Source organism: Kitasatospora sp. NPDC058243, from assembly GCF_042882025.1.
Lineage (GTDB): Bacteria > Actinomycetota > Actinomycetes > Streptomycetales > Streptomycetaceae > Kitasatospora.
The window spans coordinates 1-56,008 of the sequence record NZ_JBHVWW010000025.1 but is presented as its reverse complement, the minus strand read 5'-3'; the positions used below and the strand labels follow the sequence as shown (position 1 = coordinate 56,008).

50 protein-coding genes and 1 pseudogene (1 of these 51 cut by a window edge) are annotated in these 56,008 nt (G+C 72.0%); 27 read left to right on the top strand and 24 right to left on the bottom strand.

The genetic code is table 11. The features are described from left to right. Positions 1-249, top strand: the final stretch of a protein-coding gene (locus tag ACFVX9_RS18500) for a MerR family transcriptional regulator (protein ID WP_063346998.1). 519 nt of this gene lie to the left of the window's left edge; 249 of the gene's 768 nt are visible here — the last part of the coding sequence; the start codon falls outside the window, past its left edge; the stop codon is at positions 247-249. 88 nt (positions 250-337) lie between these two features. On the opposite strand, the gene ACFVX9_RS18495 is transcribed toward ACFVX9_RS18500, so the two are convergent. Both ACFVX9_RS18495 and ACFVX9_RS18490 read right to left on the bottom strand, forming a co-directional pair. After that, positions 338-2,803, bottom strand: a complete 2,466-nt coding sequence (locus ACFVX9_RS18495) for an FtsX-like permease family protein (RefSeq protein WP_387982520.1) — start codon at positions 2,801-2,803, stop codon at positions 338-340. Between the two features lie 100 nt (positions 2,804-2,903). Next, a complete protein-coding gene (locus tag ACFVX9_RS18490) occupies positions 2,904-3,617 on the bottom strand; it encodes an ABC transporter ATP-binding protein (RefSeq protein ID WP_244293320.1) in 714 nt (237 codons plus the stop codon). 233 nt (positions 3,618-3,850) lie between these two features. Between ACFVX9_RS18490 and ACFVX9_RS18485 the strand changes: the two genes are divergently transcribed. The 4 genes from ACFVX9_RS18485 to ACFVX9_RS18470 all read left to right on the top strand — a co-directional run bounded on the left by ACFVX9_RS18485 (position 3,851) and on the right by ACFVX9_RS18470 (position 8,317). Beyond that, entirely contained in the window at positions 3,851-5,302 is a 1,452-nt protein-coding gene (locus tag ACFVX9_RS18485) for a sensor domain-containing protein (RefSeq protein ID WP_387982518.1), read from the top strand. Beyond that, positions 5,254-5,901, top strand: a complete 648-nt coding sequence (locus ACFVX9_RS18480) for a response regulator transcription factor (protein ID WP_063347002.1) — start codon at positions 5,254-5,256, stop codon at positions 5,899-5,901. Before ACFVX9_RS18485 ends, ACFVX9_RS18480 begins: the two co-directional genes overlap by 49 nt. Before the next feature lie 345 nt (positions 5,902-6,246). Next, a complete protein-coding gene (locus ACFVX9_RS18475; protein WP_380485151.1) occupies positions 6,247-7,278 on the top strand; it encodes an isopenicillin N synthase family dioxygenase in 1,032 nt (343 codons plus the stop codon). Positions 7,279-7,561: 283 nt separating this feature from the next. Further along, on the top strand, positions 7,562-8,317 hold the full coding sequence (locus ACFVX9_RS18470) for a MerR family transcriptional regulator (protein WP_063347004.1): 756 nt from the start codon (positions 7,562-7,564) through the stop codon (positions 8,315-8,317). Positions 8,318-8,458: 141 nt separating this feature from the next. Here ACFVX9_RS18470 and ACFVX9_RS18465 read toward each other — a convergent pair whose 3' ends face one another. Genes ACFVX9_RS18465 through ACFVX9_RS18450 form a run of 4 tightly spaced genes read right to left on the bottom strand, consistent with a single transcriptional unit; the run spans position 8,459 to position 14,292 of the window. Further along, a complete protein-coding gene (locus ACFVX9_RS18465) occupies positions 8,459-10,681 on the bottom strand; it encodes a 3-hydroxyacyl-CoA dehydrogenase NAD-binding domain-containing protein (protein ID WP_387982516.1) in 2,223 nt (740 codons plus the stop codon). Between the two features lie 38 nt (positions 10,682-10,719). Next, on the bottom strand, positions 10,720-11,934 hold the full coding sequence (locus tag ACFVX9_RS18460) for an acetyl-CoA C-acetyltransferase (protein ID WP_380560617.1): 1,215 nt from the start codon (positions 11,932-11,934) through the stop codon (positions 10,720-10,722). 40 nt (positions 11,935-11,974) lie between these two features. Next, positions 11,975-13,117 carry an acyl-CoA dehydrogenase family protein gene (locus ACFVX9_RS18455; RefSeq protein ID WP_380485157.1) on the bottom strand — a complete coding sequence of 381 codons (1,143 nt, stop codon included), beginning with the start codon at positions 13,115-13,117 and terminating at the stop codon, positions 11,975-11,977. Between the two features lie 2 nt (positions 13,118-13,119). After that, positions 13,120-14,292 carry a CaiB/BaiF CoA transferase family protein gene (locus tag ACFVX9_RS18450; protein WP_387982514.1) on the bottom strand — a complete coding sequence of 391 codons (1,173 nt, stop codon included), beginning with the start codon at positions 14,290-14,292 and terminating at the stop codon, positions 13,120-13,122. A 288-nt stretch (positions 14,293-14,580) separates the two neighbouring features. Between ACFVX9_RS18450 and ACFVX9_RS18445 the strand changes: the two genes are divergently transcribed. Together ACFVX9_RS18445 and ACFVX9_RS18440 are read left to right on the top strand one after the other, a co-directional pair. After that, complete coding sequence (locus tag ACFVX9_RS18445; protein WP_063347007.1) at positions 14,581-15,126, top strand: GNAT family N-acetyltransferase; 546 nt, start codon at positions 14,581-14,583, stop codon at positions 15,124-15,126. A 133-nt stretch (positions 15,127-15,259) separates the two neighbouring features. Further along, a complete protein-coding gene (locus ACFVX9_RS18440; protein WP_387982512.1) occupies positions 15,260-15,907 on the top strand; it encodes a Pr6Pr family membrane protein in 648 nt (215 codons plus the stop codon). A 116-nt stretch (positions 15,908-16,023) separates the two neighbouring features. Here the strand turns inward: ACFVX9_RS18440 and ACFVX9_RS18435 are convergent, their stop codons facing one another. Beyond that, a complete protein-coding gene (locus ACFVX9_RS18435; RefSeq protein WP_363371486.1) occupies positions 16,024-16,395 on the bottom strand; it encodes a toxin Doc in 372 nt (123 codons plus the stop codon). 25 nt (positions 16,396-16,420) lie between these two features. Beyond that, positions 16,421-16,633, bottom strand: coding sequence for a hypothetical protein (locus ACFVX9_RS18430; RefSeq protein ID WP_063351004.1), 213 nt, complete (start codon positions 16,631-16,633; stop codon positions 16,421-16,423). A gap of 334 nt (positions 16,634-16,967) precedes the next feature. On the opposite strand from ACFVX9_RS18430, the gene ACFVX9_RS18425 reads away from it, so the two are divergent. Continuing rightward, complete coding sequence (locus tag ACFVX9_RS18425; RefSeq protein WP_387982511.1) at positions 16,968-18,386, top strand: S41 family peptidase; 1,419 nt, start codon at positions 16,968-16,970, stop codon at positions 18,384-18,386. A gap of 38 nt (positions 18,387-18,424) precedes the next feature. Here ACFVX9_RS18425 and ACFVX9_RS18420 read toward each other — a convergent pair whose 3' ends face one another. Continuing rightward, positions 18,425-20,032, bottom strand: a complete 1,608-nt coding sequence (locus ACFVX9_RS18420; RefSeq protein WP_387982510.1) for an ABC-F family ATP-binding cassette domain-containing protein — start codon at positions 20,030-20,032, stop codon at positions 18,425-18,427. A gap of 529 nt (positions 20,033-20,561) precedes the next feature. On the opposite strand from ACFVX9_RS18420, the gene ACFVX9_RS18415 reads away from it, so the two are divergent. From ACFVX9_RS18415 to ACFVX9_RS18400, 4 genes are all read left to right on the top strand, one after another. Continuing rightward, on the top strand, positions 20,562-21,794 hold the full coding sequence (locus ACFVX9_RS18415; protein WP_380374747.1) for a trypsin-like serine peptidase: 1,233 nt from the start codon (positions 20,562-20,564) through the stop codon (positions 21,792-21,794). Positions 21,795-21,987: 193 nt separating this feature from the next. Beyond that, positions 21,988-23,625: an ABC-F family ATP-binding cassette domain-containing protein gene (locus ACFVX9_RS18410; protein WP_387982508.1), complete on the top strand. Its 1,638-nt coding sequence runs from the start codon at positions 21,988-21,990 to the stop codon at positions 23,623-23,625. Positions 23,626-23,759: 134 nt separating this feature from the next. Beyond that, entirely contained in the window at positions 23,760-24,434 is a 675-nt protein-coding gene (locus tag ACFVX9_RS18405) for a nitroreductase family protein (RefSeq protein ID WP_380346220.1), read from the top strand. Positions 24,435-24,573: 139 nt separating this feature from the next. Beyond that, complete coding sequence (locus ACFVX9_RS18400) at positions 24,574-25,194, top strand: GNAT family N-acetyltransferase (RefSeq protein ID WP_363371191.1); 621 nt, start codon at positions 24,574-24,576, stop codon at positions 25,192-25,194. A gap of 108 nt (positions 25,195-25,302) precedes the next feature. Here ACFVX9_RS18400 and ACFVX9_RS18395 read toward each other — a convergent pair whose 3' ends face one another. Beyond that, positions 25,303-26,256 (bottom strand): aldo/keto reductase, encoded by a 954-nt coding sequence (locus ACFVX9_RS18395; RefSeq protein WP_387982506.1) that lies wholly within the window; start codon positions 26,254-26,256, stop codon positions 25,303-25,305. 519 nt (positions 26,257-26,775) lie between these two features. On the opposite strand from ACFVX9_RS18395, the gene ACFVX9_RS18390 reads away from it, so the two are divergent. From ACFVX9_RS18390 to ACFVX9_RS18380, 3 genes are all read left to right on the top strand, one after another. Continuing rightward, the gene (locus ACFVX9_RS18390) at positions 26,776-27,372 is read left to right on the top strand and encodes a choice-of-anchor C family protein (RefSeq protein ID WP_380374740.1); all 597 of its coding nucleotides are present in this window, start codon (positions 26,776-26,778) and stop codon (positions 27,370-27,372) included. 152 nt (positions 27,373-27,524) lie between these two features. Further along, positions 27,525-28,562, top strand: a complete 1,038-nt coding sequence (locus ACFVX9_RS18385; RefSeq protein ID WP_387982504.1) for a hypothetical protein — start codon at positions 27,525-27,527, stop codon at positions 28,560-28,562. 423 nt (positions 28,563-28,985) lie between these two features. Next, on the top strand, positions 28,986-30,515 hold the full coding sequence (locus tag ACFVX9_RS18380) for a carbohydrate binding domain-containing protein (protein WP_387982502.1): 1,530 nt from the start codon (positions 28,986-28,988) through the stop codon (positions 30,513-30,515). A 107-nt stretch (positions 30,516-30,622) separates the two neighbouring features. On the opposite strand, the gene ACFVX9_RS18375 is transcribed toward ACFVX9_RS18380, so the two are convergent. Both ACFVX9_RS18375 and ACFVX9_RS18370 read right to left on the bottom strand, forming a co-directional pair. Then, the gene (locus ACFVX9_RS18375) at positions 30,623-31,114 is read right to left on the bottom strand and encodes a hypothetical protein (RefSeq protein WP_387982501.1); all 492 of its coding nucleotides are present in this window, start codon (positions 31,112-31,114) and stop codon (positions 30,623-30,625) included. 116 nt (positions 31,115-31,230) lie between these two features. Continuing rightward, positions 31,231-31,974 (bottom strand): SDR family oxidoreductase, encoded by a 744-nt coding sequence (locus ACFVX9_RS18370; RefSeq protein ID WP_387982500.1) that lies wholly within the window; start codon positions 31,972-31,974, stop codon positions 31,231-31,233. A 98-nt stretch (positions 31,975-32,072) separates the two neighbouring features. Between ACFVX9_RS18370 and ACFVX9_RS18365 the strand changes: the two genes are divergently transcribed. Together ACFVX9_RS18365 and ACFVX9_RS18360 are read left to right on the top strand one after the other, a co-directional pair. Next, positions 32,073-32,654 (top strand): TetR/AcrR family transcriptional regulator, encoded by a 582-nt coding sequence (locus ACFVX9_RS18365; protein WP_063347018.1) that lies wholly within the window; start codon positions 32,073-32,075, stop codon positions 32,652-32,654. 290 nt (positions 32,655-32,944) lie between these two features. Continuing rightward, positions 32,945-33,319, top strand: coding sequence for a hypothetical protein (locus ACFVX9_RS18360; RefSeq protein WP_380381027.1), 375 nt, complete (start codon positions 32,945-32,947; stop codon positions 33,317-33,319). A gap of 93 nt (positions 33,320-33,412) precedes the next feature. On the opposite strand, the gene ACFVX9_RS18355 is transcribed toward ACFVX9_RS18360, so the two are convergent. Further along, positions 33,413-34,006 (bottom strand): TetR/AcrR family transcriptional regulator, encoded by a 594-nt coding sequence (locus ACFVX9_RS18355; protein WP_387982498.1) that lies wholly within the window; start codon positions 34,004-34,006, stop codon positions 33,413-33,415. Positions 34,007-34,170: 164 nt separating this feature from the next. Here ACFVX9_RS18355 and ACFVX9_RS18350 point away from each other — a divergent pair, with 164 nt between their 5' ends. Then, a complete protein-coding gene (locus ACFVX9_RS18350) occupies positions 34,171-35,190 on the top strand; it encodes a hypothetical protein (RefSeq protein WP_387982496.1) in 1,020 nt (339 codons plus the stop codon). Positions 35,191-35,790: 600 nt separating this feature from the next. On the opposite strand, the gene ACFVX9_RS18345 is transcribed toward ACFVX9_RS18350, so the two are convergent. Beyond that, positions 35,791-36,285, bottom strand: a complete 495-nt coding sequence (locus ACFVX9_RS18345; protein ID WP_387982494.1) for a DUF4240 domain-containing protein — start codon at positions 36,283-36,285, stop codon at positions 35,791-35,793. Positions 36,286-36,377: 92 nt separating this feature from the next. After that, positions 36,378-36,503: pseudogene (locus tag ACFVX9_RS18340) on the bottom strand (flavin reductase family protein); the annotation flags it as partial. Positions 36,504-37,026: 523 nt separating this feature from the next. Between ACFVX9_RS18340 and ACFVX9_RS18335 the strand changes: the two are divergent. After that, entirely contained in the window at positions 37,027-39,780 is a 2,754-nt protein-coding gene (locus ACFVX9_RS18335; protein WP_387982493.1) for a CARDB domain-containing protein, read from the top strand. 134 nt (positions 39,781-39,914) lie between these two features. Here ACFVX9_RS18335 and ACFVX9_RS18330 read toward each other — a convergent pair whose 3' ends face one another. Next, positions 39,915-40,469, bottom strand: coding sequence for a TetR/AcrR family transcriptional regulator (locus tag ACFVX9_RS18330; protein ID WP_380375668.1), 555 nt, complete (start codon positions 40,467-40,469; stop codon positions 39,915-39,917). A 138-nt stretch (positions 40,470-40,607) separates the two neighbouring features. On the opposite strand from ACFVX9_RS18330, the gene ACFVX9_RS18325 reads away from it, so the two are divergent. Further along, a complete protein-coding gene (locus ACFVX9_RS18325) occupies positions 40,608-41,411 on the top strand; it encodes an alpha/beta hydrolase (RefSeq protein ID WP_387982491.1) in 804 nt (267 codons plus the stop codon). A gap of 81 nt (positions 41,412-41,492) precedes the next feature. On the opposite strand, the gene ACFVX9_RS18320 is transcribed toward ACFVX9_RS18325, so the two are convergent. The 4 genes from ACFVX9_RS18320 to ACFVX9_RS18305 all read right to left on the bottom strand — a co-directional run bounded on the left by ACFVX9_RS18320 (position 41,493) and on the right by ACFVX9_RS18305 (position 45,426). Continuing rightward, positions 41,493-43,034, bottom strand: coding sequence for a hypothetical protein (locus ACFVX9_RS18320; RefSeq protein WP_387982490.1), 1,542 nt, complete (start codon positions 43,032-43,034; stop codon positions 41,493-41,495). Positions 43,035-43,050: 16 nt separating this feature from the next. Then, positions 43,051-43,680: a hypothetical protein gene (locus tag ACFVX9_RS18315; RefSeq protein ID WP_387982488.1), complete on the bottom strand. Its 630-nt coding sequence runs from the start codon at positions 43,678-43,680 to the stop codon at positions 43,051-43,053. A 355-nt stretch (positions 43,681-44,035) separates the two neighbouring features. Beyond that, the gene (locus tag ACFVX9_RS18310) at positions 44,036-45,097 is read right to left on the bottom strand and encodes a hypothetical protein (protein ID WP_387982486.1); all 1,062 of its coding nucleotides are present in this window, start codon (positions 45,095-45,097) and stop codon (positions 44,036-44,038) included. Then, positions 45,094-45,426 (bottom strand): PadR family transcriptional regulator, encoded by a 333-nt coding sequence (locus ACFVX9_RS18305; protein WP_244293322.1) that lies wholly within the window; start codon positions 45,424-45,426, stop codon positions 45,094-45,096. Before ACFVX9_RS18305 ends, ACFVX9_RS18310 begins: the two co-directional genes overlap by 4 nt. Positions 45,427-45,595: 169 nt before the next feature. Between ACFVX9_RS18305 and ACFVX9_RS18300 the strand changes: the two genes are divergently transcribed. Continuing rightward, positions 45,596-45,883, top strand: a complete 288-nt coding sequence (locus tag ACFVX9_RS18300; RefSeq protein WP_380345094.1) for a hypothetical protein — start codon at positions 45,596-45,598, stop codon at positions 45,881-45,883. Between the two features lie 199 nt (positions 45,884-46,082). On the opposite strand, the gene ACFVX9_RS18295 is transcribed toward ACFVX9_RS18300, so the two are convergent. Continuing rightward, positions 46,083-46,544, bottom strand: coding sequence for an ATP-binding protein (locus tag ACFVX9_RS18295; protein ID WP_380375681.1), 462 nt, complete (start codon positions 46,542-46,544; stop codon positions 46,083-46,085). Between the two features lie 130 nt (positions 46,545-46,674). Between ACFVX9_RS18295 and ACFVX9_RS18290 the strand changes: the two genes are divergently transcribed. The 3 genes from ACFVX9_RS18290 to ACFVX9_RS18280 are packed head-to-tail and all read left to right on the top strand — an operon-like array spanning position 46,675 to position 48,029. Continuing rightward, positions 46,675-47,547 (top strand): Scr1 family TA system antitoxin-like transcriptional regulator, encoded by an 873-nt coding sequence (locus tag ACFVX9_RS18290; RefSeq protein ID WP_380375682.1) that lies wholly within the window; start codon positions 46,675-46,677, stop codon positions 47,545-47,547. Between the two features lie 2 nt (positions 47,548-47,549). After that, a complete protein-coding gene (locus ACFVX9_RS18285) occupies positions 47,550-47,735 on the top strand; it encodes a DUF397 domain-containing protein (protein ID WP_387982565.1) in 186 nt (61 codons plus the stop codon). Positions 47,736-47,795: 60 nt separating this feature from the next. Next, a complete protein-coding gene (locus tag ACFVX9_RS18280; protein ID WP_363371157.1) occupies positions 47,796-48,029 on the top strand; it encodes a DUF397 domain-containing protein in 234 nt (77 codons plus the stop codon). Between the two features lie 36 nt (positions 48,030-48,065). On the opposite strand, the gene ACFVX9_RS18275 is transcribed toward ACFVX9_RS18280, so the two are convergent. Next, positions 48,066-49,754, bottom strand: coding sequence for a HEAT repeat domain-containing protein (locus ACFVX9_RS18275; RefSeq protein ID WP_387982484.1), 1,689 nt, complete (start codon positions 49,752-49,754; stop codon positions 48,066-48,068). A 246-nt stretch (positions 49,755-50,000) separates the two neighbouring features. After that, complete coding sequence (locus tag ACFVX9_RS18270) at positions 50,001-51,188, bottom strand: alpha/beta hydrolase family protein (RefSeq protein WP_387982483.1); 1,188 nt, start codon at positions 51,186-51,188, stop codon at positions 50,001-50,003. 116 nt (positions 51,189-51,304) lie between these two features. On the opposite strand from ACFVX9_RS18270, the gene ACFVX9_RS18265 reads away from it, so the two are divergent. Both ACFVX9_RS18265 and ACFVX9_RS18260 read left to right on the top strand, forming a co-directional pair. Continuing rightward, the gene (locus ACFVX9_RS18265; RefSeq protein ID WP_387982481.1) at positions 51,305-52,114 is read left to right on the top strand and encodes a class I SAM-dependent methyltransferase; all 810 of its coding nucleotides are present in this window, start codon (positions 51,305-51,307) and stop codon (positions 52,112-52,114) included. A 259-nt stretch (positions 52,115-52,373) separates the two neighbouring features. Beyond that, positions 52,374-53,612 (top strand): IS701 family transposase, encoded by a 1,239-nt coding sequence (locus ACFVX9_RS18260; RefSeq protein ID WP_387982479.1) that lies wholly within the window; start codon positions 52,374-52,376, stop codon positions 53,610-53,612. Positions 53,613-53,880: 268 nt separating this feature from the next. On the opposite strand, the gene ACFVX9_RS18255 is transcribed toward ACFVX9_RS18260, so the two are convergent. Continuing rightward, positions 53,881-54,714: a helix-turn-helix transcriptional regulator gene (locus ACFVX9_RS18255; RefSeq protein ID WP_387982478.1), complete on the bottom strand. Its 834-nt coding sequence runs from the start codon at positions 54,712-54,714 to the stop codon at positions 53,881-53,883. 117 nt (positions 54,715-54,831) lie between these two features. On the opposite strand from ACFVX9_RS18255, the gene ACFVX9_RS18250 reads away from it, so the two are divergent. Then, on the top strand, positions 54,832-55,896 hold the full coding sequence (locus tag ACFVX9_RS18250; RefSeq protein WP_063347037.1) for an aldo/keto reductase: 1,065 nt from the start codon (positions 54,832-54,834) through the stop codon (positions 55,894-55,896). Positions 55,897-56,008: the final 112 nt, after the last annotated feature.

Below are 56,008 nucleotides of genomic sequence, written 5' to 3'. Positions count from 1 at the left end.
ATGATCCGCCTGGCGGAACTGCTGGCGGCTGGCCACCCGGCGGACGCCGAGCCCGTGCAGAGCCACATCGACGCCGAGTACCTGGCGCTCACCGCCCTCCGGACGGTCTCCGTCGAGGAGTTCCGCGCGATCGCGCGCTCCTGCACGGAGAACGCCCAGTGGAGCGCCGCGTACGAGGCCATCACCCCGGGCCTGGCCGCGTACCAGCGGGCCGCCATGGAGGCGTACGCGGAGGCGCGGCTGGCCTGAGCCACCGGCGGGGCGGGGCGGCAGGGCCCGGCCTCTCTGCCGCCCCAGTCGGGGTGGCAGGGAGGGCCCGCCCCGCCTCGCCCCGCCGTCACTCGGTGCGCAGCGCCGCGACCGTCCGGGTGCGGGCGGTCCAGGCGGCGGGGAGGAGGGCGCCGAGCAGCGCCAGCACCAGGCCGCCGAGTATCAGCGGCCCCACCACCGAGGGGTGGAACACGGTGAGGTCCGCCTCCGGCACCCCGACCCCGGCGGCGCGGGCCATCGCCGGCATCACCTGGTGGTGCAGCAGGATCCCGATCGGGACCCCGATCAGCCCGGCCACCAGCCCGCTGCCGCAGACCGAGGTGAGCACCATGCCGACCGTCTGCCGGGGCGACATCCCCAGCGCCTTGAGCACCCCGAGGTCGTGCACCCGCTCCCGGGTGTCCAGCAGCACCGTGTTGAGCACGCCCAGGCCGGCCACCACGGCCAGCAGCAGGGTGAGCGTCCCGGCGAGGGTGTTCATGGCCAGCATCACGATGCTGATCTGCTGCCGACCCGCTTCGGCGCTCAGGCCCAGCGGCCGGACGGCGTCGTCGAGCCCGTCCGCGTACGCCTGCGCGTCCGTGCCCGGGGTGAGGTCGATCTGGAAGGCGACCGTGTCGGCCTGGACGGCGGTGCCGAGCGGGGCCAGCGCGGCCCGGTCGACGAACATCTGGTCGTTGGTGGTCAGGACCTCGCCGCTGATCCGCACCGGGGTGCTGCGCCCGTGGTCGGTGAGGGTGACGGTGTCGCCGACGCGCACCTGGTTGGCGCGCAGGAAGGCGGTGGCGACGACCACCTCGCCGGGGCCCTGGAACCATCGGCCGGAGATCAGCTGGTAGCCGCCCCAGGAGGCGTCCCCGGTGAAGGCGATCACCGCGGTGCGCCCGGTGTTCCCGGCCACGGCGACCGGTGTCGGAGCGGTGCTGTACCAGGCCCGGGTACCGGGGCGGTCGGCGATCGCCCCGGCCGCGGCGGCCTCGTCCACGTGGTCGGGGGCCTTCGTCGAGCTCTCGATCGGGGTCTGGACCACGACCTTGCCGGAGCGCCCGGCCTGGAGGCCGTCCTGGAAGGAGCCGAGCGAGAGCGTCAGGCCGACGCACAGGGTGACTCCGACCGTGCCGAGCACCACCGCGGCGGCCGTGGTCGCCGAGCGGCCCGGCCGGGTGAGCGGGGTCGCCAGCCCGAGGCTCAGGGCGCGCGGCACCGGTAGGCGGCCGATGAACTGCCGGACCCTGGCGACCGGACCCGACGCCCCGGCCGGACTCGACGCCCCGGCCGGGCCCGACGTGTCGACCCGACCAGACGCACTCGCCTGGCCGGAAGCCCCCGCCCGGCCCGGGCCGCCGCGGGAGGCTGCCCGCCGGGCGCCCGGCGCCGTCCGGCCGACCGCGAGCGCCTCCACCGTGCGCAGCCGGCCGGCCCGCAGCGCAGGCACCAGGGCGGTGCCCGCCACGGCTGCCAGGGCCACCGCCGAAACGGCGACGTCCACCCAGAGCGGGATGCCGAGCAGGCCGCCGCGCAGGGCCTTGTGCGCCACCCCGAGGACGGGTACGGACAGCAGGTTCCCGCCGAGCACGCCGAGCGCCGTGCCGACCCCGGCCGGGATCAGTGCCTGGCCGACGTAGGCGCGCGCCACCTGGGACGGGGTGAAGCCGAGCGATTTGAGGATGCCGATCCGCCGGGTGGCGGCGCTGACGGCGCCGCTGACCACGACGCCGATGATCAGCACCGACATGGCCAGGCCGAGTACCCCGAAGGCCGTCACGAACGGGACGAAGGTGGCGGCCGTCCGGTTGGCCTCCGTCTGGGCCGGCCGGTACGAGGTGGCCCTGGCGAGGGCGCCGCCCGGCACCGCGGCGGCGAGCGCCGCACGGTCGGTCTCCACCTCGGCGTCGGTGTCGGCGTGGGCGAAGCGGTAGAGGTACTGGGCGGCGGGCGCCGTACCGGGCGCGGTGAGCCCGGCGACCTGTTCGGGGGCGATCCAGCCGTCCGCGCTCCAGGAGGGGGAGGCGGCCAGGCCGACGACCTTGAGGACCGGGTGCCCTGGGAGGTCGGGGAACTGCATGCTGTCGCCGACGCCCAGCGGCGAGTGGCCGTCCAGGAACACCACCTCGCCGGGGCCGGCGAGCCAGCGGCCCATGGTGATCCGCAGGCCGTCCAGCGGGCCGTCCTTCGCCCGGCCGACCAGCGTCACCGGCGGGAGCAGGCTGCCGGCCGGCGGGATCCGGAGCTCGTCGCCGGCGCGTGGCTGGACGGTGAGCGCCGGGTAGGGGCCGGCCGAGGCCGTCACGCCGGGGGCGTGCGCGGTCGCGGCGAGTTGGGCGGGGCTCGCCCTGGCCGGGTCGTACAGCACGTTGAGGTGCGCGCCGCGCTGGTCGGCGAAGGTGCGCTGGTACGGGCCCTGGGAGGCGGCCAGCAGGCCCGTGGCGAGGATGCACGCCGTCACGGCCGCCATCGTGGTGAGCACCATGACCAGGGTCTGCACCCGCTTGCGGCCGACCCCGGCGCGAACCACCTTGCCCAGTACGCTCATGCGCCCGCCTCCCTTCGCCCGGCGGGGGCGTTCGCCCGCACGCGTCCTCCCGTGATCCGCTCTCCCCCGGCCTCCGGCCGGGGGCACCCCCACCACCCGCTCATCGCACACCGCCGGGGGCCGGCACGGCCGCGGTGTCCCGGACCAGCCGGCCGTCGAGCAGCTCGATGGTCCGGTCGGCGCAGGCCTCGGCGAGCGCGGTGTCGTGGGTGACCAGCAGGATCGTCTGGCCCTCCGCGTTGAGCCCCCGGAGCAGGTCGCGGACGTCGGCGGCCGAGGCGGTGTCCAGCGCCCCGGTCGGCTCGTCGGCGAGCAGCAGCGGCGGACGGTTCATCAAGGCCCGTGCCACCGCGACGCGTTGGCGCTCGCCGCCGGAGAGCCGACCGGGGAAGGCCTTGGCGTGCCGGGCGACCCCGAGCCGCTCCAGCAGCTCGCCGGCCCGGGCCCGGGCCTGCTCCCGCCGCATCCCGGCGAGCTGGGCCGGGAGCAGCACGTTGTCCTCGACGTTCAGGTCGTCCAGCAGGTTGAAGAACTGGAACACCATGCCGATCCGCTTCCGCCGGTACTCGGCCAGGGCGGCCTCGCCGAGCTCGTGGACGGCCACGCCGTCCACCTCGACGGTGCCCTCGCTCGGGCGGTCGAGGCCGGCGACCAGGTTCAGCAGGGTGGACTTGCCGCTGCCCGAGCGGCCGAGCACGGCCAGCGCCTCGCCGGCCCGGACCTCCAGGTCGAGCCCGGCCAGCGCGGGGTGGGCGGCGTCGGATCGGTCGTACGTCTTGCTGACGCCGCGGATCCGGATGATCGGCGCGTTCACGGGCCCTCCACGATTCGAGGTCCGGCACCGGAAGTCCGGTCCGGCTGACGGGACATGACGCTACGAATTCGGGGCGGGGCACGGACAGCCGTCTGGACGGCCTCTCGGGGGTGTATCCAGGTACACCCCGGATTGGGGGCGCAGACCTAGAGCGCTGCACGTCACGGCGCGGCAGACTGACGCCGGATGATCAACCGGGGCCGCGGGGCCACCGACCGGAGGGGAGGCGCGGGATGAGGACGAGCGCAGTGTCCAGGGCCGTCGCGCAGCTGGAGGGTGCCGTCGTGGCCGGCGTGCGGGCGCTCTACATGGTCACGTTGGCCGTCACGGGGCTGATGGCGCTGCTGGCCGGGCCGGTCCTGCTGGCCGCCGCCCTGCTCGGCCCCGACGACGCCGAGCCGTTCGCCCACGGTCCGGGCGGGCCGCTGATCCTGCTGGTGCCACTGACGCCGGTCGCCCTCTGGGCGCTCTGCTGGGCCACCGGGGGCGGCGGCCGGGCGGCCGGGGCCGTCCTGTTCGCGCCGGGCGCGCTCGCGCTGATGGCCACCGACCTCTACGGCGGCGCCCCGCCCGGCGGTCGGTCCGGATCGCTCTGCCTGGGGCCGGCGATGCTGGTGCTCGGCCTGCTCGGCACGCGCTGGATCGCGACGGAGAACCGGCGGATCGTCGGCCGGTGGAGCGGCCGGCCGATCCCGGTGCCGTACCACCGCGTCGACGCCGGGCCGTGGCAGCGGCTGCGCGCCGGCGGCTGGTTGGCCGATCCGGCGACCTGGCGGGACCTCCTCTGGGTGCTCGTCTCCGGCTGCGTCATCCCGATCACCGCCGTGATCGTCGTGCTGACCCCGATCGCCCTCCAGGTGCTCGGCCGGAACGGGCCGTTCCTCCCGCTGGGGCCCGTCTACATGATGGGGCTCTACATCTCCCCGCTGGCCGCCCTGTGGGCCGCGCCGCCGATCCTGCGGGTGCATGAGCGGGCAGCCCGAGCCCTGCTCGGCCCGTCCCGGCGGAGCGAACTCGCCCGCCAGGTCAGTCATCTGGCCCGAACCAGGGCGGACACCATCGACGCCGGGGCGGCCGAGCTGCGCCGGATCGAGCGGGACCTGCACGACGGGGCGCAGGCCCGGCTGGTCGCCCTGGGCATGCTGCTGACCGTGGCCGAGCAGGTGAAGGACGACCCGAAGGCCCTGCAACCCCTGCTGGTCGAGGCCCGGATGTCCTCGGTCAAGGCCCTGAGCGAGCTGCGCGACCTGGTCCGGGGCATCCATCCGCCGGTGCTCGCCGACCGCGGCCTGGCCGACGCGGTCGAGGCGACCGCGCTGGACCTCCCGCTGCCGGTCACCTTCACCGGCGGGCTGCCCGGCCGGGCGCCCGCCCCGGTGGAGTCCGCCGTCTACTTCGCGGTGAGCGAGCTGCTGGCCAACGTGGTGAAACACGCCGGCGCCTCGCACGTGTGGATCGAGATAGGGCACAGTGACGGGCTGCTGCGGATATCGGTCACCGATGACGGGCGCGGTGGCGCCAACCCGTCCCGGGGGACCGGCCTCAGCGGAACCGAACGCCGACTGGCCGCCTTCGACGGGGTGCTCGCGATCAGCAGCCCCTCCGGTGGCCCGACCATTGTGAACCTGGAGATCCCGTGCGCGTTGTCATCGCCGAAGACCTCTTCCTCCTCCGGGACGGCCTGACCCGGCTGCTGGAGGCCAGCGGCATGGAGGTCACCGCGGCGGTCGAGACCGGCGACGAACTGCTCGCCGCGGTGGCCGCCGACCGGCCGGACATCGCCGTGGTCGACGTCCGACTGCCGCCCGGCTTCACCGACGAGGGGCTGCGGGCGGCGCTGGCCGCCCGCCAGGCCCACCCGGGGCTGCCCGTCCTGGTGCTGTCGCAGTTCGTGGAGCAGTTGTACGCGCGCGAGCTGCTGGCCGGCAGCACCGGCGGGATCGGCTACCTGCTGAAGGACCGGGTGCTGGACGGCGCCCAGTTCATCGACGCGGTGCAGCGGGTCTCCCGGGGCGGCACCGTGATGGACCCGGAGGTGATCAGCCGGCTGCTCACCCACAACTCCTCGGCCGGCCCGGTCTCCACCCTCTCCCCGCGCGAGCGGCAGGTGCTGGCGCTGATGGCCGAGGGGCGCTCCAACGCGGCGATCGCCCAGCAGTTGGTGATCACCGAGCGGGCCGTCGCCAAGCACACCGCGTCGATCTTCGTCCGACTCGACCTCCAGCCCTCCGACGACGACAACCGCCGCGTCCTGGCCGTGCTGGCCTACCTCAACAACGGCTGAGAGGGGCGACATACAAAGGCTTTCCACCCTATCCACCCCTTGAAGGGCCACCGCCAAGTGAGAGACCGCCCTCCGCTGCAGGGGGCTCGCCCGCTCCGGTCAAGGTCATCTACGCTGGTGACGTGCTCATCCTTGTTCGCCGTCGCCACGTGGACCTGCTCCGCGTGACAAGCATGTCCTGTCGACGCTCCAGCTGAACCTCGCGCCACCCACCCTCAAGGGCAGCCTCCACCCGGCCGCCTCCACCTCCCGGCTCCCGGAGCACCCGCCGCACCAGGCGGCCACTCTGGCCATCCCCCGGTCGATCACCGGGACAGGCCGGGACGAGACCAGCGGATGTCACACATGTCGCAGCAGTACACCCCCATATCCGACTCCCTCCCGGTGATCAACCTCTCGCTCGCCGACGGCGGCCCGGACGACCGCCGCCGACTGCACGACGAACTCCGTGCCGCAGCCACCGACGTCGGGTTCTTCCAGCTCGTCGGCCACGGCATCACCCCGGAGGAGACGGCCGCGCTCACCGACGCGATGCGCGCCTTCTTCGACCTCCCCGAGGCCGACCGGCTCGCCGTGAGCAACCTCAACTCCCCCCACTACCGCGGCTACACCCGCACCGGCGACGAGCGCACCGGCGGCAGCCAGGACTGGCGCGACCAGCTGGACATCGGCGCCGAGCTGCCCCCGCACGTGCCCGGCACCGGCGAGCCCCCGTACTGGTGGCTGGAGGGCCCCAACCAGTGGCCCGCGGCGCTCCCCGAGCTGCGCACCGCCGCGCTCGGCTGGATCGACCACCTCAGCGACACCGCCCGCCGGCTGCTGCACGAGCTCCTCACCGCGATCGGCGCCCGCCCCGACTTCTACGACGAGGCCTTCGCCGGCCACCCCCACCTGCGGCTCAAGCTGGTCCGCTACCCCGGCACCGCTCCGGACGGCGCCGGCCAGGGCGTCGGCGCCCACAAGGACTACGGCTTCATCACGCTGCTGCTCCAGGACACCGTCGGCGGCCTCCAGGTCGAGCGCCCGGACGGCACCTTCCTGGAGGTCCCGCCGATGCCGGGCGCCTTCGTCGTCAACCTCGGCGAACTGCTGGAGGTGGCCACCGACGGCTACCTCAAGGCCACCAACCACCGCGTGGTCAGCCCGGTCGGCGCCCGCGAGCGCTTCTCCGTCCCGTTCTTCTACAACCCCCGCCTCGACGCCCACATCGAGCCGCTGGACTTCCCGCTCGCCCGGCACGCCCCCGGCGCCACCGAGGACCCGGACAACCCGCTGTTCGCCGAGTTCGGCCTCAACGAGTGGAAGGGCTACACCCGGGCCCACCCCGAGGTCACCCGCCGCCACCACGCCGACCTGGCCGACGCCGCCTCCCGGTAGCCCCACACCCCGGAGGCCGAGACCAGTCGCGCCGCAGCACAGAAGCAGCACCGGCCAGAGCCGGCCCCGGCCAGAAACAGCGCGGGCCAGAACAGGCTCCGGCCAGAGGCACCAGCACCCCGAGTCCGCCCCCGCCGCTCCCCAGCGGCGGGGGCGGACTCACGTGTGCGGCGGGCCACCGTCGCCGGTGGAGCAGCCGGTGGAGCAGCCGGTGGACCAGGGGGACGGGCACTGTCACACTGCTGCTGTCACAGTGGAAGTGTGCCAGTGCAGGAGGCGGCAGATGGGGGAGCTCGGGGCCGTGGGAGACGGGGGCGGGGTGCGGCTGACGGTCGACGAACTGGCGGCGCGGGCCGGGGTGACGGTCCGGACGGTGCGGTTCTACGGAACGAAGGGCCTGCTGCCACCACCGGAGTTGGGGCCGCGCCGGGTCGGGCTGTACGGGGCGGCGCACCTGGACCGGCTGGAGCTGATCGAGGAGTTGCAGCGCCAGGGGCTGACATTGGCCGCGATCGAGCGGTACCTGGCCCGGCTGCCGGAGGACAGCACGCCGCTGGACCTGGCGATCCACCGGGCGCTGGTGGCGTCCTGGACACCCGAGGCGGCGGAGGAACTGGGCCGGGCGCAGTTGGAGCGGCGGGCCGGGCGGGGGCTGTCGGAGGAACAGGTGGAACGCCTGGTCGCGATGGGGGCGTTGGAGCGGACGGCCGATCCGGAGCTGTTCCGGGTGGATCCGGGCCTGCTGCCGCTGGGGGTGCGGATCCTGGACGTGCCGATCCCGTTGGAGACGCTGCTGGCCGCGCGGGCGGTGGTGCTGGAGCACAGCCGGGCGACGGCCCGGGAGTTGCAGCGGCTGTTCCGGGAGACGGTGTGGCGGCCCTACCGGGAGAGCGAGCCGGCGCCGGACGAGCTGGCCCTGATGAGGGCGCTGACGGACCACATCCAGCCGATGGTGGCGCAGGCACTGGTCACGGCGTTCCAGCGCTCGCTGCGGGAGGAACTCGGCGAGGAACTGCGGGAGGACTCGGCGGGGAGCTGAACGGGGAGCTCGGCGGGGAACTCAGCAGGGAGCTGAGCAAGGAACTCGGCGAGGACCTGGGCGGGGACCTGGGCAGGGAATCGCAGGAGGAGCCGGGTGGGGCCGTCCGGCACCCGGCCCCCACCCGCTCAGGACTGACGGTCAGTCGGTGAAGGTGCGCCCCTCCGCCGCGATCCGCTCCAGCAGCGCCGGCGGCGCGAACCGTTCGCCGTAGGCGGCGGCGAGTTCGCGGGCCCGGGCCGCGAAGCCGGCCGGGCCGCCCTCGTACCCGTTGATGTACTGGAACACGCCGCCCGTCCAGGCCGGGAAGCCGATGCCGAGGATGGAGCCCACGTTGGCGTCGGCGACCGAGGTCAGCACGCCCTCCTCCAGGCAGCGCACCGAGTCCAGCGCCTCGCTGAACAGCATCCGCTCCTTGAGGTCCTCGAAGGGGAGGCCCTCGGAGGGGAGGTCCGCGGAGGGGAGGTCCGCGGAGGGGAGGTCCGCGGCCGGCTCGCCGAAGTGCTCGCGCAGCCCCGGCCAGAGCCGCCCGCGCTTGCCGTCCTCGCCGTACTCGTAGAAGCCGGCGCCGCCGCTGCGCCCGGGACGGCCGAACTCGTCGACCATCCGGTCGACCACCGCGTCGGCCGGGTGGGGCGTCCAGCTGCCGCCGGCGGCCTCGACCGCGCGCCGGTACTCGTCGCGGATCTTGCGCGGCAGGGTGAGGGTGAGCTCGTCCATCAGCGAGAGCACCTTGGCGGGGTAGCCGGCCTGGGCGGCGGCCTGCTCGATGCTGGCCGGGGGGACGCCCTCGCCGACCATGGCGACGCCCTCGTTGAGGAACTGGCCGATGACCCGCGAGGTGAAGAAGCCGCGCGAGTCGTTGACCACGATCGGGGTCCGGTCGATCTGCCGGACCAGGTCGAAGGCGCGGGCGAGGGCCTCGTCGCCGGTCTGCGGGCCGCGGATGATCTCGACCAGGCGCATCTTGTCGACCGGGGAGAAGAAGTGCAGTCCGATGAAGTCCGCGGTGCGCTCGACGCCTTCGGCGAGCAGCCCGATCGGCAGGGTGGAGGTGTTGGAGCAGAGCAGCGCGTCGGGGGCGAGGACGCCCTCGACCTCCTGGAACACCTTGTGCTTGAGCTCGGTGTTCTCGAAGACGGCCTCGATCACCGCGTCGCAGCCGGCCAGGTCCGCGGCCTCGGCGGTGGGGGTGATCCGGGCGAGCAGCGCGTCCCGCTTGGCCTCGGTGGAGCGGCCGCGGGCGATCGCCTTGTCCAGCAGCCCGGCGGAGTAGGCCTTGCCGCGTTCGGCGGCGGCCATGCTCACGTCCTTGAGCACGACCTCGATGCCGGCCTTGGCGCAGGTGTAGGCGATGCCCGCGCCCATCATCCCGGCGCCGAGCACGGCGACCTTGCGGACGAGTCGCTTCTCGACGCCCTGGGGGCGGCCGGCGCCGGAGTTGACCGCCTGGAGGTCGAAGAACAGCGCCTGGATCATGTTCTTGCTGGTCTGTCCGCAGGCGAGCTCGGTGAAGTAGCGGGCCTCGATCGCCATCGCGGTGTCGATGTCGACCTGGGCGCTCTCCACGGCGGCGGCCAGGATGTTGCGCGGGGCCGGGTAGGGCGCGCCGTTCAGCTGCTTGCGCAGGTTGGCCGGGAAGGCGGGCAGGTTGGCGGCGAACGCCGGGGTCGCGGGGGTGCCACCGGGGATCTTGTGGCCCTTGACGTCCCAGGGCTGGACGGCGGTCGGGTTGGCCTCGATCCAGGCCCGCGCCCGGGCGGTCAACTCCTCCGGGGTGGCGACGAGTTCGTGGACGAGTCCGTGTTCCAGGGCCTGCGCCGGGCGGTACTGGCGGCCCTCCAGGAGGAACTTCAGCAGGGCGTCGGTGATGCCGAACAGCCGTACGGTGCGGACCACTCCGCCGCCGCCCGGCAGCAGGCCGAGGGTGACCTCGGGCAGGCCGAGCCGGCTGGCGGGGTTGTCCAGGGCGATCCGGTGGTGGCAGGCGAGGGCGATCTCCAGGCCGCCGCCGAGCGCGCTGCCGTTGACGGCGGCGACGACCGGATTGCCGAGGGTCTCCAGCCTGCGCAGCGCGCGCTTGATCCGCTGGGACTTCTCGAAGACGGCGGCGGCGTCCTCGGGGCGGGCGGCGGAGAGCAGCCGGAGGTCTCCCCCGGCGAAGAAGGTCTTCTTCCCGGAGGTGACGATCACGCCGCGCAGCCCGTCGGCGGCGGCGAGGCCGGCCAGCCGGTCGACGACGGCGTCGAGGTCGGCGGTGAAGGCCTCGTTCATGGTGTTGACGGACTGGGTCGGGTCGTCGAGGACGAGGGTGACCACGCCGTCCTGGTCCTGCTCCCAGCGGATGGTGGTGGTGTCGCTCATGAGTTCAGGGTCTCCGAGGGGATCCGAGGGACAGTGGGTCAGATGCGCTCGACGATGGTGGCGACGCCCATGCCGCCGCCCACGCACAGGGTGATCAGGCCGTAGCGCAGGTCGCGCCGCTCCAACTCGTCGATCACGGTGCCGAGCAGCATCGCGCCGGTGGCGCCGAGCGGGTGGCCGAGGGCGATCGCGCCGCCGTTGACGTTGACCTGCTCGGGCCGGAAGCCCAGTTCGCGGATGAAGCGCAGGGCGACCGCCGCGAAGGCCTCGTTGATCTCGACCAGGTCGATGTCGGCGGCGTTGAGCCCGGCCTTGGCGAGCGCCTTGCGGGTGGCCGGGGCGGGGCCGGTGAGCATGATGGTGGGCTCGGAGCCGGAGACGGCGGCGGAGACGATCCGGGCGCGAGGGCGCAGCCCGTACCGCTCGCCGATCTCCCGGCTCCCGATGGCGACGAGCGCGGCGCCGTCGACGATGCCGGAGGAGTTGCCGGCGTGGTGGACGTGGTCGATCTCCTCGACCCAGTGGTACTTCTGCAGGGCGACGGCGTCGAAGCCGCCGGCCTCGCCGATGCCGGCGAAGGAGGGCTTGAGGCCGGCCAGGGTCTCGACGGTGGTGCCGGGGCGGATGAACTCGTCGCGCTCCAGCACGACCAGGCCGTTGCGGTCGCGGACCGGGACCACCGAGCGGTCGAACAGGCCGTCCGCCTGCGCCTTGGCGGCGCGGGCCTGGGATTCGGCGGCGAAGGCGTCCACGTCGGTGCGGGAGAAGCCCTCGATGGTGGCGATCAGGTCGGCACCGATGCCCTGCGGGACGAAGTTGGTCTCGTACGCGGTCATCGGGTCCGCGAACCAGGCGCCGCCGTCGGAGGCCATCTTGACCCGGGACATCGACTCGACGCCGCCGGCCAGGATGAGGTCTTCCCAGCCCGAACGGACCTTGGCGGCGGCCAGGTTGACGGCCTCCAGCCCGGAGGCGCAGAAGCGGTTCTCCTGGACGCCGGCCACCGTGTCGGGCAGGCCGGCCGCGATGGCCGCGATCCGGGCGATGTCGGAGCCCTGGTCGCCGACCGGGCTGACCACGCCGAGCACGATGTCGTCGATCGCCGCCGGGTCCAACTCGGGGTGCCGGTTGCGCAGTTCGTGGATCAGGCCGACGACGAGGTCGATCGGCTTGGTGCCGTGCAGCGAGCCGGTGGCCTTGCCCCGGCCGCGCGGGGTGCGGATCGCGTCGTAGACGTACGCTTCGGTGGTCACGGTCAAACGCCTTTCGGGGCAGGGGGGTTCGCGGGAGGCCTCAGCCGAGGACGGACCGGCCGACGATCTCCTTCATGATCTCGGTGGTGCCGCCGTAGATGGTCTGGATCCGGCCGTCGGTGAACGCCCGGGCGACCGGGAACTCGCTCATGTACCCGTAGCCGCCGTGCAGTTGGAGGCAGCGGTCGGCGGTGCGCTTCTGCAGTTCGGTGGCCCACCACTTGGCCATCGAGGCGTCCGCCGGGGTGAGCGCGTAGCGGTTGTGCTCGGTGATGCAGCGGTCGACGAAGGCCCGGGTGACGGCGCACTCGGTGGCGAGTTCGGCGATCTCGAAGCGCACGTGCTGGAGCTTGGCCAGCGGGCGGCCGAAGGCCTCGCGCTGCTTGACGTAGTCGGTGGTGATCTCGACCAGGTACTCGGCGCCGGCGATCGCCGCGGCCGCGATGGTCAGCCGCTCCTGGGCGAGGTTCTGCATCAGGTGGACGAAGCCGCCATTGAGCTCGCCGAGCAGGTTCGCCTTCGGCACCCGGACGTCCTCGAAGAACAACTCGGCGGTGTCCTGGGCCTTCTGGCCGATCTTGTCCAGGTTGCGGCCGCGCTCGAAACCGGGCGCGCCGCGCTCGACCACCAGCAGGCTCAGCCCGTGCGCGCCGCCCTCGGGGGTGGTGCGGGCGACCACGACCACCAGGTCGGCGAGGATGCCGTTGGAGATGAAGGTCTTGGCGCCGTTGAGCAGGTAGTGGTCGCCCCGGTCGACGGCCTGGGTGCGGATGCCCTGGAGGTCGGAGCCGGTGCCGGGCTCGGTCATCGCGATCGCGGTGATCAGCTCGCCGCTGCAGAAGCCGGGCAGCCAGCGGCGCTTCTGCTCCTCGGTGGCGAGCGAGGTGAGGTAGGGGCCGATGATGTCGTTGTGCAGGCCGATCGCCAGCCCGGAGGCGCCGGCCCGGGCGAACTCCTCGGCCAGCACGGCGGCGTAGCGGAAGTCCGGGGCGCCCCCGCCGCCGTACTCCTCGGGGACGGCCATCCCGAGCAGGCCCTGGCGGCCGGCCGCCAGCCAGGCGGAGCGGTCGACGATGCCGGCCTTCTCCCAGCGGTCGTAGTGCGGCAGCACCTCCTTGGCGAGGAAGGCCCGCACGGCGGCCCGGAAGTCCTCGTGCTGCTCGGTGAAGATCTCGCGCTGCAACGCTACGCTCCTTGTCCTGCATCGGAGTTGAGGGACGGGACGGCCCAGTCGCGGGCCACCTCGACGGTGTCCGCACCCGGCCGGGCCGGCGGGCGGCGCAGCGCGCCGGGGGTGGCGGAGAAGCGCGGGGCGGGGGCGGGCTGGGTGACGCCGCCCGCCTCGACGTAGGTGCCGCGCGCCAACAGGTGCTCATCTCGGGCCGCCTGACGCATCGTCAGCACGGGCTCCACGCAGGCGTCGGAGCCGGCGAAGACGGCCTCCCACTCGGCCCTGGTCCGGGTGGCGAAGCGGTCGGCGATCAGGGCCCGCAGTTCGGGCCAGCGGGCCAGGTCGTACTGCCCGGGCGCCTGCGGGCCGAGTTCCAGCAGCCGGGCGAACTCGGCGTAGAACTGCGGCTCCAGCGCCCCCACGGCCAGGTGTCCGCCGTCGGCCGCCCGGTAGACCGCGTAGAACGGCGCGCCGCCGTCCAGCAGGTTGGCGCCCCGGCGGTCCTGCCAGTGGCCGGCCGCGAGCAGCCCCCACAGCATGCTGGACAGGTGCGCCGCGCCGTCCACGATCGCGGCGTCGACGACCTGGCCGGCGCCGGTGCTCCTGGCGTGGTGCAGCCCGGCGAGCAGGCCGACGACCAGGTAGAGCGAGCCGCCCGCGTAGTCGCCCAGCAGGTTGGCCGGGATGCCGGGCGCCTCCTCGGGCCCGCCCGGCCCCGCGACCAGGCCGAGCACCCCGGCCACCGCCGCGTACCCGAGGTCGTGCCCGGCACTGGCGGCGCGCGGCCCCTGCTGCCCCCACCCGGTCATCCGCCCGTACACCAGCGCCGGGTTGCGGGCCAGGCAGTCCTGCGGCCCGACCCCGAGCCGCTCCGCGACCCCGGGCCGGTAGCCCTCGATCAGCAGGTCCGCCCGCTCGACCAGGTCCAGCACCAGGCCGGGCCCCGCCGGGGACTTGAGGTCGACCAGCACCGACCGCTTGTTCCGGTTGGTCACGTCGTACGCCGGATCGATGCCCAGCGGCGACGGATCCGGCCGGTCCACCCGCACCACGTCGGCGCCCAGGTCGGCCAGCAGCATCGCCGCGAACGGCCCCGGCCCGATCCCCGCGAGCTCGACCACCCGCACCCCCGCCAACGGGCCGGGGCCGGTGGCTGTGGCGCCCGGCGGACTGCTCGTGTCACGCACTGGCTGCAGAACCCTTCTGGGTTTGACAGTAAAGCTGTAACACCCGCGATGATAGAGAAGCGACCCGCCGGTAACAAGACCTCCTCCCCCACCATGAAGACCGCCGCCGAGGACTTCGCCGCCGCCTGCCGCCCGCGCGACTGCGCCGGTTCCTCACCGCCGGGGGCAAGGCGATCGAGCGTGAGCCGATCCCGTAGCCGGGGCGGGTGGGCGGAAATGGTCGGGCGACTGTCGGGGTAATGGCCTATGGTGCGGTAGACCTATTACGAACGACACGGGGGAAGCGCCATGACCACCACCGGACACGCCACCGGACACGCCACCCGCACGATCGTCACCGCCTCCGAGCGGCTGGTGCTCGGACGGCCCCAGGAGGGGGACGTGGAGGCGGTGTTCGCAATCCACGGGGATCCGGAGACCAACCGGTACAACCCCAACGGGCCCCACCGCGACCGGGCGGCGAGCCGGGAGATGCTGGACGGCTTCGTCGCCGACTGGGCGCGGGACGGGGTGGGGTACTGCACCGTGTCCACCCGGGAGGAGCCGGAGGCGGTCATCGGGTTCTCCGGGCTCTACCTGCACACGCTGGACGGCGAGCGGGTGTTCAACCTCTACTACCGCTTCCGGCCGTCCGCCTGGGGCCTGGGCTACGCCGCCGAGGCGGCCCGGGCGGCGATGGCGGAGGCGCTGCCGCGCTTCCCCGGCGTGCCGGTGGTCGCCCTGATCCACCCGGACAACGTGCCGTCCCGCCGGCTCGCCGAGCGGCTCGGGCTGCTCCCGGACCCGGACGGCCGCACCGACGACGAGGACCGGCTGATCCACCGGATGGCCTGAGCCGGGGGCCGACCTGGCCACCGCCGCGAGCAGGACCGTTTCTTCCGTCCCGCTGCTACCTGCGAGTAGAGTGCGGCGTTCCCCCTTAGCCGTCCGATACCTCCCGTATCGCCTGAAACGAACTGGTGGCCGCATGACAGTCCGGACCCGCCCCGCGCTGTGGTGGCGCATGGGCATCGTGCTCTCGGCGGGCCTCGGCCTGACCCTCGGAACCGCGCCGCTGGTGTTCTTCACCGTGCAGAGCAACGTCATCGTGCTCGGCTACTTCATCGGCGCCGTGTACTGGATGCTCAAGCGCGACACCGTGGACGCGCCCGCACCCCGGCTGCGCGGCGCCGCCACCCTGTACATCCTGATCACCGGTCTGGTCTCGCACGTCCTGCTCCAGCACGGCGCCAACCCGCTGCCCGGGCTGGTCAGCGGGCCGGACAAGCTCGCGCACTGGTCGTCGTTCTTCCTGCACTACGTGACGCCGGTGATGGTGATCGCCGACTGGCTGGTGCTGAAGCCGCGCAACGCGGCGGCCTGGAAGGACATCCCGCTCTGGCTGGCCTTCCCGCTCGGCTACGCGGCGATCGTGCTCTCCCGGAACGCGCTGTTCGACGACTACCCGACGCCCTACCCCTACTTCTTCTTCGACCCCACCACCAAGGGCTACGGCTACGTCTGGGGCCAGATAGCCCTGCTGACGGTCGAGTTCGTGGTGCTGGCCGCCGCCGTGGTCGGGCTGGACCGGCTGGGAACGCTGGTCGCGGGCAAGCTGAGGTCCGCCAAGTCCTGAATGCCCGGGCACGGATGACGGCCTCCCCGGGGGCGCCTCTTCCCCAGGGCGCCCTTTCACAGAGGCGCTTTCCGGGGACGCCCTTTCCCGGGTGACCGTCCGCGCGGCGGCCGGCCTCAGATCCGCCAGGAGCGGATCCGGTCGGCCGCCGCGAACACGTCCGCCCCGCCCGCCGCGATGTCGCGGGCCAGCTCGACCAGCGCCCCGTACGGCGGGTCGACGCCCTCCTTGGCCGCGTGCATGTACGCGGCCGTCGTCATGCAGGCGTACAGGTTGTTGCGCACCGGCAAGGGGCGCAGCAGCACGATGGTGTGCATCAGGGTGGCCGCGCACCAGGCGGCGTCGGCGTCGTGGCCGAGTTGCGCGGTGTTCACCCGGTGCCGGGCGACGGCGGCCTGGAGCGCGGAGTAGTCCCGCACGCTGAGGTCCTCCGGCGAGGCCAGTTCCTGCACGTCGAGCAGCCAGCGCAGGTCGACGTGGAACAGCATCATCCCCGCACCCCCGCCGCGCCGTTCACGCCGCCGGCGCGTCCTCCGGGAACGCGGCGTCGAACTCCGCCCGGTGCGACTTCCAGAACGCCACCGCGTGGTCCACGAACACCCGCCGCTGCTGCTCCCGCACGCTCAGGTCGTGGATGTACGCCTTGATGCTCTTGCCGTCCGCGGCGGCGGCCTCGCGGATCGCGGCGAGCTCGTGCTCCGTGTACTCGATGTTGAGCGCAGGCATGGCGCCGATGGTACTGGAGCGCACCGGAGTTGGGACCACCAACGGAGGATTTTCACCCGCCGTCAAAAGGGTTTGCTGTCGATACCCCCGCGGAGTGGTTTCGGCGCAGCCGCGGGTAGCCCCCAAGTCGGGCGGGGGTCGGGCGCGCGGGATGACGCCGGGGCGGTGGGGCCGCCGTAGCGTCGGGGGCAAGGCGGCGGAGCGGTTCCGCGGGGGAGGCCGGGCGGTTCGGCGGAGGCCGGAGATGACGCGCAGGACAGTGGGCAGGACCGCAGTGGGCAGGGCCGCGGCGAGCAGGACTGCGGCGAGCGGGGCGGCAGTGGGCAGAGCGGCAGTGGGCAGGACGGTGGCGGCCACGGCGGTGGCGCTCGCGACGACGGTCGCGGTGGCGGCGCCGGGGGTGGCCGCGACGCAGGCCGACGGCCAGGACAGGCGGGGCAGGTCCCTCCAGGGGGTCTGGCAGATGGACGGGTACGGCCTGGTGGCCGTGGTCTCCGGGAGCAGCCTGGTCACCTACGACGTGACGACGCACAGCTGCATGCCGGGGTGGGTCACCGGGACGCAGGACGGCGCCCCCGGCCGGGACGGCACCGTCCGGTACGTCCTGGGCGACAACGCCCTCACCCTCACCCCGCAGCCGGGCGGGCGCCGGGCGATCGACGCCGAGGAGGGCGGGACGGGCACCAAGGCGCTGCGCCGCCTGGACGCGCTGCCGGCGCTGTGCACCCGGCCCGCCCCCAACGACCCGCTCGCGGTCTTCGACCGGTTCTGGGAGACCTTCGAGGAGAACTACCCCTTCTTCGCCGCCAAGGGGATCGACTGGCACGCGGCCCGCGACGAGCAGCGCGCGAAGATCACTCCGGCGACCACCACCGACCAGCTCCAGCAGATCTTCATCGACCTGCTGACCCCGCTCAAGGACGCGCACACCGGTCTGGCCCGGGTGACCGGCACCGGCCCGACCGGCGTCTACTCCGGCCGGCGCGACGGCTCGTTGAAGTCGACGCCCGCCCTGCGGGACGCGGCCCGCAAGGCCGTCGACGCACAACTGATCGGCCCTGAACAGGAGTTCGCCGTCAACGAGCAGGGGGTGAGCCGGCTGGGCGTGGGCCGGCTCCCGGACGGCGTCGGCTACCTGCGGGTGAGCGGCTTCGACGGCTACGCGACCGGCGGGTTCGCCGCCCAGGCCAAGGAGCTCGACCGGGCGCTGGACGCCCTGCTCGCCGACCCCGACCGACTCAACGGCCTGGTGATCGACGTCCGGCTGAACGGCGGCGGCTCGGACGCGCTCGGGCAGCAGATCGCCGCCCGGCTCACCGACCGCCCGTACGTCGCCTACCGCAAGGTGGCCCGCGACGACCCGGCCGACCCCACGAAGTTCACCCGGCCGCAGCCGGTCGTGGTGCGGCCCGCGCACACCGAGCACTTCACCGGCCCCGTCGCCCTGCTCACCTCCTCGCTGTCGATCAGCGCCGCCGAGACCTTCACCCAGACCCTGATGGGCCGCTCCCCGCACGTCGTCCGGATCGGCGAGAACACCCAGGGCGTCTTCTCCGACGTGCTGATCAAGACCCTCTCGCCGGACTTCATGGTGGTGCTGCCGAACGAGAAGTACCTCACGCCCGACGGCAGCACCTTCGACGGCCCCGGCATCCCGCCGGACATCCGCACGCCGGTGTTCACCGATGACGAGCCGGCCGGGCTCAAGGACTCCGCCCTGAGCACGGCCCGCCGCGTCCTCGGCGAGCAGTAGCGGCCGCATCGCGGGCGAGGCCGCCCGCGCCGTACCGGCTACATCGGATCCACCCCCCGCAGTTCGCCGTCCAGCTCCAGCCACCGGGTGAGGCCCAGACCGCGCAGGAACGGCACGTCGTGGCTGGCCACGATCAGTGCGCCCTGGTAGGCGGCGAGCGCCTGGGTGAGCCGGCGGACGCTGGCGAGGTCCAGATTGTTGGTCGGCTCGTCGAGCAGCAGCAGCTGCGGCGGCGGGTCGGCCAGCAGCAGCGCGGCCAGGGTGGCCCGGAACCGCTCGCCGCCGGAGAGGGTCGCGGCGGTCTGGTCGGCCCGGCCGCCGCGGAACAGGAAGCGGGCCAGCCGGGCACGGATCGCGTTGTCCCCGGCGGCGGGGGCGAACAGCTTGACGTTCTCCGCCACGGTCAGCTTGTCGTCCAGCAGGTCGAGCCGCTGCGGCAGGTGGCGCAACGGCACCGGGGTGCTGACCTCGCCCTCCAGCGGGGCGAGTTCGCCCGCGATGGTGCGCAGCAGGGTGGTCTTGCCGGAGCCGTTGCGGCCGACCAGGGCGATCCGCTCGGGGCCGCGCAGGTCGAGGTCGGCGGTGGTGCCGTAGGGCAGCCGGACCTTCTGCAGGGTGAGCACGGTGCGCCCGACCGGGACGGCCGTACGCGGCAGGTCGATCCGGATCTCGGCGTCGTCGCGCACCGCCTCCTCGGCGGCGGTGAGCCGCTGCCGGGCCTCCTCCAGCCGCTCGGTGTGCATGCCCTGGAGCCGCCCGGCCGTCTCCTGGCCCTGGCGTTTGAGCTTGCCCGCGAAGATGTGCGGGTCGTTGCGGGTGACCGAGCGCTTCTTGCCGTAGCTGGCGCTGCGGTCCAGCCGGGTGCGGGCCTCGGTCAAGTCCCGTTTCTGGCGCTCGACGTCGGCCTCGGCGTTGCGCAGCAGCCGCTCGGCGGTCTCCTGCTGGGCGGCGAGGGTGCGCTCGTACTCGGCGAAGTTGCCGCCGTACCAGGTGACCGCGCCGTCCCGCAGGTCGGCGATCTGGTCGACGTGCTGGAGCAGTTCGCGGTCGTGGCTGACGATCAGCATGACGCCGTGCCAGCCGGCGACCGTCTCGTAGAGCCGCTCCCGGGCCGTCCGGTCCAGGTTGTTGGTGGGCTCGTCGAGCAGCAGGACGTCGGGGCGGCGCAGCAGCAGGGCGGCGAGGCGCAGCAGGACGGCCTCGCCGCCGGAGAGCTCCCCGGTGGTGCGGTCGAGGCCGAGGCGGTGCAGGCCGAGCCGGTCGAGGGTGGCGCGGGCGCGCTCCTCGACGTCCCAGTCGTCGCCGACGGCGTCGAAGTGGCGCTGGTCGGAGTCCCCGGACTCGATGGCGTGCAGGGCCTCGCGGGTGGCCCGGATGCCGAGCGCCTCGTCCACCCGCACGGTGGTGTCCAGCGTCAACCCCTGGGGCAGGTAGCCGAGTTCGCCGTCGACCCGGACGGTGCCGCCGGTCGGGGTCAGCTCGCCGGCGATCAGCCGCAGCAGGGTGGACTTGCCGGCGCCGTTGAGCCCGATCAGGCCGGTGCGGCCGGGGCCGACGGCGAGGTGGAAGCCGTCCAGGACGGGCTTGCCGTCGGGCCACTCGAAGGTGAGATCGGTGCAGAGGACGGCGGTGGTGGGTTGTGCCATGGAGGGCCTCCCGGGTGGTTGCCGAAGGGAACGATGAGCAACACGGGGAGACACCGCGGGTGCGGGCCGGTACGGCCGGGGGGAGGGCGGGGCGGATCCGGATCAGCCGGATCGGGCTCGCCACGGGGCCGTGACTGAGGTCGCACACTCGCACACCGCGCGGCGAAGGGCCTGCGCGGCGGGGGCGGTGTCTCGGGACCTCAGTAGAGCAACGGCCTTCTCCTTGTCTGGCTGGTGACTCCGTCCACGCTACGCACGACGCCGGACGCGGGCAACCGAATTTCGGCACACCGGGAAGCACCCCTGGACACGCACCGGGAAGCGGCCGCCCGACCGGATTCCGGGCGCCCGGAGGAGGGCGGGTGCCGGTCCGGTGCCGATCCGGTGACGGCCCCGCCCCAGTCCGGGGGTGTGCGCAAGGAGGCCTTTATCCGCATGGCAGACTCCTCCCCTGCCATGCCTGCGGCTCCCCGGAGCCGTACCCGAGGAAGGGGTCGCATGGCGGTTATTCACAGGGGGATTTGAACTCATGTCACCGATGTACCGGCCGAACCGTGCCGTCCTGGGCGCCTCCGTCGCCGCGCTGACCGTGCTGGCCGCGACCGCGTGCGGCCCGGACAACAGCGACCCGGTCGTGGCCCGGACCACGGCTCCGACGGTCGCGGCCGGCGCCACCGGCAAGCCGGGCGCAGCACCGATCAAGCTGCCGACCGCCGAAGAGCTGAAGACCTGGAAGTTCGAGGACTGGGACAAGTGGGCCCAGCAGAACGTGATCACTCCGGCGGTCAAGGGCTACTGGACCCTGCAGCGGATCCTGAACGCCAAGCCCAAGCCGATGCCGCAGCCGCAGCCCGACCCGACGCAGCCGCCGGCCCAGCCGACCGGCGCGGCCCCGGCCCAGCCGACCTCGAAGCCGGCCACCCCGGCCCCGGCGCAGCCCACCACCGCCCAGCCCCCGAGCACCGGCGACGCGCTGCCCACCGTCATCGAGGCCAAGCCGACCCAGCACCCGTTCGCGAAGAACCTGCACGTCAACGGCAAGCTCTTCTTCAAGGACGGGAACGAGGACTACGTGTGCTCCGGCACCGTCGTCTCCGACCCGGCCAACCCCGGCAAGAGCAACCTGGTCTGGACCGCCAGCCACTGCCTGAACGGCGGCAAGGGCGGCCAGTACTACACCAACATCTCCTTCGCCCCGGCCTACAACAGCAACGGCCTGCTGAGCGGCGGCAAGCAGGCCAACGAGACCGACGCCGAGCCGTACGGCGAGTGGGGCGCGACCGCCGGCATGGTCTCGCCGCAGTGGTCGGCCGAGGCCGACCCGGAGCACGGCGGCCCGTGGAGCCAGTACGACTTCGGGATCATCAAGGTCGCCAACCCGAGCGGCAACGGCAAGTCGCTGGAGGAGACCGTCGGCGGCTCCGTGCCGATCTGGTTCAACGCCCCGCGTGAGCAGTTCAACAGCGTCAGCGCCTACGGCTACCCGGCCGGCAAGCCGTTCGACGGCGTCGAGCTGGACCACTGCGACAGCGGGAAGCCGGTGAAGAAGACCGGCGACCCGAGCCGCCCGGCGATGCTGATGATCGGCTGCAACATGACCGGCGGCAGCAGCGGCGGCGGCTGGGTCGCGACCAAGGACGGCAAGCCGGCCCTGGTCAGCGACACCTCGATCGGCAACGGCGCCAGCACCTGGGAGGCCGGCCCGTACCTGGACGACGTGGCGGCCCGGATGTTCGACTACTTCTCGAAGAAGTCGAAGTGACCACCGAGGCCCCGGGGCACCACTGAGGCCCGGAGCCCCACTGAGGCCCGGAGCACCGCCGAGGCCCGGGTGACCTCCCGGGTCCGGTAGGTCCTGACCGGCCCGCGTGGCCGGTCCCCGGGGCCGCGGCAGCCGCGCCGCGGCTCCGGGCTTTTCCGCCACCCGGCCCGCTCCTCCTACAATCGGGCTCATCATGAGCGCCACACTCGTAGTCAAGGACCTCGCCGCCGGTCACGGCGAACGCACCCTCTTCTCCGGCCTGGACCTGGTCGTCGCCCCCGGTGACGTGATCGGCCTGGTCGGCGTGAACGGCGCCGGCAAGTCGACGCTGCTGCGGCTGCTGGCCGGGCTGGACACCCCCGAGGGCGGTTCGCTGCGGCTCAGCCCGGCGACCGCCAACATCGGCCACCTGCCACAGGAGCCGGAGCGGCGCGAAGGCGAGTCGGTGCGCGACTTCCTGGCCCGCCGCACCGGCGTGGCGGCCGCGCAGACCGCGCTGGACGAGGCCACCGAGGGCCTGGTCGAGGGCCGCCCGGGCGCCGACGACGCGTACGCGGCGAGCCTGGACCGCTGGCTGGAGCTGGGCGGCGCCGACCTGGAGGAGCGCGCCGAGGAGGTCGCCGACTCGCTCGGTCTGAAGGTCTCGCTCGACCTGCCGATGACGGCGCTGTCCGGCGGCCAGGCCGCCCGGGCCGGCCTCGCCTCGCTGCTGCTCTCCCGCTACGACGTCTTCCTGCTCGACGAGCCCACCAACGACCTCGACCTCGACGGCCTGGAGCGGCTGGAGGCCTTCGTCAAGGGCCTGCGCGCGGGCACCGTGCTGATCAGCCACGACCGCGAGTTCCTGGCCCGCACCGTCACCAAGGTGCTGGAGCTGGACCTGCACCAGCAGCAGGTCAACCTGTACGGCGGCGGCTACGAGGCGTACCTGGAGGAGCGCGCGGTGGCCCGCCGACACGCCCGCGAGGAGTACGACGAGTACGCCGACACCAAGTCCGGGCTGGAGGCCCGGGCCCGGATGCAGCGCGGCTGGATGGAGCACGGCGTGCGCAACGCCCGCCGCAAGTCCTCCGACAACGACAAGATCGGAAAGGCGCAGCGCGCCGAGTCCACCGAGAAGCAGGCCTCCAAGGCGCGGCAGACCCAGCGGATGATCGAGCGGCTGGACGTGGTCGAGGAGCCGCGCAAGGAGTGGGAGCTGCGGATGGAGATCGCCACCGCGCCGCGCTCCGGCTCGGTGGTCGCCACCCTGCGCGCGGCCGTCGCCCGCCGCGGCGACTTCTCCTTCGGCCCGGTGGACCTCCAGATCGACTGGGCGGACCGGGTCGCCATCACCGGCGCCAACGGCGCGGGCAAGTCGACGCTGCTGGCCGCCCTGCTCGGCCGGCTCGAACTCGACGGCGGCAGCGCCTCGTTGGGCTCCGGCGTGGTGGTCGGCGAGGTGGACCAGGCGCGCGGGCTGTTCCTCGGCGGCGAGCCGCTGGCGGACGCCTTCGCCGCCGCCGTCCCGGAGTTCACGCCGGAGGAGGTGCGCACCCTGCTGGCCAAGTTCGGCCTCAAGGCGGTGCACGTGAAGCGCCCGGCCGGCACCCTCTCCCCCGGCGAGCGCACCCGGGCCGCGCTGGCGCTGCTCCAGGCGCGCGGGGTCAACCTGCTGGTGCTGGACGAGCCCACCAACCACCTGGACCTGCCGGCGATCGAGCAGCTGGAGGCGGCGCTCGGCTCGTACACCGGGACCCTGCTGCTGGTCACCCACGACCGGCGGATGCTGGACACCGTCACGGTGAACCGGCGGATCGAGGTCCGGGACGGGCGGGTGCACGAGCTGTAGTCCCGTCCGGCAGGGCGGCCCTGCCGGGCGGCCCTGCCGGATGGACCCGCCGGGCGGCCCTGCCGGATGGACCTGATCTGCGGATTGGTCTCGACCTCTTCCCAGCGCGGCCGTCATGTGCTGTGCTGTCGGCCATGGTTGACAGTGCAGTGGCAGGGACGCCCTACCCGACCGTCCCCCTCACCCCGATGACGGTGCCGGCCCACGAGGCCGAGGCCCGCAGCAGGTCCTTCCACGACGTGATGGCGCAGCGCCGGACCGTCCGCGACTACGCGACCCGCCCGATCCCGGACGGGGTCGTCGAGTGGGCGATCCGGACCGCCAACACCGCGCCCAGCGGCGCGCACGTCCAACCCTGGCGGTTCGTGGTGATCACCGACCCGGAGCGCAAGCGGCGGCTGCGCGAGGCCGCCGAGGCCGAGGAGCGCGAGTTCTACGCGCACCGGGCGTCGGAGGAGTGGCTGGCCGCGCTGGCGCCGATCGGCACCGACTGGCGCAAGCCGTTCCTGGAGGACGCGCCGGCGGTGATCGTGGTGTTCGAGGTGCACAAGGGGCCCGATTCGCCGCGCCCTTACTACACCAAGGAGTCGGTGGGGATCGCGGTCGGACTGCTGCTGGCCTCGCTGCACCAGGCCGGGCTGGCGACGCTGACCCACACGCCGAGCCCGATGAAGTTCCTCAACGAGGTCTGCGAGCGCCCGTTGGAGGAGCGCGCCGCGTACGTCATCCCGGTCGGCTACCCGGCCGAGGGGGCGCGGGTGCCGGATCTGCGGCGCAAGGAGCTGGACGAGGTGCTGATCAGGCTCTGACCGCCGGGCGTGTGCGCGCGCCGGTGCGCCGGGGTGCGGCCGGGCGCGCCGGGGTGTGGCGGGGACTGGTGAGAGGCCTGGTGGGAGGCCGTCCGGAATTCATTGGTGACAGGTCCCGGCCAAGGACATAATCGCGGTCATGAGCCACCCGCAGTCACGGTCCTGCAAGTACCCGCCCGCCCCGCTCCACGTGCCCGGCCCCACCGCCGTCACCACCGGGCGGCCGCCCGAGGAACTGCGGCTGCCCGGCGGGATCTCGCTGCTGCGCCGCCGCAGCACGCACGCGGTGGCGCTCAACAAGGCCGTCCGCGCCAACCTGGACCACCTGCGGCCCTGGATGGAGTGGGCAGCCGAGCCCCCCACCCGGGCGCAGACCGCCGAGCTGGCCCGGGCCGGCTCCCTCGCATGGGAGGCCGGCACCGACTTCATGTACCTGGTCGGCCTGGACGCCGAACCCGGCGGCGTGGTCGGCGCCCTCGGCCTGCACGGCCGGATCGGCCCCGGCGCGCTGGAGATCGGCTACTGGGTCGCCGCCCGGCACGCCGGCCGCGGCATCGCCACCACCACGGCCGGGGCGCTGACCGAGGCCGCCCTGGCGCTGCCCGGCATCGCGCGGGTGGAGATCCACTGCGACGAGGCGAACGGCGCCAGCGCGGCTGTCCCGCGCAAGCTCGGCTACCGGCTCGACCGGGTCGCCGAGGCCGCCGTCCGGGCTCCCGCCGAGACCGGGCGGCAGCTGATCTGGGTCCGGGAGGCCTGACGGCGCTCCGAGGCGGGGCCGGCGACCCGGGCCGGCGACCTGGGCAGCCCGCGCCGTTCAGTACCGCTCGCCGTTCAGCACCGCTGGCCGTTCGGCACCGCTCGCCGTTCAGTACCGCTCGCCCGTCGGCGTCGGCAGCGCATCCAGGTCGGCCAGATCGGCCGCCGAGAGCACGACCTCGGCCGCGCCCGCGTTGTCCACCAGGTAGCGCGGCGTCTTGGTGCCCGGGATCGGGAAGACGTGCCGGCCCTGCGCCAGCACCCAGGCCAGCGCGACCTGCGCGGGCGTCGCGCCGATCCGCTCGGCGACCTCCTTGACCCTGCCGACCAGTGCCAGGTTCGCCTTCAGCGCGTCCTGCTGGAAGCGCGGCAGCCGGCGGCGGAAGTCGTCGGCGGGCAGCTCGTCGAAGGAGGCGATGCTGCCGGTCAGGAAGCCCCGGCCGAGCGGCGAGAACGGCAGGAAGGCGATGCCCTGCTCCTCGGTGTACGGCAGCACCTCGGCCAGCACGTCCCGGGTCCAGAGCGAGAGCTCGGACTGCACGGACGCCACCGGGTGCACCGACTGGGCCCGCTTGATCTCCTCGACGGTCACCTCGGAGAGCCCGATCCGGCGGGCCTTGCCGGCCGCGACGGTCTCGGCGAGGGCGCCCCAGGTCTCCTCGATCGGGACGGCCGGGTCGACCCGGTGCAGCTGGTAGAGGTCGACGTGGTCGGTGCCGAGGCGGCGCAGGCTGTCGTCGATCGAGCGGCGCACGTGCTCGGAGCTGCCGTCGCGGGCCGACTGGCCGGACCCGCCCGGGACGATGCCGACCTTGGTGGCGAGGAAGGCGCGCTCCCGGTACGGGCCGGCCAGCGCGGCGCCGACCACCTCCTCGTTGGTGTAGGGGCCGTACATGTCGGCGGTGTCGATCAGGGTGACGCCGAGGTCCAGCGCCTGCCGGATCACCCGGACGGAGTTCTCGTCGTCCCGGTTCTGCACGTCGTAGGCCCAGGTCATCCCCATGCAGCCGAGGCCGATGACGCCGGTCTCCGGTCCGTTGGTACCGAACGTGGCGTTGCGCATGACGGTGCTCCGATCGTGGTGGTGTGATTGCCCGCTCGCGGGGTGCTGCGGTGGATCAACGCGTCCAGCTTTCACCTTGGAGTGCACTCAAGGTCAAGCCCGTCCGGACGCGCTTGGGATCCGCTTCGGATCCGCTTCTGATCCACCTCCGATCCGCCTCCGATCCGCCGACCGCCAGAGGGGTCGTTGATCGTATGAGCGGCCCTCGGCTCACCCGGAGGTGGGATGCGCCCGAGGCGCAGGTGGAGCGCGTACGTCGGACTTCACCACCGTGCGCGCGGGCACGACCGTCTGAACCGTGCGTCCGCACCACGGCCCGCCGCCGGGCGGGCGCAGGCCGGCCGCCCGGCCGGCACCGGGTGATCACCCGTCAAACCGGCGTGTGGGAGCCCGTCGGCGGGACCTCCGCACCACCGGGCGCCATCCGTCCGGTCTTGGCAGGGCTCACGGCGACGGCGGACCCTCTGGGCACAGCCGATCATCGGCTCGTCCAGTCGGTATTCCGTTGGGGAGGAACCCATGACGTTCTCGCGCACCCGCCTCGCCGCCGTCGCCGTGATCGTGGCCGCCGCCACCGCCGTGACCGTCCCGGCGCAGGCCGCCGGCGGCCACCGCGCCCTCAGCCGCTTCGACGACGGAAGCTTCGAGTCGCCCAAGGCCCCGGCGAACAGCTTCGCCGAGTTCAACGCCGGACAGACCATCGGCCCGTGGACGGTCACCAGCGGCAGCGTCGACCTGATCGGCGCCGGGTTCTGGCAGGCCGCCGAGGGCGACCAGTCGGTGGACCTCAACGGCGCCACCACCGGCGCCGTCGCCCAGACCTTCGCCACCGTCCCGGGCACCACCTACTCCGTGACGTACGCGCTGGCCGGCAACACGTCGGCCGCACCGGCCGTGAAGACCGGCCGGGTGCTCGTCGACGGCCAGGACTTCCAGGACTTCTCCTTCGACATCACCGGCAAGACGCCGACCAACATGGGTTACGTGGGACGCCAGTTCAGCTTCGTCGCGCGGAACGCCTCCACCACGCTGACCTTCGCCAGCACCAACGCGGGCGCGGCAGGCCCGGTCGTGGACGACGTCCAGGTCAAGGAGTGCAAGCCGTGTTGCGGGTGATCCACTGAAGCGCCCGCCCGCCGGTCCGGGACCAGCGGGCGGGCCTCCCCCTCCTTGCCGACCGTTGTTTCCCCCTCGCTTAAAGTGCTTCACCCCGCACGGCGAGCCCTGACAGGGTCAGTTACCGGAAGGTGCACTCCCTGTGAGGAAGGGTGGATCCCTTGTTCAACCGATTGAACCGATTGAACCGATTCAACCGACGAAAAGCATCCGCGCTCGCCGTGGCGACGCTCACGGCGGCACTCGGTCTGGTGCCGGTCGGCACCGCCCAGGCGGCGGCCTGTCAATGGCAGAAGACGGCGTGGGAGCTGCCGCCCACCACGACGGCCGGCGCGGTGTCCTCCAGCGACGGCGGCCGGTACGGAGTCGGCCTCACCGGAACGCGGTCCACCAGCTGGCCCTACGACTTCACGGACGGGCGCGGGACGCTGTGGGACAACGGGAAGGTCGTGCTGCGGCTCCCTGCGGGCAATCCCAACCTGTCCGGCATCAACGCGGCCGGCCTGATCGTCGGCGGCGACCTCGTCAACAACAAGTTCAGGGCCGTGACGGTGAGCCACACCGGGACGACGACTGTGCTGCCGTTCAATCCGAACTGGAACAGCTCGTCCGCCAGTGTGGTCAACAACGCCGGTGACATCGCCGGGATGGCCAAAGTCGGAACGAATTTCATCCTGGTGGTGTGGCCGGCGAACGCGCCGGGAACGTACCGCGAACTGCCCATCCCGGCAAGCAGCTTCCTCTTCCTCAACGGCATCGACGAGCAAGGCAGGGTCGTCGGGTCCACCGACGCGTTCGGCTTCGTCTCGGACATCAACGGCCAGTGGCACGCGCTCGCCGCACAGGGCTCCAACGCCAAGGGAACTCCTGCGGCGATCCGGGACGGGCGCATCGTCGGCGGCACGCAGAACGACACGAGCTACGCCGAAGCCGAATGGGACGCCCAGGGTTCGCTGATCCGGACCATCGGTACGGGCGCCATCTCGGCAAGTGCCATCGGCGGCAACGGAGTCGTGGGCGGGACGACGTTCGTCGGGTCGATTCGACGGCCTGTCCTGTGGCGTGACGGCGTGGTGGCGGACTCGCTGTCCGCGGTCTCGGACTCGTTCACGATCAGGGCGATCAGCACCGACGAGAAGACCCTCATCGGGAACGAGAACTCCCGACCCGCGAACTACACCTGCTCCTGACGGCTGCTTCTGACGCCTGTTTCTGACGGCTGTTTCTGACCCCTGCTTCTGACGCCCTGAGGGCCGGCAGCCTCCTCCCCGGAGGGGCTGCCGGTCCGGTCTTCGCCGCCGTCACTTTCGCAGCCGCCGCCTGCCGGGAGCCGAAAATCCTCCTGCCAGGGTGCCGAAGGTCGACAGGGGTGCCACCCGAAGGTGCGAAGCGGTGTTCCGAGAACGGTGTTCCAGAGCCTTAAACCGTTCCTAAAACCTTCCCACAGCGGGCTTCCGATGCCCCGGAAGTGCTTGACGTGCACAGCTGGTCTAGTCCAGTTTGATGCTCAGCACCGCGCTCCTCCCCCGCACCGGACCAGCCCCCATGCTGCCGCCCGCCCCGCGTTTCCCCCTTCGCGGCGCGGGCGGCCCCACGTCCCGAGAGGCACCCCCATGCCCAGCGCGCCCCAGCCCGCCCCCACGCACCGCCGCCCCGCCGGTCGCACCAAGCTGCTGAGCCTCGCCGCCGCCACCGCGCTCGCCGCCGGCGGCCTCGCCACGCTCGCCGGGAACGCCGGCGCCGCCGACGGCAACCTGCTCGCCAACCCCGGTCTGGAGAGCGGCGCTCTCAGCCCCTGGAGCTGTTCCGGCGGGACCGGCAGCGTCGTCAACTCCGGTGCGCACAGCGGAAGCTACGCACTGAAGGGGGCGGTCGGTGCGAGCGACACCGCACAGTGCGGCCAGACCGTCACCGTCCAGCCCAACACCACGTACAACCTCAGCGCCTGGGTGCAGGGCCAGTACGTCTACCTGGGCGCCACCGGCAGCGGCGTCACCGACCCGGCCACCTGGACGCCGGGCGGCGCCAACTGGCAGCAGCTGTCCACCAGTTTCACCACTGGTCCGGCCACCACCAGCGTCACCGTCTACCTGCACGGCTGGTACGGGCAGGGCGCCTACCTCGCCGACGACATCACGCTCACCGGCCCCGGCGGCGGCAACCCCACCACCCCGCCGCCCACTTCGGGCACCCCGACCGGCACCCCGACCGGCGGCCCCACCGGCACGCCCACCGGCGGCCCGAGCACCCCGCCGCCGAACGTCGCCGTCCCCGTCGCGCCCTACATCGACATGGGCGCCTGGCCCACCCCGTCCATGCCCGACATGGCCAAGTCCGGCAACCTCAAGGCCTACACCATGGGCTTCGTGACCGGCGTCGGCTGCAAGGCCAGCTGGTTCAACGCCTACGACCCGCGCACCGGCTGGGCCAAGGACCAGATCGACGCGCTGCGCGCGGCCGGCGGCGACGTCAAGCTCTCCTTCGGCGGCGCCAGCGGCACCGAACTCGCCGCCGCCTGCACCACCGTGGACTCGCTGTTCGCCGAGTACGACGCCGTCGTCAACGCCTACAACCTGCGCTACGTCGACTTCGACATCGAGGGCGCGGCCATCGCCGACACCGCCTCCAACGACCGCCGCTCCGCCGCGCTCGCCAAGCTCCAGCAGGCCCACCCCGGCCTCAAGGTCTCCTTCACCCTGCCCGTCCTGCCCGAGGGCCTGACCTCCGAAGGCGTCGCCATCGTCAAGTCCGCCCGCGACGCCGGGGTCGCCGTCGACCTGGTGAACATCATGGCGATGGACTACTACCGGACCGGCACCGACTACGGCAACGCCGCCGTGCAGGCCGCCCAGGCCCTGTTCGGCCAGCTCAAGGCGCTCTACCCGGCGAAGACCGACGCCCAGCTGTGGGCCATGGTCGGCGTCACCCCGATGATCGGCGAGAACGACGACCACCAGATCTACAACCAGGCCGCCGCCCAGCAGTTGGTGACCTTCGCCCGGCAGAACCACCTCGGTCTGCTGGCCTTCTGGGACGCCACCCGCGACGCCAACGCCTGCACCGGCGGCTCGCTCTCCAAGTGCACCAACATCGCGCAGCAGCCGTACGAGTTCGCGAAGATCTTCGCCCAGTACGCGGGCTGACCGCGCCACACGGGCCGACCCCCGCCTCGGCGGGCGGGGGTCGGCCCGGCGGTCGGGGGTGTTCCTCAAGGACCGCCAGGAGGCGAAGTGGTGACGGCGGCCGCGGCTCAGGTGTCGTAGCAGCCGTCCCACGGGGCGTGGAAGCCGAGGCCGTCGGGGTAGAGCTCGGCCCAGACCCCGTCCTCGCCGTCCTCCTCGTCCTCTTCCTCGTCCTCCTCGTCCGTCTCGATGACCAGCCCGAACAGCGACCCCTCGACCCGGACGGCGAACGGCGCGATGGCGATGTCCCCGTACGCGCGGCCGGGGAGGGCGTCGAGCCAGTCGGCGAGGAGTGTGCGGGCGGCCTCGACGGCCGCCTTCTCGCTGTCCGCCGTCGTGCCGGTCGAGCGGATGCGCGAGTCGAGGTGCCGGCCGGCGTCGTCGAAGCGGTGGAGCACCGCGAACCAGCGCTTCTGCGCCTGCCAGTTCTCGACGTCGGCCCCGACCTCCGGGAAGGCCGCCGTGACGGAGGCGAGGAACTGGCCGCCCTCGCACCGGCCGATGGTGCGGGTGCGGTAGTCGGGCTCGTACCGGATGGGGATCAGGTCGGGAACGCTCATGGCCGAACCGTACGGCTGAGCTGTGACAACGCCCGGCCCGGAGACGGCTCCGGGCCGGGCGCGACTGCGGGCCGGATACGGCTGCGGGCCACGGGCCCGGTCGGCCGACGGTTCGTTCAGCGCCCGGTGGGCAGGTTGGCCCCGCCCGTGCAGTCGAACACCACGCCCGTCACGAAGGTGTTGGCGGCCAGCAGGTGGATCGCCTGCGCGACGTCCTCGGCCCGGCCGACGCGGCCGACCGGGGTGGTGGCGGCGAGGCCGTCGAACAGCGCCGTCCGCTGCTCGGCCGGGACGCGGTCCCACCACGGGGTGTCGATGACGCCGGGCGAGACGGCGTTGATCCGCAGCGGGGCGAGTTCGACGGCCAGCGGCGGGACCATCGCCTCCAGCGCGCCGTTGATGGCGGCGAGTCCGGCGGTGCCGGGGATCGCGGCGCGGGCGGAGGCGGCGGTGATCAGCGTGACGGATCCGTCCGACCGCAGGTGCGGCAGCGCCGCCTGGAGGACGCGGACCTGCGGCCAGAACTTGGCGTCGAACCCGGTGGCGAGCTCGGCCAGGTCGAGCTGGGCGAACAGGCCGCTGCCGGCCGCGCCGCTGACCGCGACGACCAGGTGGTCGACGGTGCCGGACTGCGCGAAGAAGGCCGCGACGGCCTCGGGGTCGGCCGCGTCCAGTTGGTGGCCGACGGTCTTGCCGCCGATCCGGGCGACGGCGGCGTCCAGCCGGTCCCGGCCGCGGCCGGTGATCACGACCTCGGCGCCGTCCGCGGCGAAGGCGGTGGCCGCGGCCTCGCCGATGCCCGAGCTGCCGCCCATCACGACGACGCGCTGTCCGGTGAAGAGGTTTGACGTGGTGCTCATGGTGGCGTGTCCTTCATCTTGTCGAGACCTCTAGTTCCGTCAATAATGTTATCGAGACTGCTAGTCTTGTCAAGCGGGGGACGAGGAAAGGGAACACGATGACCGAAGCCCGCCCGCACACCGGACGCCGCCGCAACGAAGCCGCCCACCAGGCGATCCTCGACGCGGCCCTGCACCTGCTCGCCGAGTCCGACGGCACCCCCGTCACCATCGACGCCATCGCCCGCACCGCCGGCGTCGGCAAGCAGACCGTCTACCGCTGGTGGCCCTCCAAGGGCGCCGTCCTGCTCGACGCCCTCACCGACCGCGCCGACCAGGACGCCCCCGGCCCCGACACCGGCACCCTGCGCACCGACCTCCGCGCCTTCATCGCCACCACCTTCGACGGCTCCCAGCGCGACACCACCGCCCCCGCCCTGCGCACCCTCGTCCGCGAAGCCGCCCGCGACCCCCACCTCGCCGACCTCATGCAGACCTTCACCGCCACCCGCCGCACCGCCCTGCGCGACCTCCTCGCCCGCGGCCGCGAACGCGGCGAACTCGCCGACGACACCGACCTCGACCTGATCGTCGACCAGGTCTACGGCGTCTTCTGGTACCGCTTCCTCCTCGGCCACGCCCCCCTCGACGCCACCGTCGCCGACCGGCTCACCAACTCCCTGGTCGCCGGGAACGGTTAGGACCCGTCCGGCGGATCCTGCCCGGCGCCCACGCCGGTTGATCATCCGATCCGCCTTCGGTACCGTCCCGTGGGGCCCTCCCTGCGGGACGGCACCCGTCCGGGGAGGGGAGATTCATGCAAGGGCTAGACGCAGCAAGGCCGTTCACATCCCGGCCGGCGCGACGCGCGGCCGCACTGGCTGCGGCCGCGACCGCCGCCGTCGCCCTGGTGGCCGGCTGCGCGGCCGGGGACCCGGATCCGGACCCGAGGGCATACCCGGGCAGCCCGAAGGGGCAGACCCTCGAAAAGGTGACGAAGGCGTTCGGGCTGGACCTGCCCGCGTGCGACCTTCAGGACGTCGGGTTCCACGGATCCGCGAAGTACCCCGGAGAGGCCCTGAACCTGAGCTTCCGGGCCCCGAAGGACTGCGTGGACCGCTTCCTCGCCGACCACTCGGTGGACCTGGCCCGCCCCGTCCACTGGAGCCCCGGACAGGGGGCCGGGACGGGCTTCGACTCCGACACCGAGACCCGGACCTTCGGCTGGTCCTTCGACAAGAACGTGACCTACGACCTCTTCGTCGACTTCACGACCTCCACCGGAAGCCGCTTCAGCGCGCTGGCCGACCCCGGACAGACCGAGCGGACGGTGTACCTGGAGGCGCGCCACCTCGGCGGTTCCTGACCCCGGAGGCCCGCGCCGCCCTCAGCCCGACCTCAGCCCGACCTCAGCCCGTCCGCCGAGCCCCGCCGGGCGCCACTCCGGGGCCGTGCCCGTTCAGACGTCCGCCGGCCCGCGGCGTCGGATCAGCGGCAGGTAGACCTCGTCCACGATCTCGACCAGGGCGTCGTCGGGCGCGGTCGGCACGCCCCGCACCACGAACTCGTTGCGCAGCAGCACCACCGCCACCGTGGCCACCCTGGGGTGGAGCGCCCCTGGGGCCGCTTCACCACGGGCGACCGCGCGCCCCAGGATGGTGAGCCAGGGTGCGGCCGCGGCCTCGCCGGACTGGTCCTGGAGCTGCGCCAGGAACTCCGCCGCGCCACCGGCGGCGGCCAGGAGTTCGCGCAGGATCGCGCCGAGCGGGGAGCTCCAGTGCCGGTTCGCCTGGCGGAGCAACTCCAGGGCGTCCCCGCGTAGTTCACCGGTGTCGGGGGGCACGGCGGCGGTGGCCAGCTGCTTGTAGGCGGCGATACCGAGGGCCAGGCGGTTGGGCCAGCGGCGGTAGAGGGCGTTCTTGTTGGTGCCGGCGCGGGCGGCCACCTTGTCCATGGTCAGCCCGGCGAATCCGGACTCGGTGAGCTCCGCCACCGCCGCCTGGAGGATCGCCTCCTCCAGCGCCGCCCCGCGCCGCCGTGTCTGCCCGGCCATGGCCCTCGTCCCGTCCGATCCCGTCGCCGGTACCGCCGTCGATACCCCCGTCGATACCGCTCCCTACCCTCCCATCCTTCTTGTCTTCTCCGACCCGCGCCAACTAGGGTACTGGCCGTACCGTATTTGCCGCTCCCCGCCCACCCCCAGGAAGGCAGGACATCGTGCGCGCCAAAGGCATCAGCTACGACACCGGATTCGTCAGGAACGGGTCGTACTCCCGCAGCCGGTTCGACCCGAAGGAGGTCGAACGCGAACTGCGCATCATCCGCGACGACCTGCACTGCAACGCGGTCCGCATCATGGGCGGCGACCCCGACCGGATCGAACTCGCCGCCGGACTCGCCGCCGACCTCGGACTGGAGGTCTGGTACTCCCCGTACCCGCTGGAACTCACCGCCGACGAGCTGCTGGCCCTGTTCGCCGACTGCGCCGAGCGCGCGGAACGGCTGCGGCGGCGCGGGGCCGAGGTGGTGTTCGTCACCGGAGCCGAACTCAGCCTGATGAACCCGGGATTCCTGCCCGGCGACACCACGGACGACCGCATCGCCCTGCTCAGCCGACCCGAGCTCGTCCGCGAACACCTCGGAGCGGTCAGCGGCCGGGTCAACGCGTTCCTCGACCAGGCCGTGGCCACCGTCCGCGGACACTTCGGCGGACGCATCACCTACGCCGCCGTACCGCTGGAGCGCGTCGACTGGACGCCCTTCGACCTCATCTCCCTCGACCTCTACCGCTCCGCAGAGACCGCCGACCGGTTCGCCGACGGCGTCCACGAGCTGGCCGCGCAGGGAAAGCCCGTCGCCATCACCGAGTTCGGCTCCGCCGGCTACCGCGGCGCGGGCGACCGGGGCGCGCTCGGCCTGGACATCGTCGAGTACGACGCCGAGGGCCCCGTCCGCCTGAAGGCCGCGTACGAGCGCGACGAGGCCGGCCAGGCCGCCTACCTGCGCGAACTGCTGGAGGCCTTCGACGCCGGCGGCATCGACGCCACCTTCGTCTTCACCTTCGCCCTGTACGACCACGTACACCGCCCCGACGCCGACCCCCGCGACGACCTCGACCTCGCCAGCTACGGCATCGTCAAGGTCTACGAGGACCGCCCCGGCACCACCTACCCCGACCTCCCCTGGGACCCCAAGGCCGCCTTCACCACCCTCGCCACCTACCACCACACCCACTGACCAGGCACCGCCCGGCGCCGCCTCGGAAAAATATGCCGACCGGTCTACTGATTCACACCCTTGCGCGCCAACCACCCTCCACCCACCACCCACCGCACCTCGCACCTCGCACCTCGCACAGGAAGTCGGCCGGCCCGACTTCCTGCGCGACACCCATCCAGCACGGGACCAAATATGACGACCGGTCTACATAGTCCGGCTCGCGGCAAGCATGAGCACCCCCCGCCCGCGCGCAGGAAGTCGACCTGGCCGACTTCCTGCGCAGCGCCCCAGCCGGACGGGGCGTGCAGAATCTGGCGACCGGTCTACATAGTTGCGTGCGCGGCGAGCGGCACCTCCGCCTCCGGTGCGCACAGGAAGTCGGCCTGATCGACTTCCTGTGCGGAATCCACCGTGCGCAGCGCAGAATATGACGGTCGGTCTACATATTTGGCCGACGGCAGGCGTGAGCGCCCTCCCCCACGCGCAGGAAGTCGGCCTGGCCGACTTCCTGCGCCGCGCCCCCCAGGCTGGCGGGCTGGGGGGCCGAGGAATATGACGGTTGGTCTACATAATTCCCCGAGGTGGAAACGGCGGCGTGTGGCGTCCGGTGGGCGGGGGCTAGTCGGCGAAGCGGGCTGACAGGTGGGGGAGGAGGGTGGGGAGGTCTTCGTCCTCCCAGGGCTCGCCGGTCGGAGGGCCGGAGGTGATGTCGTTGGAGGGGAGGTCGGCGCCGGTGAGTTGGCGGTAGGCGTGGGTGGCCGCGTAGGCGAGGTCTTCGGCCTCCAGTTCCTCCTGGTCGGGGGTGAGGAGTTCGGCGAGGCTGTCCGGGTCGGCGAGGGCCTGCTCGAAGAGGGTGCGGCCGGCGCCTATCAGCCAGTCGCGGAAGTAGTCGAAGCCGTCGTCGCTGCAGCCGCCGTTGACGAGGTAGCCCGCGCCCCAGAGCAGCCAGGTGCAGGAGCGGGCCTTCTGCTGCGCGTAGTGCCGGTCGAAGTCCGCGATCTGATCGGGTGCCAGGCCAGCGAGGTGCCCGGTGAGCGCGTCGGCGTGTTCGCTCTCGTCGGCGGCGCCGGCGCGGGTGTCGTCGATGATCTGCCAGAAGGTGTCGAGATCCATGCCCGTCACCTTGGCAGGTGGGGCTGACACTCTCTCGCGCAAGCGGCAGAACGGTTTCAGTGGTTTCAACGGTTTCAGCAGCTTCAGCGGTTTCAGCGGGGCGTCTGGGTGCGGAAGCTGTGGCCGAGCTCGGGGCCGGGTCCGTAGTAGTGGCGGAAGTTGTAGATCAGCGGGCTCCAGCGGGCCGGGTCGACGTGCTGGGAGCCGGGGACGACGATGCATCGACGGTAGGGCGGGGATCCTTCGGTGCGGGCCGAAGGATCCCCGTCGACCGGTCAGGCCATCACGTGGCCGGGGGCCGACGGCCGCAGGGCACCACGCGAGGGGCCGCGATGGGGCCAGGTGGCCGACACCCAGCGGTCGCAAGGGGTTCGGGTCCGGATGGCGGCCCGAGCCAACCCATGTCACGTTACTCAAAGTGTTCACAAAAACACCTCGCGTTATCTCGATACTGCGGCGTGGCGCCTTGCGGTGACCACACCCGACTGGAACGGAGACGGTATGGCAGGGATCAGACGCGGCCGGTCGCGCGGCAGGCTCGCCGCGGCGATCGGACTGGCGGTCATCGGCGTGACGGCGGGTTGGGGAGGAGGTTCGGCACAAGCCTTCCCGGCGCACGCCTTCCCGGCGCAGGAGACGGCATCCGTCAGACCTGCCGTCGCCTCACCTGCGGACGGCACGGACGGCGCGGACCGCGCGAACGGTGCGAACGGCGCAGACGGGAAGTCAGGACCCCGGGCGTTGACCTGTCCGCCGGTGCCGTTGTGGGTGAACACCGGCGGTGGCGGTGACCAGCTGTACTCGTACAGTCCGACCGGTACGCAGTTGTCCGACGTGCCGCTGGTGCGGGACTACGGGGACATCGCGTGGAGTGCGGACGGCACGACGCTGTACGGGGTGTCCTGGCACGAAAGCCCGCCGACGCTGTACACGATCAACCCGGCCACCGGCGCGGAGACCAGCTCGGTGGTGATCACCGGTCCGGCCGCGGGTTTCGGGTCCGACTTCAACGCGCTGAGCTCCCGCCCGGACGGCAGCCTGTTCGTCGCGTCGTTCTTCTCGAACCAGATCTGGACGCTCAACCCGGCGACCGGGGTGAGCACGCTGTTCCCCGTCTCCTACCCCGCCACACTCGTCTCCTCGGGTGACTTCGTGACCCTGTCCGACGGCGACGTCCTCGGGGTCGCGTTCGATTCGTTCTTCCAGAACCCCACCAGCTACTTCCGGATCCACCCGGACAACACGATCACCGAGATCGGCACCACCCCGGACTCCATCTACGGTCTGGCCCAGTCCGGCGGCAACGTCTACATCTTCCGTGCGAACGGCACCATCGAGAAGCTGAACTCGGTGCCGACCGCCTCCTCGACCGCGACGCTGCCCACCACTGTCATCGCCGCGACGGGGCACCCCTTCTACGGCGCCTCCTCCACCCAGGACAGCGGGAACTGCAACCTTCCGGCCGGCACCTCCTACACCGTCGCCAAGTCGGTCTCCCCGACCGGCCCGGTGAACGAGGGCGACACCCTGACCTACACCGAGACCGTCACCAACACCGGCACCAACCCGGCCACCTTCGCGGGTTTCAGTGACAACCTCTCGGCCGTGCTGACGGACGGCACGCTGGTGCCCGGCTCCGTCACCGCCAGCTCCGGAACGGCCGCCGTCACCGGGAACACCCTGACCTGGTCGGGCACACTGACCGCGCCGCCCGCCGCCGGGTCCACCGTGACCGTGAAGTACCAGGTCACGGTCAACAGCCCCGACACCGGCAACTACGCGCTGACCAACAACGTCGCGCCCACCATCGCGGGCGGCACCTGCGCGACCGCGACGGGCTGCACCACCACCGTGCTGGTCAACGTCCCCACCCCCACGATCGACAAGTCCGCGGCGGAGAGCTCGTTCGTCGCGGGGCAGACGATCCACTACACCTACGCCGTCACCAACAACGCCGGTGTGCCGCTGACGAACATCGCAGTCACCGACACCGGCCCCGGCACCCCGACGGTCACCTGCCCGCCCGGCCCGCTCGCGGCCGGCGCCACGGAGAACTGCACCGCCACCTACACCGCGACCGCCGCGGACGCGGCGGCGGGCACGATCACCGACACGGCGAACCTCACCGGCACCGTCGGCACCCAGACGGTGACCTCGACCAGCAACCAGGTCGTCGTGCCGCTGCGGGCGCTGACCATCACGAAGTCGGCCGTCCAGCCGAACTTCCAGGCCCCGGGCGAGACGCTCAACTACACGTACACCGTCACCAACACCGGCCAAATCGCACTGACCGGCGTGACGGTGACCGACCTGACGCCCGGCGTCACCGTCTCGGGCTGCGGAACCAACCAGCTCGCGCCCGGCCAGTCCACCACCTGCCAGGCCACCTACGTCACGACGGCGGCGGACGTAGCCGCCCAGAACGTGCCCGACCAGGGCCAGGTCACCGGCACCGACACGGGCGGCCAGAGCGTCACCACGACCAGCAACAAGGTGAACACCCCGCTGGTCGCGATCACCGTGGTCAAGAAGGCCGCCGAGGCGCAGTACACCGCCGCTGGCCAGACCATCCACTACACCTACACGGTCACCAACACCGGCGCCCAGCCGCTGACCAACATCGGGGTGGTGGACAACGGCCCCGGCACCCCGACCGTCACCTGCCCCACCGGCCCGCTCGCGCCGGGCGTCTCCGAGAACTGCACCGCGACCTACGTCACCACCGACGCCGACGTCGCCGCGGGCAAGGCCGTCGACACCGCCCAGGTGACCGGGAGCGCTCCCGGAGGCCGGACCGTCACCTCGACCAGCAACAAGGTGACCGTGCCCTACGCCGGGCTGAAGATCGTCAAGGCCGTCCAGGAGACCTCGTTCTCCGCCGCCGGCCAGGCCCTGCACTACACCTTCACCGTCACCAACACCGGTGACACGACGCTCGGTTCGATCGCCGTGACGGACTCCGGTCCGGGCACCCCCGCCGTCTCCTGCCCGGTGACCACCCTGGCCCCGGGCGCGTCCACGACCTGCACCGCGACCTACTCCACCGCCGACGCCGACGTGCAGGCCGGGAAGATCACCGACACCGCGACCGTCACCGGCACCACCCCCGACGGCACCCCGGTGACGGCGACCAGCAACACCGTGACCATCGTGGCCTGCACCCCCTGCGAGGACCAGGACCACGGCGGCTGCGACGGCAACAACTCCGGTGGCCACGGCGGCTGGGGCGACCACCACCCCGGCCCCGGCCAGTGGGACAACCACCCCGACGGCACCGCCCCCGGTGACGCGTCGGCCGCCGAACACCCCGCCGGCACCCACCCCGCGCCCGTTCCCCCGCGCGACACCGCCGCGCAGGAACCCGCCCTGATGCTCGCGAACGCCGGATCCCCGGTGGCCATGGCCGGCCTCGGCGGCGGCGCGCTGCTGGGCCTCGGCTGGCTCATCGCCGCCTTCGCCTCGGCCCGCCTGCGCCAGGACCGCTCCGGAGAGTGACCGCCCTCCACCACCCGGGCCGGCCCCGGCGACGCACGCAACGCACGCGACGCACACGGCGGGCGTAGCGGCCGGGAGGGCAGGGTGCGCCACCACTGGTGGCGCACTCTGCCTGCTTTCTCGGCCGGACAGGCCTAGCCGAGGACGGCGTCCACGGCGGCCGCCAGCGCCTCGCGCACCGCCGGGGGGGCGGTGAAGCGGCTCTGGTTCATCGCGCCGTGCCGCAGGATCAGCAGGGTGTCGGCCGCCCGGTCGGGGTCGGGGTGGCCGGTGGCGGCGAGCAGGCCGGTCAGCAGGGCGCGGAACCAGTCCATGTGCTCCTGGATCGCGCGGCTGACCGGGTGGTCGGGGTCGGGGTAGTCGGCGGCGGCGTTGATGAACGGGCAGCCGCGGAAGCCGGGGGCGCAGAACTCGTCGGCGATGCCCGTGAACAGGGCCGTCACGGCCTCGCGCGGAGGAAGGTCCGCCACCGCGGCGGCGGCGGCGCGGAAGAGCCGGTCGTGCTCGTGGACGTAGGCGAGCACGACGTCGTCCTTGGATGGGAAGTGCCGGTAGAAGGTCGCGTTGGCGACCGCCGACTCGCGGATCAGCTGGTCGATGCCCACCCCTCGCACGCCCTGGGCGTAGAAGAGCCGCATCGCCGCGGCCAGGATGCGAGCGCGCGGTGGCGCGGAATCTCTCGTCGTCATGGCTTGACGCTAACAGAAGGATCGTTCTACCTTGGAGGAGTAGAGAGAACGCTCCTTCTACTTCTTGGATCGGACGACCGCGCCCCGACCGGCCGCCGATCCGATCCCCAGCCCTCACGCACCAGGAGAGACCCCGCCATGCCCAGCAACCGCACCCCGGTCATGTTCATCCACGGCCTCTGGCTGCACTCCACGAGCTGGCAGGGCTGGGCCGACCGGTTCCGCGACGCCGGCTACGAACCGATCCTCCCCGAATGGCCCGGCGTCCCCGCCACCGTCGCCCAGGCCCGCAGGAACCCCGACCCCCAGGGCGGAATCGGCCTCGCCGAGATCTCCGCCCACCACGCCCGGATCATCCGCGACCTCGACACCCCGCCCGTCCTCGTCGGCCACTCCGTCGGCGGCTTCATCGCCCAGCACCTCCTCGGCCAGAACCTCGCCCGGGCAGCCGTCGCGATCTGCCCCGGCCAGATCAAGGGCGTCAAGGCCGTCGGGCCGGCCCAGGCCAAGTCGGCCTTCGCGTTCCTGCGCAACCCCGGCAACACCAAGCGCGCCGTCTCGCTCAACCCCGAGCAGTTCCGCTACGCGTTCGCCAACGCCGTCCCCCAGCAGGAATCCGACGCACTCTTCGACGAGTGGACCATCCCCAGCCCCGCCCGCCCGCTCTTCCAGCTCGCCCTCAGCAACTTCGCCCCCCACTCCCCCGCCAAGGTCGACACCCGCAACCAGGACCGCGGACCGCTCCTCCTCCTGTCCGGCAAGCTCGACCACACCGTGCCCGACGTGCTGACCCGCTCCACCCACAAGCAGTACCGCAAGTCCTCGGCCGTCACCGACTACCACCGCTTCGACGACCGCGGCCACTCCCTCACCGTCGACCACGGCTGGACCGAACTCGCCGACCACTCCCTCACCTGGCTCGACCAGCGCCACATCGGCTGAGCAGACGGCACCGCCCGGCCCCGGCTCCCCGGCCCGCCGCCCGAGAGGTGCGGGCGGCGGGCTCGAACGGCGGCCCAGGGGTCAGCGGCGGCCGATGATCTTGGAGAACGTCGCGAGCGAGACGGTACCGGTCTTCTTGGCGGCATCGCCGACGATGCCCCAACTGCCGATGCTCTGACCATAGTTGGCGGTCAGCGCGGCGCCGCTCGCACCCTCCTTCGCCTGGGACATGTCGGTGCCGGTGGACATCTCGACGACCAGCGGGACCTGGGTGGAGAGGTTGACCGAGCCCTGGAGGACCTTGCCGGCGAGCTTGCCCGCCTTCTCGGAGGCGCCGACGACCTTGGCGCCCTTGGTGCCGATGTAGTTGAACACCTTGGTCGCGTCGGAGGCTCCGGAGCCGCCGGTCTCGGCGAGGAAGGTGAGCCCGGCCCGGCGGACGCCGACGCTGGCCTTGTAGGAGGCCTTGGCGCCGGTGCCGATCGTCTTGACGACGGCCTTGCCCGCCTTGAGGCTCTTGGCGACCGCGCCGACACCGGGCAGGGCGGCGAGCGCGTCCGCGCCCAGGCCGACGATCGTGGCCGCGTCCCAGTCACCCTTGATCGCGGCGTCCACGGTGTGGGCGCCGAGCGCGGCGATGGCGGTGACGGCGGCGACCGGGCCGGCGATCGGCGTGAGGACCGGGATGAGGGCCAGGACGCCGGCGACGGCGGACACGATGCCCAGGATGTCCCCGAAGACGGCCCAGAAGCTGCCGCCCTGCTCCTCTGCCGCCTTGCGCGCGGCCTCGGCCTTCAGGTACTCGAACTCCTGGCCACGGGTCTGGATGACCCGGGTGAACTCGCGGTCGGTGAGCAGGCACTGGAGTTGGAGCTCGGCCTGGAGGGCCAGCGCCATGTCGATCAGGTCGTACAGGCGGCCGTCGGCGATCCACTCGCGCGGGTACCCGTTGTCCTTGAACCGCCAGAAGGAACCCGCGAAGGCAGGACCGCCCATGGCCAGGGACGGAACGGACCCGAGGTTGCTGGCAACCACGGGGTGTGCGTAGGAGATCACGCCCGACACCACATACGCGGCGTCGCCCCTCTGGCCCCCTCTCATCATCGCATCCGCGACCCTCTTGCCTATGGCCTGCCGTTCCTCTTCTGTCATGCCGGGCTTCCCCAACCACGGTGGGGTCGTTACCAGCGCATCGTTCTCCCACGTCTCGGGCAGCCAATCGCGCGACAGCCTCTCCTGCGGCTTCGCGGCGCTCTGCGGGTTCGCGGCGATCCAGGCGGCGAGCGCGCGGCTGGTCTCCAGAGGCAGGAACCCCCGGAACTCGCGGTCCTGGGCCGCGATGGCCGGATCGGAGTCCACGTAGTCGAAGTACTCTTCGTCGAGGCGGCTGAGCGCGGCGAGGACCTGGTCGCGCTGAAACACGAACATGCGCAGCAGCTGGTCGATCTTGTAATGATCCTCCGCGGTGAGGGCCTTCGGGTCCCACTTCCAGAGGGTCATGGCGAGATCCGGGTTCCGGGTGTAGAGGCCCAGCTCGCTGTGGACGGCCCCGACGATCCTGTCCTTGCCCGGGTCGAAGCCCAGGTACGGCAGTTCGCGGCGGAGCTCGTAGTCGATGTCCATGGTTCTGCTCCCCTGGTCAGGCCGCGGCGGCGGTGTCGAAGGTGATCGTGCGGCAGACCTCGGCGAGGATCTCCACGCAGGAGTCCCACTCGGCGAGGTTCTCCGTGGCGATCGCGAAGTCGGCCATCGCCAGGCGTCCGGGGATCGGCACGAACACGTGCAACTGACGGACCACGGTCGGGCCGCCGCCGTCGCCGAGCAGGTTCACCGGGCGCTCGACCTTGCGCTCCTCGGTGAGCAGCACCGCGGGGCCGGCTTCGAGCCGGACGACGCCGACCTCGGCGTCCGGGTAGATGGCGCCCATGGTGCGCGCCAGGCGGTGGACGGTCTGCTCGTTGGACAGCTCGCTGGGGCGGGCGGTGACGGTCAGGATCGCCGAGGCCAGCTTCCCCTCGGGCTTCTCCTTCGTCGGCCCGTACAGCAGCGTGCCCGCGTAGACGGCGCCGGCGGCGGACAGCAGCTCGTACATCGTCTGCTGGGTCAGGACGGCTGCCCCTATCTCCTCGTCCGACGGCTTCGGGTCGACCATGTTCAGCCGCTCGATCAGCCGGTTGGTGTTCACCTCCGCCGACACGGAGAAGTCGAGGTCGGTGAACGCCTCCGGGACTTGGAAGCTGATCGGCAGGTCGATCGTGGCGTCGGGCACAGGGGCGCTCCTCACGGGCGGGACACGGATGCGGCCCACCGCACGACGCGGCAGGACCGCCCGCCATGATCAACGCCCGGCAGGACCACCGACCCCACCACCACCCCCGGCACGCGAACCGCTGGCGCGAACCGATCCGCCTTACGTCCCGCCTGGACCGAATTGCCCACCCGAACACGCGTCCCACCCGTAACCGGAACGGCATGATCCACCGTCACCCACATGGCCTAAACGGCTCATTGCACGGCACGGCACCGCCGGGAACGTCCGCGAAGCGGAACGCCGCGCCGACCGGGGAGGTCGTGCGCGGCGTTCGCCGGGAGAGTCGGGAGCGTCGAGAGAGTGCGGGGGCGGGTTACGCCGCGCCGAGGCGGCTCGGGGCTCCCGGAGCGGGCTTCAGGTAGCGGACGGCGGCTGCTGTCGTCAGGGCGATCAGGGTGACGGTGAGGAGGTACTGGCAGAGCAGGCCGAGATCGCCGAGCTCGTTGTCGTACCAGGTGAAGAACGCGTTGCCGGCGAGGCCGAGACTGAGGACCGGCGGGAGGACGGCCAGTGCGGTCGCGGCCGGTAGCAGCCGGCCCCAGCGGAGGGGTGCGAGCGAGAGCAGGGCCAGCGGGATGCAGGCCCCCATCAACGTCAGCACGGGCTGGGGAAGTACGGGGAGGGCGCTCTCGTGAAGAAGTGCGCCGAGGCGGCCCAGGTTGGACAGCAGGAGGCTCGCGACCAGCACCAGGGCGGGCGGGACGGCGGCGCGCGGTCGGCGGGCGATCGTGCTCTCCAGCAGGTCGCCGGGGGCGGCGAAGAGCAGCAGGGACCACAACACGTTCGCGCCGGACGACATGATCAGGAGGGTGTAGTCCGGCGGAAAGCCCGGCACCACGGTCCATATCTCATGCTGCTGGACGAAGCACTGGGCGATGGCGGCCACTCCGGCCAGGGCGGCCAGGGTCCGGACGGTGGTCCACCGGCGGAACAGCAGGGCTACCACGACCAGCAACCAGAGCACCTGAGTGACGGTCTGGGCGATCAGCGGGGAGTGCCAGTCGACGAAAGCGGTTCCGGGGTGCTGCAACGCGTAGGAGTGGTTGGCCGTGGCCTGCCGCCACTTCTCCGGGAGGAACACGAGGGCGGTCAGCTGCTGACCGAGCGCCATGGCGGCGGCCAACGGGGCGGTGGTGGCGAGCAGGCGTCCGGCGGTGCTGCTCGCGGTGATACCGGTGCGCACCCGCAGGCCGTACGCGGCGACGCCGACGGTCTCGCGGATGACGGCCAGTCGGCCGGCGCCGGCGGTGGAGTCGGCGTGGACCGCGGTGATCTCCTCGCCGCGCTCGGCCCGGTAGGCGGCGGGGTAGGCCCGCAGGGCCAGTCGCAGTCCTCGCAAGGCGGTGCCGGTGGTGGCGGTGGTGGCGGTGTTCACGCGAGGGCCCCCCTGGCCGTCGGACGGGTGGTGCGCAGACGCCGGTCGGCCTCGGCCACTACCGCGCGCAGCCGGTCGGCCTCGGCGGCGAGGGTGTCCCGCCCTGCGTCGGCGAGTGCGTACGTCCGGCGGGCGCGGCCGTCGATCACCTCGTCGCGCTCGACCTCGATCAGTCCCTGCTGGAGCAGGCGGTCCAACGCGCTGTAGAGCGTGCTGGTGCGCATTTTGACCCGACCGTCCGAGAGCGCGGCGACCTCCTGGATCAGGGCGTAGCCATGGCGAGGCGCGTCGGCCAGTGCGGTGAGCAGAAGCAACGTGGGCTCCTGCATGGAGCGTAATGTCATGCGGATACATATACCGTTCATAGGCATATACCGTCCAGTGTTCATGTATCTGGCGCGGGCGGATGCCTGAGCAACCGTTCGGCGCCGGAAGCCGTCATTTCACGGATGTCGGGGCACGACCGCCTCGCCCCAAGGACACCGGGAGCTGGTCTCGTTGCAGCGGAAGAAGCCGTACTGGCAGCCGTACTGGTGGCGACTGATGTTCCGTTCGGACACCACGCCGGAGTGGGAGCCGATGGATCGCGGACCGCTCTCCCAGGTCTCGAACCACGCGCTGACGACGATGTCGATCGAGGCCTGGGCCGACGGCCTCCTGGAGGAGGCGCTCTACGAACTCGAAGACCTGCGCGGCGACCTGCGCGTCGAGTGCTACGAGGAGCCCGTCCTCACGGACGGCACTCCGCCGGTGTATTCGCGCCAGGGGCGGCTGCCGGGGAGGTGAGTCCGGGACGGGTTCGGCGCGGGAAGTCGGTGGGGCCGACTTCCCATGCCGTAGTCAGCGAACAGGGGTTGGGGTTGCGGTGGGCCTGGGGCCCGGGCGGGGATGGTGCTGGGCGGTGAGGGGGTAGACCCAGGCGAGGAGAGCGAGGAGGAGTGCGAACGGGAGGAGGGTGTAGGCGGTCGCGGTGCCCGGGGTCACGTCAGGACGCATCGAGGGCGGCGGGGAGGTCGAGTTCGGCCCAGACGGTCTTCGCGTTGGGGTGGCGGGGGATGCTGCCCCAGCGGTCGGCGAGGGCGTCGATGAGGGTGAGGCCGCGCCCGGACTGGGAGTTGGGGGCGAGGACGGCGGGCAGAGCCGGGAAGCGGTCGCCCCGGCAGTCCGAGATCTCGATGCGCAAGGTTGTGCCCCGGCGCACGGTGGTGGTGAGACAGAGGTGAAGCTCGAAGCCGCGCCCCGGAACGCGGCCATGGGTAGTCGCGTTAGCGGCGAGCTCCGCGACGATCAGGAGAGCCGAGTAGTACGGCTCGGTGTGGGACAAGTTCAGCCCCCAGGTGGTCAGTTGACGCCTGGCGATGCGCCGGCCGATGGCGGCGCCCTTGGGGGTGGCGGCGAGGGTGACGGTGTGACGGCGGGGGCTGTCGAGCGGGATGTCGGTCGTCATGGAAAAAATCGTGGCGCCCCGGACGTACGCTGACCACGGATTCGGCGAGCACTGAGAGTGCCTGTGCGGATGCGGAGGGTTGGCCTGTCGGCCGGCCCAGATCAATCGGTCGAAAGGGTGGGTGATTGTCGTGGGTGGCGTCGAGCGCACGGTCTTCGATGACGGCGAGACGGTGGAGAACTCCGACGGGGTCGCGGAGTTCTATGCGGCGGTGGGCAAGTTGATCAGGCTCTTCCGGGAGCGGGCCGGGCTGACCCAGCGCGAGCTGGCCGAGAAGCTCGGGTACAGCGAGGACCAGTTGGGGGCGGTCGAGCGCGGCAAGCGGACGCCGAGAATCGAGATCCTGACGAAGGCGGACGAAGTCCTCAACGCGGGCGGCGCGTTGAAGATCGTCGCCGACGACGTGATGAAGGCGAAGATCCGGATCACCACGCGGCACCCGGCATTCTCCAAGGCCTTCACGTACGAGGAGTGGCGGGCCATCGAGATCCACGAGTACAGCAGTCTCCACATTCCCGGACTGCTTCAGACCGAGGCCCATGCGCGAGCGCTGTACGACATGCGTAGGCCGTGGCTCTCCGTCGAGCAGATCGACGACTGGGTGTCCGCGCGGTTGGCGCGGCAGGAGATCCTGAGCCGATGGCCGTTGCCGGTCATGAGCTGGGTGATCGACGAGAGTGCCCTGCGCCGCCCGTTGGGGGGTTGGGACGTTCACCAGGCGCAGCTTCGCCACCTGCTCAAGGTGGCCGAGATCCGCGGCCTGGAGCTTCAGGTGATGCCGCTGGACAGGACGGAGAACGCCGGCATGGGCGGCTCCTTCATCCTCCTCACGCCGACGGGGCGGGCCCAGATCGCGTACGTAGAGGTCCAGCACGTCAACAGGCTGATCACGGACCCGGAGGAAGTCCGTAAGATGACTGCACGGTACGGCACCCTCAGGGGGCAGGCGCTCAGCATGAGGGAGTCCTTGGCCTTGATCGAGATGATCCTGGGAGAGCGGTGAGCATGGCCGAGCTGGCGTGGTTCAAGAGCAGTTACAGCAGTAACGAGGGTGCTGCGTGCGTGGAGGTCGCCGAGACCCCCGGCGTCGTCCACGTGCGCGACTCGAAGGACAAGAGCGGCCCGCAGCTGGCATTCGAGCCCCCCGCGTGGAAGGCGTTCGTCGGCTTCGCCGCGACCGCCGAGGTCTGAGCAGTCCCCCAACGGCCCACCGCTAGGCAGCGGTGGGCCGTTGGCGTACCGTCAGAAGACATGGAACTCGTCTGGTTCAAGAGCAGCCACAGCACCAACGAAGGCGCCCAATGCGTCGAGGTCGCGTGGCGCAAGAGCAGCTACAGCAGCAACGAGGATGCCGCCTGCGTCGAGGTCGCCGAGACGACCGCCGCCGTCCACGTCCGTGACTCCAAGGACAAGGACGGCCCCCAGCTCACCTTCTCCCCCGCCGCCTGGCAGGCCTTCGTCGACTTCGCCCCGACGGCCGCCTGACGGCCCGAGACTGCCAGGACCAGGACCAGGCCAGGCCTAGGGCGTGGCAGTACCCTCCTGCGCGTCGCCCTCGATTGCCCGGAGCGCGGCGACCGCAGCGGGCGCCACGTTGGAGTTCACGGCCGCGCCGAGTGCGGCCAGCTCACGGATCACCGGCAGTGCGGGTGCCGCCGCCGGGCCGAACTGCCGCAACGCCGCGAGTGCCGAGCAGACGATCCCCCACTTCTCCCCCCGCACTGCCCGATCGAGTACCTCCTCGACCGCCCCGAGCGCCGCCGTGCCCCCGAGGTGCCCCAGCGCCTGCAGCGTCGAGTTCACCTCCGTTTCGATCCACTGCTGGTCCAGGTCGAAGCCGAGCAGCCGCTCGACCAGCCTGGGCACCAACTGCCCTGCCGCACCCGGAAGCCACTTCGCAGCCTGGACCGCCCGCCAGGCGTCGACCCCGCCGTCCAGCGCCACCAGCAGACTCGGCAGCGCCCGCTCGTCACCGAGACGTGCCAACGCGAGGACGGCCTCCTGATGGGCCCGGCGCAGATGGCGCTGCGGGGAGGCCCACGCCTGTGGTCCGTACTGCGCGTGCTGGGCGGCGACGAAGGCGGCCAGCACCGGGCGGGCCGGCTCGGGGACCGGATGGCAGGTGCCGAGGGCGGAGGCGGCCTCGGCGACGACCTCAAGGTACGGGTCCGCGAGTTGGGCGCCGATCAGCGCGACGAGCGGGCCGTGGCCAGCGCTCCGGGACCTGATGATCTCCGAGCCCATCCGCAGGGCATCCAGCCGGGTACCGGGATCGGCGCTGCGCAGCTGTTCCGCCAGCAGCATCGTGCGCTCGGACACCCGCGCGCCCAGAACCTCGTGGAAGGTGCGCAGCAGCCCGGTGACCGGTGAGTGGACCGTTGCGTGCCGGTCGAGGTCCTCGAACGCGGCGATGACCTCGACCGGTGCGCTGCCCGGCTCGATCGTGGGTGCCGGTGTCGCCGGGGTGGGGGTGAGCCACCAGTCGCCGGTAGGGGCCTTCTGTTCACGCAGAAGGGCGATCGCGGTGCGGGTCGCCTCCTGGGCGTGGAAGTCCGGTGTGCACCGGGCGTGCTGGATCAGGGCCGCCAGCCGGGTGGTCGGATCGAGCGCGGTGTCGTCGGCGAGGGAGGTGAACCAGGCCGATGCGGACGCCAACATGTCCGGCCGGGGCAGAGCCAGCTCGGCCATCGCCTCGACCAGCAGCAGCCGTTCGACCACCCCCGGTGCTGCGGGAAGCCGTTCCCGCAGCACCGCGGCAGCGCGTTCCGCATCGTCGACCAACAGCCCGAGCGCGGGTATCGCCGCCTGCCGCACCAGCCGGTCGGAATCCGTGGCGAACCCGATGAACGCCTCGGCCTGCTCCCGCATCAGCGCCGCGGCCTTGTAGTGGCCGGAGAAGTCCCAGCTGTTCTCCTCGGTCGCGCCGTACGCGAGCGCCGCGCTGCCGATGCCGACCAGCAGTTCGACCACCGCCGCCCGTACGGGCACAGCGGCGTCGCCGGCCAGCTCGAAGAGGAACGGCACGCTTGCGGCCGTGCACTGGTAGACGTCGCCCTGATGGTGGACGGCGCCGTAGAACCTGCCGAGCGCGTCCCCGCGCTCCTCCTCGTCGGAGGAGGCGAGCGCGTGCAGCAGCCCGGGCACCTCCTCCGCGGTGCCGTAGGCGTGATGCATCTGCGACCAGTCGATGTCGTGGAGTCCGTCGAACATGACGAACATTCTGCCCGTCGCCACTGACCTCTGGGGGCCAGGCAGGGTGCGGGGCAGGGGGCGGGACCTGACCTCTGAAGACGGCCTCCAGCCGGCGGCGGCGTCCTTCGAGATGACGGCCCCGGGCCTGCTGCGTCCGCGCGCTCAACTGCTGGGCGAAGCTCCGCAGGGAGTCGGCGTTCCTCGCGCCTTGATGCGGGCGGGCCGCCTCCGTGGCGCCGGGACCCTTTCTGCCGTCCGTGCCGGTCAGGGGCGGGTGAAGGTCACCTCGGGGAAGTCCCGGCTGGGGCCGTTGAGCAACGGCTCGCAGATGCCCTTGAGTTGGCGCTCGAAGAAGGCGCCGACATAGCTGGTGGTGATCGCGATCGACCGGGGAGCGTTCGGGATGGGCAGCACGCCGCTCTCGTTGACCAGGTAGTCCAAGTCGGTGAAGGTGTAGTGGTCGGCGCCGGCGACGGTGAGCCACCGCTTCCATCCGTCCAGGTTCGGCCAACTGCTGGTCCAGGACGGCACGATGTCCGGGCCGCTCGGGTCCGCGGCCGCGATCAGCAGGACCGGGCGGCCGCCGATGCCGGTCGCGGGAACCGGTGGCGTGATGGCGCCGTCGAGGTCGACACCGGCCAGCACGCGTCGGTCCGCGCCCATGGCGGCCAGGGTCGCATCGCCGCCGGCGGAGTGCCCGGCCATGCCGATCCTCGCCGGATCGATGAGCGTGGAGTACCGCCACACCGGGCGCGGACCGGTGAGCTCGGTGAGCAGGAAGGACACGTCCCGGGCGCGGCCCGCGGCGATCTGTTCCTGGGTGGCCGCGCCGGAGTTGTACGCGTCGCACGCCGTACAGGGCAGGATGCCGTCCGGGAACCGGGTGGCCGCCGATTCGTGGGCGTGGTCGACGGCCGCCACCACGAAGCCCCGACTGCTCAGTTCCTCGGCCAGCGCGGTGAGGGTGTAGCGGGGCACCGTGAAACCGGGCGACAGCACGACGAGCGGGTAGCGGCCCCGCGCCGGCGCCGCATCGGCCCGGGCCCACGTACGGGTGTCGGCGAGGCGGGCCGGTTCGAGGGCCCCCGGCAGACCCGCATAGGTGATCAACGCCGACGCCTCGGCGGTGCTCATGTACGCGGCAGGCGTGCCGCTGTCGGTGCGGGCAGGGTAGTAGAGGTCGACCATCAACTGTCGCGGTCCCGACTGCGGTGCCCACGGATCGGCGCGCCGGTCGTCGACGAGGTGCAGGGTGTCACGACCGACCGCGTACGGTCCGGTCGGCCTCGGCAACGACAACGCACTCGCCGTCTGGGCCTTCGGCGCACTGGACGCCGTCAGCGGTGTCGCGGCGGGTGCCGCGACAGCTGGGGCGGACACGCTCAGGGGGATGAGCACCATGGCGGTGGCGCAGCTCACCGCGTATCTGCTTGCCCACCGGATTGTCTTCATGGCGGCGATTCTTTCCACCGGCGCGGGGGCGCGGCATCCGGGTGGACCCCCGACAAGTCCCTGATTTCGACGGCGAAGGGGGTGGCCGGACGGCGCGGCGCGGCTAGCGTGACCGCATGGATCGAGATCAACACCTACTCCACGCCTCGTCGTTCGGCGCGGCGGCGGCCGCATACGCCGAGCACCGCCCGGACTACGCGCAGGACGCGGTGCGTTGGGCGCTCGAACCCGCTCCCGGCCCGCGCGTGCTCGACCTCGGCGCCGGAACCGGCAAGCTGACCGGCGTGCTGGCCGCGCTGGGTGCCGAGGTCATCGCGGTCGAACCCGACCCGGCGATGCTGGCCGAGCTGCGCCGTTCGCTGCCGGAGGTCCGTGCCCTGTCAGGGAGCGCGGAGGCGGTTCCGCTGCCGGACTCCTCCGTCGACGCCGTGGTCGCCGGCAACGCCATGCACTGGTTCGACATGGCCGTCGCGGGGCCCGAGATCGCCCGGGTCCTCGCCCCCGGCGGCGTCCTGGCCGGCCTGTGGAACGTGATGGACGACCAGGTCGCCTGGGTCGACGGGCTCGCACAGGTCAGCGGGGGCGAGGCCATCGGCCCGCGTGACACGCCCGCCGGCCGGCGCGCCGAGACGACCGGCATGCACCTTCCGAAGACCGGCGCGGCCGCCCGGTTCGGCTCGCCGGAGCAGGAGCAGTTCCCGCACGGGCAGCTGCGCACCGCCGACTCCCTCGTCGCGACCCTCGCGACCCGCGCGGGCGTGCTCGTCATGCCGGAGCAGGAGCGGGAGGCCAGGCTCGACCGGATCCGCGCGTTCCTCGCAGACCGACCGGAGACCGCCCAGGGCGAGTTCACGCTCCCGATGCTGACCGCCGTGCTGCGCGTCCGGCGACTGGATCCCGGCCCGGGGCCGGAGGCGTGGGGCTAGGGCGTGTCTTCAAACTCCCGTCGTCCGCCCGGAGGGCGGGCGTGGCGGCGTTGGGGTGCGTGCATCGCAAGGCGGAGGAGGGAGTCCATGCGGTGGGGGCACCTCCCGGCCGAAGGCTGGGGGCCATCGGCGACTGACGACAACGCGGCGAGGTGCGTGCCCCAACGCCAGCGCGCAGGCGGGAGTTTGAAGACACGCCCTAGTAGTACTTCGTTAGGTTGATTTGATCTTGTGGTCGTGGCGGTGCATGCTGCGGTCTGTGGATCTTGGTGAGGTGGAAAGGCTGCGCGGAGATCTCGGCGACTTCGTGGCCGAGGTCTTCGCGTCCCTGGCGCGTAAGGATCAGCGACGGCAGGGGGATTGCTATCTGCGCGGGCTGATGCTGGACGGGCGGCGCAAGTCGATCCAGCCGATGGCCGAGCGGCTGCCGGACGGGAACATGCAGGCGCTGCAGCAGTTCGTCAGCCAGTCGCCGTGGGACCACACGCCGGTGCTGCGGCAGATTGCGCGGAAGATGACCGCCGCGCTCGCGCCGGAGGCGTGGGTGATCGACGACACCTCGTTCCCGAAGGCCGGCGACCAGTCGGCGGCGACGTCAAGGCAGTACTGCGGCGCTCTGGGCAAACGCTCGCTCTGCCAGGTCGGGGTGAGCGTCCACGCCGTCACCGACCAGGCCTCCAGCCCGCTGTCCTGGCGGCTGTTCGTGCCACCGGAGTGGGGCGACCGTGGCGATGTCCGCCGCCGTCGCACCGGCCTGCCACCGGAGGTCGGGCACGTCGAGAAGTGGCGCCTGGCGATCGACACGCTCGACGAGCTGACCGCCTGGGGACTCGATCCCCAGGTCGTGGTCGCCGACGCCGGATACGGCCAGTCCGCCGCCTTCCGCCATGCCCTGCGCTCCCGGGACCTGGACTACATCGTGGCGGTGTGCGGCGACGAGACCGCGCCCCGCCACGACGCTGAACCAGTGGCTCCCGTCTACGGCGGTGCGGGACGCAGGACGCTGCCCCGCTACCGCGCCGACTCCGTCGCCCTGCACGAGCACGCAACCGAGGACGGCCGCCGGGTGTTTCGGCAGGTCACCTGGCGCCAGGGCAGCCGCGGAGCGATGCGTTCAAGGTTCCGCGTCCTACAGGTACGGCCCGCAGGGAAGATCCCCCGCACGCTCGCCACGGCCGACGCGGGCGGAAGTGCCGCCTGGGACGGCGTCCTGCCGGCCGAGACGCTGCTGGCCGAATGGCCTACGGGCGCGAGCGCGCCCACCGAGTACTGGCTGACCAGCCTGCCGCCCGACACCGCGATCCGCCGCCTCGTGCGCCTGGCCAAGATCCGCTGGCGCATCGAGCACGACTACCGCGAGATGAAGCACGGCCTGGGCCTGGACCACTTCGAGGGCCGCACCTGGCGAGGCTGGCACCACCATGTCACCCTCGTCACCGCCGCCCACGCCTTCCTCACCCTCCGGCGCCTCGACCCAAAAGTCGAGACGCCGGCCTGACCTTCTACCGAGTCCTCGACGCCATCCAGGACCTCATACGGGCCTGGACCGGCGAATGCCCCACCTGCCACCGCGAGTTACCCAACATCCAGCGACCAGGACACACCAGACCACTACAGACCTAACGAAGTACTACTAGGGCCTATTTCGAAAGTTCTGGCCACGAACGTGTAGCAGTCATGGACACCGCGCCGTCCGGGCACCCGGCATGCTTTCGGCCCGGATCTCACCGATGGACTCCGAGGCACGCCGGAATGAGGGTTCTACGTCACCGTGAGCACAACCGGTTCAATGCCGACTGGCTCTCATCGTCCGCGGCGCGGCAGATCATCAACCGCTGGTCCGGATCTTGGAGTGGCATGAGTACTTCGAAGTTCACGGCGATCACACCTGCGTCCGGATGCCGCATCACCTTGTGTCCGCGGCCGTTGACCTTCACGTCTCCCTCGGCCCACAATCGCGCGAATTCCTCGTTACGGGTGGTGCATTCGGTGATGAGGTCGGTCAACGCCTGGTCCTCCGGGTGCGCGGCCCACGCTGCGCGCAGGTGGGCGATTCCCTCCCGCACGACGCGCTCGCGGTCGACATAGAACTCGCGTATTCCCGGGTGTACCAGGCACAGCCACATGGCATTGCGTTGCGACGGCGGCAGGGTGTCGAAATCCAGCAGCAGCCTCGCCATTTCGCCGTTCCAGGCCAGGATGTCGTAGCGGTGGTTCATCAGCACGGCCGGCAGCGGCGACAGGTCGGCGACCAGCCGGGCCAGCGGGGGTGCTGCAGTGGTGGCGGGCTTGTCGGCGTTGCGGGGGCGTTGCTGGGCCAGGTTGAAGAGGTAGGCGCGTTCGTCGGGGGCCAGGCGCAGCGCCCGGGCCAACGCCTCCACCACGTTCGCCGAGGGCCGCAGTCCCCGGGCCTGTTCCAGCCGCGCGATGTAGTCGATGCTGACCCCGGCCAGTTCGGCGACCTCTTCACGGCGCAGTCCCGGGGTCCGCCGGGCCTGCTGACGCGACGGCAGGTCGAAGTCCTTCGGGTCGAGGCGCTCGCGCCGGGTCCGCAGGAACGCGGCCAGCTCCTTTGCCGTGTCCACGGTGCGGGTCATCATGTTCGATCCAACAGCCAGGGTAGGACTGGTGTTCCCAGGAACTTCTTTCCCTTATCCCCGACTCGCGGCGGTCACAGACTTGTTCTCGACAACGGATGACAAGCACAGGAGGACACGATGTCGCTCACCCTCGACACCTACCGGTTGCTGGGCCGCTCCGGGCTGCGGGTCTCACCGCTGGCGCTGGGCGCGGCGACCTTCGGCACCGAGTGGGGCTGGGGTGCCGAGCAGGACGAGGCGCGTAAGCTGTTCGACCTCTACGTCGAGCGCGGCGGCAACTTCGTCGACACCGCCAACACCTACACCAATGGCAGCTCCGAGCGCCTGCTGGGTGAATTCACCCGCGACAACCGCGAAAGCCTGGTGCTGGCAACGAAATACACCACGCTGCGCCGGCCCGGCGACCCGAATTCCGGGGGCCCTCACCGCAAGAGCCTGTTCGCGTCGGTGGAAGCCAGTCTGCGACAGCTGAATACGGACTACATCGATCTGCTCTACCTGCACGTGTGGGATTTCACGACACCGGTCGAGGAGATCCTGCGTGGCATGGACGATCTGGTCCGGCAGGGCAAGGTCCTGTACGTGGCGATCTCCAACGCCCCGGCCTGGCAGGTGTCGCGCATGCAGGCGATCGCCGACCTGCGCGGCTGGTCGCCGCTGGTCGCCCTGCAGATCGAATACAACCTGATCGAGCGTACCGGGGAACGTGACCTGATCCCGATGGCACGCGAGATGGGGTTGGGCGTGGTGCCGTACTCGCCACTTGCCGGCGGGGTGCTCACCGGCAAGTACAGCCGCGACGACCTGACCACGACGAACACCGCGGTCGACGACGGCACCCGTAAAAATTTCAATATCGCCAACGGCGGGCTCACCGAACACAACCTGGACATCGCTGATGTCGTGAAGGAGGTCGCCGCGGAGCTGGGCCGCACAACCGCCCAGGTCGGGCTGGCCTGGACCCTGCAGAACCCGGATGTGACGGCATCGCTCATCGGCGCCCGCACTCTCGCGCAGCTGGAGGACAATCTGGGTGCCCTGGAGGTCGACTTCACGGCCTCCCAACTGGCCCGCCTCGACGAGGCCAGCGCGATCGAACTCGGCTTCCCGCACGACCTGCTCGCCAGCGACAGGATGCGCACGGTGACCCACGGCGACCTGAAGGTCGAAACCCGCCGCTGATACCCGGTCGAGCCCCGCCCTCTCTGTCAGCCTTGGGTGAGACATCCCGCTTTGTCGGGTTAGCCTGAGAGGGCCCGAGTAGGAGTTCCACCCCTGATGACCAGCACCAATC

Bases quoted from the DNA above. Each gene is read 5' to 3' on its own strand.
- ACFVX9_RS18495 (WP_387982520.1), bottom strand. From the start codon at position 2,803: ATGAGCGTACTGGGCAAGGTGGTTCGCGCCGGGGTCGGCCGCAAGCGG.
- ACFVX9_RS18485 (WP_387982518.1), top strand. From the start codon at position 3,851: ATGAGGACGAGCGCAGTGTCCAGGGCCGTCGCGCAGCTGGAGGGTGCC.
- ACFVX9_RS18475 (WP_380485151.1), top strand. From the start codon at position 6,247: ATGTCGCAGCAGTACACCCCCATATCCGACTCCCTCCCGGTGATCAAC.
- ACFVX9_RS18470 (WP_063347004.1), top strand. From the start codon at position 7,562: ATGGGGGAGCTCGGGGCCGTGGGAGACGGGGGCGGGGTGCGGCTGACG.
- ACFVX9_RS18465 (WP_387982516.1), bottom strand. From the start codon at position 10,681: ATGAGCGACACCACCACCATCCGCTGGGAGCAGGACCAGGACGGCGTG.
- ACFVX9_RS18445 (WP_063347007.1), top strand. From the start codon at position 14,581: ATGACCACCACCGGACACGCCACCGGACACGCCACCCGCACGATCGTC.
- ACFVX9_RS18440 (WP_387982512.1), top strand. From the start codon at position 15,260: ATGACAGTCCGGACCCGCCCCGCGCTGTGGTGGCGCATGGGCATCGTG.
- ACFVX9_RS18435 (WP_363371486.1), bottom strand. From the start codon at position 16,395: ATGCTGTTCCACGTCGACCTGCGCTGGCTGCTCGACGTGCAGGAACTG.
- ACFVX9_RS18430 (WP_063351004.1), bottom strand. From the start codon at position 16,633: ATGCCTGCGCTCAACATCGAGTACACGGAGCACGAGCTCGCCGCGATC.
- ACFVX9_RS18420 (WP_387982510.1), bottom strand. From the start codon at position 20,032: ATGGCACAACCCACCACCGCCGTCCTCTGCACCGATCTCACCTTCGAG.
- ACFVX9_RS18415 (WP_380374747.1), top strand. From the start codon at position 20,562: ATGTCACCGATGTACCGGCCGAACCGTGCCGTCCTGGGCGCCTCCGTC.
- ACFVX9_RS18410 (WP_387982508.1), top strand. From the start codon at position 21,988: ATGAGCGCCACACTCGTAGTCAAGGACCTCGCCGCCGGTCACGGCGAA.
- ACFVX9_RS18405 (WP_380346220.1), top strand. From the start codon at position 23,760: ATGGTTGACAGTGCAGTGGCAGGGACGCCCTACCCGACCGTCCCCCTC.
- ACFVX9_RS18400 (WP_363371191.1), top strand. From the start codon at position 24,574: ATGAGCCACCCGCAGTCACGGTCCTGCAAGTACCCGCCCGCCCCGCTC.
- ACFVX9_RS18395 (WP_387982506.1), bottom strand. From the start codon at position 26,256: ATGCGCAACGCCACGTTCGGTACCAACGGACCGGAGACCGGCGTCATC.
- ACFVX9_RS18390 (WP_380374740.1), top strand. From the start codon at position 26,776: ATGACGTTCTCGCGCACCCGCCTCGCCGCCGTCGCCGTGATCGTGGCC.
- ACFVX9_RS18380 (WP_387982502.1), top strand. From the start codon at position 28,986: ATGCCCAGCGCGCCCCAGCCCGCCCCCACGCACCGCCGCCCCGCCGGT.
- ACFVX9_RS18375 (WP_387982501.1), bottom strand. From the start codon at position 31,114: ATGAGCGTTCCCGACCTGATCCCCATCCGGTACGAGCCCGACTACCGC.
- ACFVX9_RS18370 (WP_387982500.1), bottom strand. From the start codon at position 31,974: ATGAGCACCACGTCAAACCTCTTCACCGGACAGCGCGTCGTCGTGATG.
- ACFVX9_RS18365 (WP_063347018.1), top strand. From the start codon at position 32,073: ATGACCGAAGCCCGCCCGCACACCGGACGCCGCCGCAACGAAGCCGCC.
- ACFVX9_RS18355 (WP_387982498.1), bottom strand. From the start codon at position 34,006: ATGGCCGGGCAGACACGGCGGCGCGGGGCGGCGCTGGAGGAGGCGATC.
- ACFVX9_RS18345 (WP_387982494.1), bottom strand. From the start codon at position 36,285: ATGGATCTCGACACCTTCTGGCAGATCATCGACGACACCCGCGCCGGC.
- ACFVX9_RS18330 (WP_380375668.1), bottom strand. From the start codon at position 40,469: ATGACGACGAGAGATTCCGCGCCACCGCGCGCTCGCATCCTGGCCGCG.
- ACFVX9_RS18325 (WP_387982491.1), top strand. From the start codon at position 40,608: ATGCCCAGCAACCGCACCCCGGTCATGTTCATCCACGGCCTCTGGCTG.
- ACFVX9_RS18320 (WP_387982490.1), bottom strand. From the start codon at position 43,034: ATGGACATCGACTACGAGCTCCGCCGCGAACTGCCGTACCTGGGCTTC.
- ACFVX9_RS18305 (WP_244293322.1), bottom strand. From the start codon at position 45,426: ATGCAGGAGCCCACGTTGCTTCTGCTCACCGCACTGGCCGACGCGCCT.
- ACFVX9_RS18295 (WP_380375681.1), bottom strand. From the start codon at position 46,544: ATGACGACCGACATCCCGCTCGACAGCCCCCGCCGTCACACCGTCACC.
- ACFVX9_RS18285 (WP_387982565.1), top strand. From the start codon at position 47,550: ATGGCCGAGCTGGCGTGGTTCAAGAGCAGTTACAGCAGTAACGAGGGT.
- ACFVX9_RS18280 (WP_363371157.1), top strand. From the start codon at position 47,796: ATGGAACTCGTCTGGTTCAAGAGCAGCCACAGCACCAACGAAGGCGCC.
- ACFVX9_RS18275 (WP_387982484.1), bottom strand. From the start codon at position 49,754: ATGTTCGACGGACTCCACGACATCGACTGGTCGCAGATGCATCACGCC.
- ACFVX9_RS18270 (WP_387982483.1), bottom strand. From the start codon at position 51,188: ATGAAGACAATCCGGTGGGCAAGCAGATACGCGGTGAGCTGCGCCACC.
- ACFVX9_RS18265 (WP_387982481.1), top strand. From the start codon at position 51,305: ATGGATCGAGATCAACACCTACTCCACGCCTCGTCGTTCGGCGCGGCG.
- ACFVX9_RS18255 (WP_387982478.1), bottom strand. From the start codon at position 54,714: ATGATGACCCGCACCGTGGACACGGCAAAGGAGCTGGCCGCGTTCCTG.
- ACFVX9_RS18250 (WP_063347037.1), top strand. From the start codon at position 54,832: ATGTCGCTCACCCTCGACACCTACCGGTTGCTGGGCCGCTCCGGGCTG.